This window comes from Paraburkholderia unamae (assembly GCF_003096875.1).
In the GTDB taxonomy this organism is placed as follows: Bacteria; Pseudomonadota; Gammaproteobacteria; order Burkholderiales; family Burkholderiaceae; genus Paraburkholderia; species Paraburkholderia unamae.
In genome coordinates, this window is record NZ_QEOB01000003.1 from 1 (window position 1) to 54,605 (window position 54,605).

64 protein-coding genes (1 of these 64 running past the window's edge) are annotated in these 54,605 nt (G+C 63.3%); 21 read left to right on the forward strand and 43 right to left on the reverse strand.

What is annotated here, in order from left to right; all coding sequences use genetic code 11:
- Positions 1 to 323: helix-turn-helix domain-containing protein (locus tag C7402_RS06790; RefSeq protein ID WP_133254450.1), on the reverse strand; the 323-nt coding region annotated here is incomplete at its 3' end.
- Between the two features lie 1,063 nt (positions 324 to 1,386).
- Complete coding sequence (locus C7402_RS47605; RefSeq protein WP_112175037.1) at positions 1,387 to 1,608, reverse strand: TonB C-terminal domain-containing protein; 222 nt, start codon at positions 1,606 to 1,608, stop codon at positions 1,387 to 1,389.
- 120 nt (positions 1,609 to 1,728) lie between these two features.
- On the opposite strand from C7402_RS47605, the gene C7402_RS06800 reads away from it, so the two are divergent.
- A complete protein-coding gene (locus C7402_RS06800) occupies positions 1,729 to 2,355 on the forward strand; it encodes a DUF47 domain-containing protein (protein WP_112175036.1) in 627 nt (208 codons plus the stop codon).
- A gap of 69 nt (positions 2,356 to 2,424) precedes the next feature.
- Positions 2,425 to 4,092 (forward strand): Na/Pi cotransporter family protein, encoded by a 1,668-nt coding sequence (locus C7402_RS06805; RefSeq protein WP_112175035.1) that lies wholly within the window; start codon positions 2,425 to 2,427, stop codon positions 4,090 to 4,092.
- Between the two features lie 75 nt (positions 4,093 to 4,167).
- Here C7402_RS06805 and C7402_RS06810 read toward each other — a convergent pair whose 3' ends face one another.
- Positions 4,168 to 4,938, reverse strand: coding sequence for a DeoR/GlpR family DNA-binding transcription regulator (locus tag C7402_RS06810; RefSeq protein ID WP_112175034.1), 771 nt, complete (start codon positions 4,936 to 4,938; stop codon positions 4,168 to 4,170).
- A gap of 44 nt (positions 4,939 to 4,982) precedes the next feature.
- Positions 4,983 to 5,774: a histidinol-phosphatase gene (hisN, locus tag C7402_RS06815; protein ID WP_116610096.1), complete on the reverse strand. Its 792-nt coding sequence runs from the start codon at positions 5,772 to 5,774 to the stop codon at positions 4,983 to 4,985.
- Between the two features lie 275 nt (positions 5,775 to 6,049).
- Between hisN and C7402_RS06820 the strand changes: the two genes are divergently transcribed.
- From C7402_RS06820 to C7402_RS06830, 3 genes are all read left to right on the forward strand, one after another.
- Entirely contained in the window at positions 6,050 to 7,066 is a 1,017-nt protein-coding gene (locus C7402_RS06820; protein WP_181565725.1) for an ABC transporter substrate-binding protein, read from the forward strand.
- An 81-nt stretch (positions 7,067 to 7,147) separates the two neighbouring features.
- A complete protein-coding gene (locus C7402_RS06825) occupies positions 7,148 to 8,164 on the forward strand; it encodes an ABC transporter ATP-binding protein (RefSeq protein ID WP_112175032.1) in 1,017 nt (338 codons plus the stop codon).
- A complete protein-coding gene (locus C7402_RS06830; protein WP_112175080.1) occupies positions 8,161 to 9,843 on the forward strand; it encodes an ABC transporter permease subunit in 1,683 nt (560 codons plus the stop codon). The genes C7402_RS06825 and C7402_RS06830 overlap by 4 nt, the downstream gene beginning before the upstream one ends.
- Before the next feature lie 481 nt (positions 9,844 to 10,324).
- Here the strand turns inward: C7402_RS06830 and C7402_RS06835 are convergent, their stop codons facing one another.
- From C7402_RS06835 to nifH, 21 genes are all read right to left on the reverse strand, one after another.
- On the reverse strand, positions 10,325 to 11,137 hold the full coding sequence (locus tag C7402_RS06835) for a TOBE domain-containing protein (RefSeq protein ID WP_112175031.1): 813 nt from the start codon (positions 11,135 to 11,137) through the stop codon (positions 10,325 to 10,327).
- 1 nt (position 11,138) lies between these two features.
- The gene (locus C7402_RS06840) at positions 11,139 to 11,930 is read right to left on the reverse strand and encodes an ABC transporter ATP-binding protein (protein ID WP_112175030.1); all 792 of its coding nucleotides are present in this window, start codon (positions 11,928 to 11,930) and stop codon (positions 11,139 to 11,141) included.
- 12 nt (positions 11,931 to 11,942) lie between these two features.
- Positions 11,943 to 12,695, reverse strand: coding sequence for a molybdate ABC transporter substrate-binding protein (gene modA, locus C7402_RS06845; RefSeq protein WP_112175029.1), 753 nt, complete (start codon positions 12,693 to 12,695; stop codon positions 11,943 to 11,945).
- Between the two features lie 17 nt (positions 12,696 to 12,712).
- Complete coding sequence (gene modB / locus C7402_RS06850; RefSeq protein WP_116610097.1) at positions 12,713 to 13,387, reverse strand: molybdate ABC transporter permease subunit; 675 nt, start codon at positions 13,385 to 13,387, stop codon at positions 12,713 to 12,715.
- Positions 13,388 to 13,484: 97 nt separating this feature from the next.
- Positions 13,485 to 14,471, reverse strand: a complete 987-nt coding sequence (locus C7402_RS06855; RefSeq protein ID WP_112175027.1) for an LLM class flavin-dependent oxidoreductase — start codon at positions 14,469 to 14,471, stop codon at positions 13,485 to 13,487.
- Positions 14,472 to 14,544: 73 nt separating this feature from the next.
- Positions 14,545 to 15,096 (reverse strand): DUF2325 domain-containing protein, encoded by a 552-nt coding sequence (locus tag C7402_RS06860; RefSeq protein WP_112175026.1) that lies wholly within the window; start codon positions 15,094 to 15,096, stop codon positions 14,545 to 14,547.
- A complete protein-coding gene (locus C7402_RS06865; protein WP_181565724.1) occupies positions 15,084 to 15,701 on the reverse strand; it encodes a globin family protein in 618 nt (205 codons plus the stop codon). The genes C7402_RS06860 and C7402_RS06865 overlap by 13 nt, the downstream gene beginning before the upstream one ends.
- Positions 15,702 to 15,799: 98 nt before the next feature.
- A complete protein-coding gene (locus tag C7402_RS06870; protein ID WP_112175078.1) occupies positions 15,800 to 16,369 on the reverse strand; it encodes a nitrogen fixation protein NifQ in 570 nt (189 codons plus the stop codon).
- A 10-nt stretch (positions 16,370 to 16,379) separates the two neighbouring features.
- Entirely contained in the window at positions 16,380 to 16,685 is a 306-nt protein-coding gene (fdxB, locus tag C7402_RS06875) for a ferredoxin III, nif-specific (protein WP_112175025.1), read from the reverse strand.
- A 21-nt stretch (positions 16,686 to 16,706) separates the two neighbouring features.
- Complete coding sequence (locus tag C7402_RS06880; protein ID WP_042270764.1) at positions 16,707 to 16,904, reverse strand: CCE_0567 family metalloprotein; 198 nt, start codon at positions 16,902 to 16,904, stop codon at positions 16,707 to 16,709.
- 14 nt (positions 16,905 to 16,918) lie between these two features.
- Positions 16,919 to 17,413, reverse strand: a complete 495-nt coding sequence (locus C7402_RS06885) for a NifX-associated nitrogen fixation protein (protein ID WP_112175024.1) — start codon at positions 17,411 to 17,413, stop codon at positions 16,919 to 16,921.
- Complete coding sequence (nifX, locus tag C7402_RS06890; RefSeq protein ID WP_112175023.1) at positions 17,406 to 17,819, reverse strand: nitrogen fixation protein NifX; 414 nt, start codon at positions 17,817 to 17,819, stop codon at positions 17,406 to 17,408. Before nifX ends, C7402_RS06885 begins: the two co-directional genes overlap by 8 nt.
- Complete coding sequence (gene nifN, locus C7402_RS06895) at positions 17,816 to 19,231, reverse strand: nitrogenase iron-molybdenum cofactor biosynthesis protein NifN (protein ID WP_116610098.1); 1,416 nt, start codon at positions 19,229 to 19,231, stop codon at positions 17,816 to 17,818. Before nifN ends, nifX begins: the two co-directional genes overlap by 4 nt.
- 21 nt (positions 19,232 to 19,252) lie before the next feature.
- The gene (nifE, locus tag C7402_RS06900) at positions 19,253 to 20,746 is read right to left on the reverse strand and encodes a nitrogenase iron-molybdenum cofactor biosynthesis protein NifE (RefSeq protein ID WP_116610099.1); all 1,494 of its coding nucleotides are present in this window, start codon (positions 20,744 to 20,746) and stop codon (positions 19,253 to 19,255) included.
- A 192-nt stretch (positions 20,747 to 20,938) separates the two neighbouring features.
- A complete protein-coding gene (locus C7402_RS06905) occupies positions 20,939 to 21,760 on the reverse strand; it encodes an HD domain-containing protein (RefSeq protein WP_133254419.1) in 822 nt (273 codons plus the stop codon).
- Positions 21,761 to 21,865: 105 nt separating this feature from the next.
- A complete protein-coding gene (locus C7402_RS06910) occupies positions 21,866 to 22,744 on the reverse strand; it encodes an LLM class flavin-dependent oxidoreductase (protein WP_116610100.1) in 879 nt (292 codons plus the stop codon).
- Between the two features lie 265 nt (positions 22,745 to 23,009).
- A complete protein-coding gene (locus tag C7402_RS06915) occupies positions 23,010 to 23,489 on the reverse strand; it encodes a hypothetical protein (protein ID WP_112175018.1) in 480 nt (159 codons plus the stop codon).
- A 148-nt stretch (positions 23,490 to 23,637) separates the two neighbouring features.
- Positions 23,638 to 23,958, reverse strand: coding sequence for a hypothetical protein (locus tag C7402_RS06920; RefSeq protein ID WP_116610101.1), 321 nt, complete (start codon positions 23,956 to 23,958; stop codon positions 23,638 to 23,640).
- A gap of 13 nt (positions 23,959 to 23,971) precedes the next feature.
- Positions 23,972 to 25,531, reverse strand: a complete 1,560-nt coding sequence (gene nifK, locus C7402_RS06925; RefSeq protein ID WP_112175016.1) for a nitrogenase molybdenum-iron protein subunit beta — start codon at positions 25,529 to 25,531, stop codon at positions 23,972 to 23,974.
- Positions 25,532 to 25,621: 90 nt separating this feature from the next.
- Complete coding sequence (gene nifD, locus C7402_RS06930; protein WP_116610102.1) at positions 25,622 to 27,085, reverse strand: nitrogenase molybdenum-iron protein alpha chain; 1,464 nt, start codon at positions 27,083 to 27,085, stop codon at positions 25,622 to 25,624.
- A gap of 107 nt (positions 27,086 to 27,192) precedes the next feature.
- Positions 27,193 to 28,074 (reverse strand): nitrogenase iron protein, encoded by an 882-nt coding sequence (gene nifH, locus C7402_RS06935; RefSeq protein WP_112175014.1) that lies wholly within the window; start codon positions 28,072 to 28,074, stop codon positions 27,193 to 27,195.
- 394 nt (positions 28,075 to 28,468) lie between these two features.
- On the opposite strand from nifH, the gene C7402_RS06940 reads away from it, so the two are divergent.
- The 9 genes from C7402_RS06940 (at position 28,469) to C7402_RS06980 (ending at position 34,173) form a co-directional block, all read left to right on the forward strand.
- Positions 28,469 to 28,888 carry a group II truncated hemoglobin gene (locus tag C7402_RS06940; protein ID WP_112175013.1) on the forward strand — a complete coding sequence of 140 codons (420 nt, stop codon included), beginning with the start codon at positions 28,469 to 28,471 and terminating at the stop codon, positions 28,886 to 28,888.
- Positions 28,889 to 28,968: 80 nt separating this feature from the next.
- Positions 28,969 to 29,577: a hypothetical protein gene (locus C7402_RS06945; RefSeq protein WP_112175012.1), complete on the forward strand. Its 609-nt coding sequence runs from the start codon at positions 28,969 to 28,971 to the stop codon at positions 29,575 to 29,577.
- An 87-nt stretch (positions 29,578 to 29,664) separates the two neighbouring features.
- A complete protein-coding gene (locus tag C7402_RS06950) occupies positions 29,665 to 30,288 on the forward strand; it encodes an ankyrin repeat domain-containing protein (RefSeq protein ID WP_112175011.1) in 624 nt (207 codons plus the stop codon).
- A gap of 17 nt (positions 30,289 to 30,305) precedes the next feature.
- Positions 30,306 to 31,949, forward strand: coding sequence for a nitroreductase family protein (locus C7402_RS06955; protein ID WP_116610103.1), 1,644 nt, complete (start codon positions 30,306 to 30,308; stop codon positions 31,947 to 31,949).
- Positions 31,946 to 32,707, forward strand: coding sequence for an ankyrin repeat domain-containing protein (locus tag C7402_RS06960; protein ID WP_112175009.1), 762 nt, complete (start codon positions 31,946 to 31,948; stop codon positions 32,705 to 32,707). The genes C7402_RS06955 and C7402_RS06960 overlap by 4 nt, the downstream gene beginning before the upstream one ends.
- A 10-nt stretch (positions 32,708 to 32,717) precedes the next feature.
- Positions 32,718 to 33,152: a thioredoxin domain-containing protein gene (locus C7402_RS06965; RefSeq protein ID WP_112175008.1), complete on the forward strand. Its 435-nt coding sequence runs from the start codon at positions 32,718 to 32,720 to the stop codon at positions 33,150 to 33,152.
- Between the two features lie 19 nt (positions 33,153 to 33,171).
- Positions 33,172 to 33,408 carry an FmdB family zinc ribbon protein gene (locus tag C7402_RS06970; RefSeq protein ID WP_112175007.1) on the forward strand — a complete coding sequence of 79 codons (237 nt, stop codon included), beginning with the start codon at positions 33,172 to 33,174 and terminating at the stop codon, positions 33,406 to 33,408.
- Between the two features lie 76 nt (positions 33,409 to 33,484).
- Positions 33,485 to 33,922 carry an Ohr family peroxiredoxin gene (locus tag C7402_RS06975; protein WP_112175006.1) on the forward strand — a complete coding sequence of 146 codons (438 nt, stop codon included), beginning with the start codon at positions 33,485 to 33,487 and terminating at the stop codon, positions 33,920 to 33,922.
- A complete protein-coding gene (locus tag C7402_RS06980) occupies positions 33,919 to 34,173 on the forward strand; it encodes a hypothetical protein (protein WP_112175005.1) in 255 nt (84 codons plus the stop codon). The genes C7402_RS06975 and C7402_RS06980 overlap by 4 nt, the downstream gene beginning before the upstream one ends.
- Positions 34,174 to 34,521: 348 nt before the next feature.
- Here the strand turns inward: C7402_RS06980 and C7402_RS06985 are convergent, their stop codons facing one another.
- From C7402_RS06985 to nifA, 18 genes are all read right to left on the reverse strand, one after another.
- The gene (locus C7402_RS06985) at positions 34,522 to 34,893 is read right to left on the reverse strand and encodes a Fis family transcriptional regulator (protein WP_224043835.1); all 372 of its coding nucleotides are present in this window, start codon (positions 34,891 to 34,893) and stop codon (positions 34,522 to 34,524) included.
- Positions 34,894 to 35,236: 343 nt separating this feature from the next.
- Positions 35,237 to 35,611: a hypothetical protein gene (locus C7402_RS06990; RefSeq protein WP_112175004.1), complete on the reverse strand. Its 375-nt coding sequence runs from the start codon at positions 35,609 to 35,611 to the stop codon at positions 35,237 to 35,239.
- Entirely contained in the window at positions 35,608 to 37,227 is a 1,620-nt protein-coding gene (locus tag C7402_RS06995) for a flavin monoamine oxidase family protein (protein ID WP_112175003.1), read from the reverse strand. Before C7402_RS06995 ends, C7402_RS06990 begins: the two co-directional genes overlap by 4 nt.
- A gap of 12 nt (positions 37,228 to 37,239) precedes the next feature.
- The gene (locus C7402_RS07000; protein ID WP_112175002.1) at positions 37,240 to 37,536 is read right to left on the reverse strand and encodes a 2Fe-2S iron-sulfur cluster-binding protein; all 297 of its coding nucleotides are present in this window, start codon (positions 37,534 to 37,536) and stop codon (positions 37,240 to 37,242) included.
- A gap of 45 nt (positions 37,537 to 37,581) precedes the next feature.
- A complete protein-coding gene (locus C7402_RS07005; protein ID WP_112175001.1) occupies positions 37,582 to 38,433 on the reverse strand; it encodes an SIR2 family NAD-dependent protein deacylase in 852 nt (283 codons plus the stop codon).
- A gap of 12 nt (positions 38,434 to 38,445) precedes the next feature.
- Positions 38,446 to 39,609 carry a DegT/DnrJ/EryC1/StrS family aminotransferase gene (locus tag C7402_RS07010; RefSeq protein ID WP_116610104.1) on the reverse strand — a complete coding sequence of 388 codons (1,164 nt, stop codon included), beginning with the start codon at positions 39,607 to 39,609 and terminating at the stop codon, positions 38,446 to 38,448.
- Positions 39,596 to 39,877: a hypothetical protein gene (locus C7402_RS07015; protein WP_112174999.1), complete on the reverse strand. Its 282-nt coding sequence runs from the start codon at positions 39,875 to 39,877 to the stop codon at positions 39,596 to 39,598. Before C7402_RS07015 ends, C7402_RS07010 begins: the two co-directional genes overlap by 14 nt.
- A gap of 1 nt (position 39,878) precedes the next feature.
- Positions 39,879 to 40,097, reverse strand: a complete 219-nt coding sequence (nifT, locus tag C7402_RS07020) for a putative nitrogen fixation protein NifT (RefSeq protein ID WP_042270809.1) — start codon at positions 40,095 to 40,097, stop codon at positions 39,879 to 39,881.
- A 26-nt stretch (positions 40,098 to 40,123) separates the two neighbouring features.
- A complete protein-coding gene (locus tag C7402_RS07025) occupies positions 40,124 to 41,272 on the reverse strand; it encodes a cysteine desulfurase family protein (protein ID WP_112174998.1) in 1,149 nt (382 codons plus the stop codon).
- 22 nt (positions 41,273 to 41,294) lie between these two features.
- Positions 41,295 to 41,591: a DUF3024 domain-containing protein gene (locus C7402_RS07030; protein ID WP_112174997.1), complete on the reverse strand. Its 297-nt coding sequence runs from the start codon at positions 41,589 to 41,591 to the stop codon at positions 41,295 to 41,297.
- A 104-nt stretch (positions 41,592 to 41,695) separates the two neighbouring features.
- Entirely contained in the window at positions 41,696 to 41,971 is a 276-nt protein-coding gene (locus C7402_RS07035) for a nitrogen fixation protein NifZ (RefSeq protein ID WP_110387924.1), read from the reverse strand.
- On the reverse strand, positions 41,968 to 42,378 hold the full coding sequence (locus tag C7402_RS07040) for a nitrogen fixation protein NifZ (protein WP_112174996.1): 411 nt from the start codon (positions 42,376 to 42,378) through the stop codon (positions 41,968 to 41,970). The genes C7402_RS07035 and C7402_RS07040 overlap by 4 nt, the downstream gene beginning before the upstream one ends.
- Complete coding sequence (locus tag C7402_RS07045) at positions 42,371 to 43,207, reverse strand: 4Fe4S-binding leucine-rich repeat protein (protein ID WP_112174995.1); 837 nt, start codon at positions 43,205 to 43,207, stop codon at positions 42,371 to 42,373. The genes C7402_RS07040 and C7402_RS07045 overlap by 8 nt, the downstream gene beginning before the upstream one ends.
- A complete protein-coding gene (locus tag C7402_RS07050) occupies positions 43,204 to 43,803 on the reverse strand; it encodes a hypothetical protein (RefSeq protein ID WP_112174994.1) in 600 nt (199 codons plus the stop codon). Before C7402_RS07050 ends, C7402_RS07045 begins: the two co-directional genes overlap by 4 nt.
- 15 nt (positions 43,804 to 43,818) lie before the next feature.
- On the reverse strand, positions 43,819 to 44,214 hold the full coding sequence (locus tag C7402_RS07055) for a HesB/IscA family protein (RefSeq protein WP_112174993.1): 396 nt from the start codon (positions 44,212 to 44,214) through the stop codon (positions 43,819 to 43,821).
- Positions 44,215 to 44,282: 68 nt separating this feature from the next.
- Complete coding sequence (locus C7402_RS07060; RefSeq protein ID WP_112174992.1) at positions 44,283 to 44,477, reverse strand: 4Fe-4S binding protein; 195 nt, start codon at positions 44,475 to 44,477, stop codon at positions 44,283 to 44,285.
- Between the two features lie 62 nt (positions 44,478 to 44,539).
- Positions 44,540 to 46,141, reverse strand: a complete 1,602-nt coding sequence (gene nifB / locus C7402_RS07065; RefSeq protein WP_112174991.1) for a nitrogenase cofactor biosynthesis protein NifB — start codon at positions 46,139 to 46,141, stop codon at positions 44,540 to 44,542.
- A gap of 369 nt (positions 46,142 to 46,510) precedes the next feature.
- A complete protein-coding gene (gene nifA / locus C7402_RS07070) occupies positions 46,511 to 48,223 on the reverse strand; it encodes a nif-specific transcriptional activator NifA (protein ID WP_112174990.1) in 1,713 nt (570 codons plus the stop codon).
- 283 nt (positions 48,224 to 48,506) lie between these two features.
- Here nifA and C7402_RS07075 point away from each other — a divergent pair, with 283 nt between their 5' ends.
- The 7 genes from C7402_RS07075 to nifV all read left to right on the forward strand — a co-directional run.
- Positions 48,507 to 49,745, forward strand: a complete 1,239-nt coding sequence (locus C7402_RS07075; RefSeq protein ID WP_112175076.1) for an IscS subfamily cysteine desulfurase — start codon at positions 48,507 to 48,509, stop codon at positions 49,743 to 49,745.
- 46 nt (positions 49,746 to 49,791) lie between these two features.
- Positions 49,792 to 50,235, forward strand: a complete 444-nt coding sequence (gene iscU, locus C7402_RS07080; RefSeq protein ID WP_112174989.1) for a Fe-S cluster assembly scaffold IscU — start codon at positions 49,792 to 49,794, stop codon at positions 50,233 to 50,235.
- A 29-nt stretch (positions 50,236 to 50,264) separates the two neighbouring features.
- Entirely contained in the window at positions 50,265 to 50,639 is a 375-nt protein-coding gene (gene erpA, locus C7402_RS07085) for an iron-sulfur cluster insertion protein ErpA (RefSeq protein WP_112174988.1), read from the forward strand.
- An 11-nt stretch (positions 50,640 to 50,650) separates the two neighbouring features.
- On the forward strand, positions 50,651 to 50,974 hold the full coding sequence (iscA, locus tag C7402_RS07090; RefSeq protein WP_112174987.1) for an iron-sulfur cluster assembly protein IscA: 324 nt from the start codon (positions 50,651 to 50,653) through the stop codon (positions 50,972 to 50,974).
- A gap of 23 nt (positions 50,975 to 50,997) precedes the next feature.
- On the forward strand, positions 50,998 to 52,872 hold the full coding sequence (hscA, locus tag C7402_RS07095) for a Fe-S protein assembly chaperone HscA (protein WP_112174986.1): 1,875 nt from the start codon (positions 50,998 to 51,000) through the stop codon (positions 52,870 to 52,872).
- A gap of 15 nt (positions 52,873 to 52,887) precedes the next feature.
- On the forward strand, positions 52,888 to 53,223 hold the full coding sequence (gene fdx, locus C7402_RS07100; protein WP_112174985.1) for an ISC system 2Fe-2S type ferredoxin: 336 nt from the start codon (positions 52,888 to 52,890) through the stop codon (positions 53,221 to 53,223).
- A 312-nt stretch (positions 53,224 to 53,535) separates the two neighbouring features.
- Positions 53,536 to 54,605 carry the 5' portion of a homocitrate synthase gene (gene nifV / locus C7402_RS07105; protein ID WP_112174984.1) on the forward strand. Its footprint extends 67 nt past the window's final position, so 1,070 of the gene's 1,137 nt are visible here — the first part of the coding sequence; it begins with the start codon at positions 53,536 to 53,538; its stop codon lies beyond the right edge, outside the window.

Below are 54,605 nucleotides of genomic sequence, written 5' to 3' on the forward strand. Positions count from 1 at the left end.
AGCTTCCTGAGCGTTTCCTTCGCCAGCCGGATGCCGTGGCATTCCCGAAGCTTCTCGCACGCCAGCGTGGGCCCAAAATCAGCGTAGCGCTCGCGCACGATCGACAGGGCTCGATCGGCTGTCCTCGCATCCAGCCGGTTGTTGCTGGGCCTCGAGCGCTTGCGTGATACGAGGCCCTCGGGTCCATGTTCACGCAGCCGCGCGACGAGCCGGCGAATCTGCCGTGTCGTCAGCTCGAGACGCTGCGCCGCGCGCCACGGTTTGAGCCTGCCGTCCAACACATCCTGAATGATCTTAAGTCTGTCCAGCTCGCGCATCGTCATTGTTATCCGTTCTGTTGCGGCTGCCATCGAAGCTCCCGAAGCTGGATCTCCAGCGGGCGGCAAGCTTACGATGAACGCGAAGCGGACATCTGAACTTGGCTAAAAGCGGACTTTATAACTTAGCCGCTACAAAATTAAAATTTGATAATGTTACTTATGTTAAATTGGATACGCCGTTGTTACCAGAGAACTGACCACCCCAGCCAGTGCCACAGGACCAAACCGGTTTGCGAGCTAAGCGACTGTTGCCCAATCTCGACCACAAGCAGTAGCGGCCACCCAAAAATTTCGCGCGCGAGACAATTACACGGCCAATTTCCTCGGGAGCTTGGCTCGGAGCAAACGATCGAGCTTCGTTGCACGAATAGCTCGGCCGCCTTCCCCGTTGAAATACAACAAAACCTGAATAACCAACCAACACGTTGCCAGAGGGCCAAGATTCGCATTTGCATTCCCAATTACATGTGCGTTAGGAATGGGGTTTGCGTGATACCCCGTTTTCGGCAAAACATCCAGAGCAAGGGATTCAAGAATCCCGGTTTTCGGAAGATAATGTGCGGATGTTGCGCGGCGCCGCGCAGCACTACGTGAGTCGCATCATCGATGCGCGGGATCCACATATGCGTACGAGTTCTTTACCGTTGAACGCAATCGTCGCGACTCCCGACTCCCGACTCCGGACTCCGGACTCCGGAACGCATCTCGGGGGTCACGCCCAACAGTTCAAGTTGCCACAGAAGGACGAACCGAATCTGACCATGGAGAGCATCGCTCGTGCGTCTCAAAGTGGCGTGTCCATGAGCATCACACCGAGCAATGCCACAAGCGAGAGCACAAACATGGAGAGGCCAATAACGATCAACAGGTCATTCATTGCTTAGATGCCAGTTAGTTTGTACGGCGCGATAGTATTTCCAGAGCACCATGCGTTCCCTGCGGGGTATGACGGCCGTGGCAACTACACGGCTGCCCACGCGTCTTTCGCCGAAGACGATGGCAAAACGCGGCGAGCTCTGGCAACTTCGCGTCGCCGACTGCGCGAGCGCCGGTCATGGTCGAACTATCACCGTAAAGCTTGCAGGCGCTTTTTTAATCGACGTCCGCGGGCATCGGGATCCGGGCGCTGCGCGGCACGCAACGCAGCAGTGTCCCACGATGGATTGCCGCTGCTGCGCCCGATCTTCGCCGGAAGCAGCGTCCTCCTCGGGGAGCAACGCACTGAGAGTTCCGCTTCGAGACCCGACGTATTGCCCGACCCTATCCCGCTCTGCCGTGTTTCAAACACCGGGCCGTCGAGCGGAGGTCACCGAATTTTGGCGCAACAGGATACAACCCGAATAGCGGTAAGATGTGTCATTCTTGTGACGGAGCGAGCGTCGCACCGTCGAACCTGAGGTGATGCCCTATGTTCGGCCGGTTCATGCCCAGAGAAGGTAACTTCTTCGAACTCTTCAATGCTCACGCCCGTTATATTGTGGATGGCAGTCGCGCTCTCGAAAAGCTGATAGAGAATCTTGAGGATGCGGAGCATCATCGACGGAATGTAAAGATCATCGAAAAGGCTGCCGACAAGCTTACCAGTGACTGCAACGACCTGTTGCACAAGACATTCATCACGCCACTTGATCGCGACGAGATCCAACAGCTTATCAATACGATGGATGACATCATCGATGTCATTGAGGATGTCGCAAACACCATAACGCTGTATGACGTGAAAGCGCTGCCCGATGATGCGATCGAGTTTGCGCGCCTGAGCACGCGAACAGTTATTCAGGTTCAGCAGGCAGTCAGTATGCTTTCTGACATGAAACAGTCGCAACAGATCCTGGGATGCTGCAGGGAGATCGACGAGCTTGAATCCAACGTTGACAGATTGCTACGTATCGCGATCTCGCGACTGTTCCATGAGGAGGAGGATGTAAAGACACTGATCAAACTGAAAAGCGTCTACGAATTGCTCGAGACAATCACCGATAAGTGTGAAGACGCTGCCAAGATAATTCAGGGTATCGTGCTGGAAAACGCCTGAGCAAGTTATAACATGTATCCAATTAACTCGCAATCTTGACGATGATCCTGCACGTCGCGATATCCAATCGTGTTGATCCTTCTGAATCTGCTTTCCGGTGTGTCGCTTTTGGTGTGGGGCACACACATCGTCCGCACCGGCATTCTGCGCGTGCTAGGCGCCGATCTTCGCGCAATCCTCGGCCGCAGCACGGGCAGCCGGCTCAAGGCCTTCCTCTCCGGTCTAGGCGTCACCAGCCTCGTACAAAGCAGTAACGCCACGGCGGTCATCATCTCGTCGTTCGCCGCGCAAGGCATGGTGTCGCTGGCGAGCGGGCTGACCATCATGCTGGGCGCCGACGTTGGCACCGCGCTCATGGCGCGGGTGCTGACACTCGATCTGTCGTGGTTGTCGCCGCTGCTGATACTCGTCGGCGTGCCGCTTTTTCTCACGCGCAAGCAGACGCGCGTCGGTCAAACGGGGCGCACGCTCATCGGGCTAGGTTTGATCTTGCTTGCACTTCATTTGATTGTGGAAGCCGCGCAACCCATGATGCAGGGCACCGGCGTCAGGGTGATGTTCAGCGCCCTGACCGGCGACACGATGCTCGATGCACTGGTCGGCGCGGCCTTTGCGATGCTCTCGTATTCGAGCCTCGCGGCCGTTCTTTTGACCGCGACACTCGCCTCCTCCGGCGTCATCTCGCTGAAGGTCGCATTGTGTCTGGTGGTCGGCGCGAATCTCGGCAGCGGGCTGCTCGCGCTGATGAGCGCATTGCCTCAAAATGCTGCGGCTCGACGCCTCTCCGCGGGCAGCTTCGCATTCAAGCTCCTCGGTGCGGTGATTATCCTGCCGTTCGCATCGTTGCTCGCACGCGTATTGCCGGTCATCATTGCGAATCCGCGCGAGGCCGTAGTCGGCTTCCATCTCATCTACAACACAGTGCGATGCTGCGCCTGCCTCACCATGGTCGACCGGGTCGCCGCCATCAGCCGGCGGTTGTTGCCCGACCGCCCACTGGTGGCAGGCGAACTGCGTCCGCTGCATCTCGATCCTGCCGGGCTTGCCACGCCGGGACTCGCGCTGGCCAACGCGTCGCGCGAAGTACTGCGGATTGGCGACATCGTCAGCGTGATGCTGGAGAACGTCTCCGAGCTGCTCAGACGCAACGATCTCGCCGTCGCGCGCGAAACCATGCGGATGGACGATGATGTCGACCAGCTATACGCCGAAGTCAAAAGCTATCTGACCCTGATCTCGCGCGAACAGCTGGATGAAGCCGAAAGCCAGCGCTGGACGGACATCATTTCCCTCACGATCAATCTCGAGCATGCGGGCGACATCATCGAGCGCATCGTGAGCGACATCGAAGAGAAAAAGATCTCTCAACGACTCGCTTTCTCCGAGGAAGGATTGGGGGAACTCGACGATCTCCACGCGCGGCTGGTGAGCAACCTCCGGCTCGGCCTGTCCGTTTTTCTGAACAACGATCTGCGCTGCGCGGAGCAGCTTCTGGCCGAAAAGGAACGCTTTCGCGATCTTGAGCGCGCGTATTCCCACAAGCATCTGGACCGGCTTGCGGGACAGTCGATGCGCAGTGTGGAAACCAGCGCCTTGCACCTGGATCTCATCAGCAACATGAAGCGCCTGAATTCGCTTTTCTGCTCGACAGCCTACCCCGTGCTCGACGCCGCAGGCGCGCTTCATGAAACTCGCCTGCGCAAACGTTCGCTGGACAGTCTGCACACGAAGGAGTGAGGCAGCGCGAAACGCAGCAGATGAAGACGCCATGCCGTCCGTTCGGCGATCGAGCCAGTCGAGAACGAGGCAGTCTCAGACGTACTCGATTGCAGGCACCACGTCGCCCAATGCCTGGGCTTGAGGCGACTTCGCCGCCCGACTGTTCGTGACGATGACCGACATGCGCTCGACGGGACACGACACCACCCTGCTGCGCACGCCGATCTTCGAGTAGTCCGCGAGGATAAGGGTTTGCTTCGCATTGCGGCTCATGGCGTCGGCCATTTCCGCTTCCTCCTGAATAAAGCTCGTCGCGCCATGCACCGCGTCCACGCCGACAGGTGACAGCAAGGCAATGTCGGCGTGAAAGCGATGCACCTCGGTGATCGCGGCACCGCCATACGTCGCGCCAACCGGCGCATTGAATGCGCCCCCCAGCAGATGCACCGCATGGCCGCCCGACTTTGCGGCGCGCTCGCCAGCCAGCTCGTTGGCGACGGCCACCGAGTTCGTGACGATGTGCAGACCGCTCAGCGAAGCGAGGGCTTCGGCAAGAATCGCCGTGGTGGTCCCTGCGTCGATGAACAGCGTCTGTCCGCTGCCGATATGCGCCAGCGCACCGCGCGCGAGCGCGCGCTTTTCCTTCACGCGAATGCCCGCTCGCACGCCGATGGGCAATTCGCTCTCGACGAACATCGCGCCGCCATGCACGCGGCGGATTTCGCCCGCCGTGTCGAGCTCGACGAGATCGCGGCGAATCGTCTCGCGCGAGACGCCGAGCGCCTCCGTCATATGCTCGACCGACACGGTGCCGTGCGCCTTCAACAGCGCGCGAATGCGGCGATATCGCTCCTCAACCAACATGGACTGTCTGCCCCCTCATAGCTTGTCCGGCTCTGCTTTCGCGCTCAAAGACGGCGTGTGATCTCGAGGATCTGCGCATGCAGCTCCTGTGTGGCCGCAGCGATGATACGTCCGTCACTGCCCATTCCCACCGCGCAGCCCTGCCAGTCCGTCAGGCGCCCGCCCGCGGCCTCCACGACCGGCACGATAGCCAGATAGTCGTAAGGCTGCAAGCCCGCTTCGACGACGGCGTCGACGTAGCCCGCCGCGACCATCGCGTAACTGTAGCAATCGCCGCCGAACCGGCGGCTCGCGGCGCCACGGCACACCGCTTCGAACACCGGCAGTTCGGCTGCATCGAAGATGTCGGGCGACGTGGCGTAGACATGCGCCGCCGCGAGGCGCGTGCAGCCGCTCGTGTGCAGCGCCACGCCCTGCCTGTCGCAGGCGCCCAGTTTGCCGCCGATCCACCGTTCGCCGGTCACGGGCACATCGACGATGCCGAGCACCGGCTCGCCGTTGCGCAGCAGTGCGAACAGCGTCCCCCAGATCGGCCAGCCCGTCACGAAACTGCGCGTGCCATCGATCGGATCGATGACCCAGACGTACTCCGCGTCCGTCCGCTCACGCCCGTGTTCCTCGCCGAAGATGCCATGCGCGGGAAAGCGCTGCGCGAGCCGCGCGCGGATATGCGCCTCGATCTCGCGGTCGGCAATGGTCACGGGGCTCTCGTCCGACTTGGTCTCGATGTCGAGCTTCTTGCGGAAATAGCTCAGCGAGATCTCGCGTGCCTCGTCGGCGAGCAGCACCGCGAATGCCTCGAATTCGCGCAGCACATCGTCGCTTTCCTGACTCATCTTGAATGCCCTTTTCTGGGGCAGCGCTGCCGCTGCCATGACGTGAACAGTGTGGCAAAACCCCCGCGCCTAAGGCGCGCGAGGCTCGCTTTCGTGGTGTCGCCATCATGGCAGCAGATATTTTTGATTGCTAGACCCAATGCCAATATTCTGCAAATATCCACAAAACCACACAGCGCAAAAACACACGGTTCGACACAGACGGCAACGCGCGCGCCTTGTGACTTTGTGGGGTTCCTTCTTCGGTCACCTCTCACTCTTTCAGGAAGATCGCAATGCGTATCCGCAAGACACCGACTTCGCTTTTCGCCCTCGGGCTGCTCACGTGCACGATCTCGAACGCCGCGCGCGCCGGGCAGATCACCGTGTACTCCGCACTGGAAAGCGACGAAATCGCCACGTACCTCGCCGCCGCGAAAAAGGCGCTGCCCGACGTACAGGTCAACGTGCTGCGTCTGTCCACGGGCGACCTCGCCGCGCGCATGATCGCCGAATCCGGCGCGCCGCATGCGGACGCGGTTTGGGGCGAAGCGCTCACGAATCTGCTCGATCCGCGCATCGCGGAGCAGCTCGCGCCGGTGAGCGGCAAGAACGTGTCGAGCCTGCCGAAGCAGTTCCGCGATCCGGCCGACAAATGGTTTGCCGCGACCGGCTATATGGCCGCGCTCTGCGTGAACACCGACGCGCTTGCCGCGAAGAAGTTGCCTATGCCGACCTCGTGGGAAGACCTCGCCAAGCCGGTCTACAGAGGAAACGTGGTGATGCCGGACCCTGCTTCGTCGGGCACGGGCTATCTGCAAATCGCCGCGATCCTGCAAGGCGCGGGCGAGGACAAGGGCTGGCAGATCCTCAAGGAGGTCGGCGCGAATGTCGCGCAGTTCACGCCGTCGGGCTCGCAACCGTGCAAGCTCGCGCGCACCGGCGAATACGCCGTGGGCGCTTCGTTCGCGTTCGTCGCCATGCAGTCGATCAAGGCCGGCTTCCCGGTGAAGATGGTGATTCCGTCGAAGTATGTCGGTTACGAGCTCGAAGGCTCGGGCATGCTGAAGAGTTCGACGCATCAAGCCGATACCGGGCGTTTCCTCGAATGGGTCGCCTCGCCCGACGCCGCGAAGCTCTATCAGCAATACAAGGAAATCGTCACGACGCCGGGCATCAAGCCGACGCCCGAACAGATCGCCGAAGGCCTGCCCGCCGACGTCTCCAAAGTGCTGTACCCGATGGACTTCGCCGCTTCCGCGAAAATGCACGATGCAGTACTCAGACGCTTCAAGACCGACGTGATGCATTAAGCGCAGTCGCGCTGTCCCGTAGTCCGTTTCGTGCCCGGCGCAACGTCGGGCAACCTCGCCTGGCCACTCAGGGAAGTCATCATGCATCTCACCGTCTCCGATCTCTTCAAGACATTTGCCGGGCACGTCGCGCTCGAACGCATTCATTTCGACGTGCAGGAGGACGAGTTCGTCTGCCTGCTGGGTCCGAGCGGCTGCGGCAAGACCACACTGCTGCGCGTCATCGCCGGCCTGCTCGACGCCGACGGCGGAAGTGTCATGATGGGTACGCGCTCGCTGCTGGAGATTCCCGCGCGCGAACGCGGCTTCGGCATCGTGTTCCAGTCCTACTCGCTGTTCCCGAACATGACGGTCGCGCAGAACATCGGCTATGGGATGAAGATTCGCGGCGTGCCGCGCGCGCAGATCGACGCACGTTGCAAGGAACTGCTCGAACTGATTCGCCTGCCGCATCTCGCCGGCCGCTATCCGGGCCAGCTTTCCGGCGGTCAACAGCAACGCGTCGCGATCGCGCGCGCCATCGCCGTCGATCCCTCGCTGCTCCTGCTTGACGAACCGCTCTCCGCACTCGATGCACAGGTGCGCGTCGAAATGCGCCGCGAAATTCACGATGTCCAGCGCCGTCTGCGCATTCCCACCATCATGGTGACGCACGATCAGGAAGAGGCACTCACGCTCGCAGACAAGATCATCTGCATGAATCACGGGCGCATCGAGCAGATCGGCTCGCCGCGCGAACTATACGAGCGCCCGCGCACGCGCTTCGTGGCGAGTTTTATCGGCACCTCGAACCTGCTGCCTGCGTCGTGGGTGCGCGATGCATTCCCTGCCTTGATGACGCACCATCCGGGCGGCGCCGATGCCGCATTCGAAGCGTGCGTGCGTCCCGAGGATCTCACGGTGTCGCCGGGAGCACACAGCGAAGGCGCGCCCGCCCGCGTGATCGACTCGACCTTCCTCGGCAGCACCACGCGCATACGCCTGCACTGGTGCGGCCGCGAACTGCTCGCCGAACAGCCGCGTGGCCTGCCGATGGAAGCAGGCGCGCCGGTCACCCTTTCCGTGGCCAACGATCGCTGCGCATGGGTGGCGGCATGAGCGCCTCGCTTGCTGCCACGAATCGCCTGCGCGTCGAGCGCACGGGCCGCACGATGGGCGCCGTGCTGCGCGTCGCGATGGTCGCGGTGCCGCTTGCCTGTCTCGCGCTGTTCTTCCTCTATCCGCTTGCGGTTATCGCGTGGCATAGCCTCGTGAATGGCGACGCGAGACTGGGCGTGGGCAACTATGTCGCGCTCTGGCGCACGCCCGGCATGCTGGAGGCGGCGTGGCACAGCCTCGTGCTGAGCGCCGCGACGACGCTCGTGAGCATCGTGCTCGGCTTCATGATCGCGTTCAGCTTACAGCGCTCGCGCCTGCCTGCGCCGAACATGATCCGCGCGACGCTGCTGCTTCCGATGCTCGCGCCTTCGCTGATGCAAGGCCTCGGCATGCTGTTCCTGCTCGGACGCAATGGCCTCGTGCACAAGTGGACCGGCTGGGACGTCGAGATCTACGGTTTCTGGGGACTCCTGATCGCCGACGTGATCTATGCGTTGCCGCAGGCTGTGCTCATTATCGGCGCGGCGCTCTCACAATCGGACGCCCGCTACTACGACGCCGCCGACGTGCTCGGCGCGCGACGCTGGCAGCAATTCTTTGCACTCACCTTGCCGAATGTGCGTTTTGGCCTGCTGTCCGCCGCCTTCGTCGTGTTCACCGTGACGATCACGGACTTCGGCAATGCGGTGGTGATCGGCGGGAACTATCACGTGCTCGCCACGGAGATCTACAACCAGGTTTCCGGGCAGATGAACTTCGGCACGGGCGCCGCGGTCGGCATGGTCTTGCTGCTGCCTTCGCTCGCCTCGGTGTATATCGAGCGCATGGCTTCGCAGCGGCAATTCGGCGGGGCATCGGAGAGCCGTGTATCAGTGACGCCCCGTGTGAATCGCCTGCGTGACAGGCTGCTCGGTGTCGGCTGCCTGCTCGCGCTGCTGCCGATCGTGGCTTCCGTCGCGACCGTCGTCTTTGCAAGCTTCGTACGCTTGTGGCCGTACCGGCTCGAACTGACTCTCGCCAATTACCGGGGCGAATTGTCCGGCGGATATGGCGCAATCATCACGTCGCTGGAAATCTCGCTCGCGGCGGCCGCACTGGGCGTGCTGTTGCTGTTCTGCCTGAGCTATGGCGCGCGCCGCATGCCGGGCGCGGTGTCGAGGCTGATTTACACCGTGGCCGTGCTGCCAGCCGCCGTGCCGGGGATGGTTGTCGGTCTCGCTTATATTCTCGCATTCAATAGCGGTCCGCTGGGGACATGGCTCTATGGCAGCGCCACTGTTATCGTGCTCTGCAACTTCTATCACTATCACACGCAGGGCTTTCTCACGATGAGCACGGGGTTGCGCGCGGTGCCGGCAGCGCTCGAGGAAGTCGTGGATTGCCTGGGAGGCGGCCTACGCCATGCACTCCAGGATGCCGTGCTTCCCTTCGTCGCCGCAACTGCTGTGAGCGTGTTTTTCTTTTTGTTCATGCGCTCAATGGTAACGCTGTCAGCCGTTGTCTTTCTCGTTACGCCTGCGCTGAATCTCGCTTCAGTCGCTGTCATGCAACTCGATGAAAACGGCTTCGTCTCGCAGGCCGCCGCTTACTCCACGTGCATCATGGTCGTAACGTCGCTTGCCCTGGCGCTCATGCGTCTTGCGATGAAGCGCGTGATGCTGCAATGCGACGTCGTGTGATGACGATCGAATCGCTATGCGATAAGTGACCGTGCACCCAGTTCGCGCAGGTGCACGGCGCGGTCGTATGTCAGTACCGGTTTCATCTCTCTGGGGACACGGTCTAAATCATGGTCGGCACTTCCCCGGCCGCATCGATACAGATAGTTCTGCGCGTTAGCGGGTAGCGCACAAACTTGAATACGAAGTCGGAGTTCGCAACAGACTCATCACCGTCGCGAACGGCGGTTGACACGGGAATGCGAAATCAATGGCACCCGTTATCAAACTGTTGGCGCACGACTGATATTGGCAGATCAGTGCCGAATTCCACACCGCCCAGAATGCGCCGTTCAGATCGATGGTTGCGCCGACGTTCAGATTTCGTCTACGTTAACTGCAACCTCCCATTCGACTGAACGGGACGAAGGGGCATTCGGCGGCCTTTGCTGCCATCACTGACTGGGCTGCTTTAGCGTAATCACCAGAAGACCGCCTAAGGTCACGCCGTGGTGGCCACCATCACAGAATATGCCTTGAATACAGCTGTCGCCTGCATACCGACTGCCAGCGACAGTGCATCGACGGCGTCGTTGGTGACGCTCGCAGTCAGGCTGGTGCCACCCGGCAACGTCAGCACAACCAGCGAAGAAACCGCACCGCATTCGACCCGCGAGATCGTTCCGGAAAACTGGTTACGCGCCGACAGCGTATAGCCGGCGAAGTCGATCACGAGCACGATCGCCGATGACTTGATCAGCAGGATCGCCTCCTTCCCGGGCTCAAGCTTCAGCCGTCCGGCAGCGGCCGTCGTGATGGTCGCGACCACCTGCTGGCCACCCGGTATCGTCACCGACACCTGGGTAGTAACCGGCCCTGGTATAACAGCGTCAATTGTTCCGGCGAGCTGGTTACGCGCGGTCGTTTTCATTGCGATTCTCCTGAGAAGGCCGGCCACAGCCGGCAACCGGTTGAGCCACGCCTCCTGCTCGCGCAGGAATGCCTGGTTTGCAGCCTCCAGCTGACGCCACGCGTCGAGCAGCGTGAATGCCGCTGGCGTGAGGCGCGTGCCGCCGCCACCCTTGCCGCCCGTTCCTGTTTCGACCAGCGGCTGGCTGGCAAGATTGGCCGCGCTTTCCAGCAACAGCCACGCGCCCTTGTAGCTGTAGCCTGCCGTTCGGGCCGCACGATTGATTGAGCCAGTGTGGTCGATCGCCTCCATCAACGCGAAGAAGCGCGCATCGAGACGACCGGCCAGCTTCAACTCGGACCCGAGTAACGTCGCGCCGGCGGCGACGGACGCGTTCCGGCGCATGTCAACATTCCGCCTGCACGTGGAGCAGCTCGCGCACGCGGTACGCGTTCGCGGTGAGCGGCTCGACCGTACGTTCGGGCAACAACGAGCAGGTCGTCACCGCGCGCGGCTGGTCTCGCCGAACGTCGACTTCGCGGGTCACGCTGCCGCGCTCCACGACAAACGCGACCTGCGCCAACGCGAGAACATCGTCAACGTCATGCGTGATCATGACGACTGGCAAATTCCAGCGCGCAAACACGCAGGCAAGCTGCCTGCGCAGATCCTCGCGCAACAGCGGGTTCAGTGCGGCGAATGGCTCGTCGAGCAGCAGCAGGCCAGGACGACACGCGAGCGAGCGCGCCAGCGCGACGCGCTGCTGCTGACCGCCTGATAACGTCGCCGGGCGGCTCGCCGCCAGCGCGGCGAGCCCGAACATCTCCAGCAATTCGTCGACGCGGTGAGTGTCGACTGGTGCAAGCCTTCGGCGCCGCCAGTTCGTCAACCCGAACGCGACGTTCTCCCGCACGCTCAGGTGTGGAAACAGCGCGTAGTGCTGGAACAGATAGCCGATGCCGCGTTGCTCGGGCGGCAGATCAATGTGCTGCACAGAATCGAACAGCACGCGGTCGCCGATCCTGACATGTCCGCGCTGCGGTCTGAGCAGCCCCGCGATCGCCTGGAGTGTCATCGACTTTCCGCCGCCCGAAGGTCCGTAAAGCGCGATCACCGTCGCGTCGGACACGAACCGCATTCCGAGAGCGAAATGTCGCGCGCCATCAGAGATGGTCGCCTCGAGATCGATGTCAATCATCGTGCGGCGGCGTCAGGACTGCGAGAAACCGTAGCGCTTCAGGATATCCTGCGCAGAAGGCGTCAGCAGATAATCCAGGAACGCCTTCGCGAGCGCCTTTTCGCGGCTCGCGCTAACTGCGATGACCGGGTAGGTCACCGGATCGTGTCCGCCAACTGCCTGCACGATCTCAACCTTGCCCGGCATCAGCGCGGCGTCGGTGCGATAGACGAAGCCCGCGTCGGCTTCCCCCCGGGAGACGTAATCCAGTACCTGACGCACGCTGTCTGCCTGCGCAAACTTCGGCGCAAGCGCATCCCACAGCATCGCCTTTTCGAGCGCTTGTTGCGTGTAGCGGCCTACCGGCACGGTCGACACCTTGCCGATGGCGATCCGCCGCACCGCCGGATTCGACAGGTCCATCACGCTCTTCACCGGCGAATCCTGTGCGGCTGGCACGATCAGCACCAGCGCGTTCGTCGCGAAATCGCGGCGCGTGGATTCGTCAAACAGCCCGGCTTCGACGCCGCGCGTGACAGTCTGCTCATCGGCGCTCGCGAACACGTCGACTGGTGCGCCTTGACGGATCTGCTGCAACAGCATGCCCGATGCACCGAAGTTGAAGCGTACCGTCACATCCGGATGTGTCGCCTCGAACTTCGCGCCCACCTCCTTGAACGCGTCGGTCAGGCTGGCTGCGGCAGAAACGGTCAGCTGCTGCGCGAACGCGACACACGGCGCTGCCGCGACCAGACCGACGAACAGGAAGGCGAGAAGACGTTTCACGAAAGGGCTCCACGAAATCAGCGAAGGGAAAAAAAGCGGCCAGACAGCACGAGCACAGCGATGGACAGGATCGACGTGACGAACACCAGCAACAACGCAGCCTGATCGCGGCCGTCCTGCATCGCGTCGTAGATCGCCATCGACAGCGTCTGCGTCTGATGCGGGATGTCGCCCGCCACCATCAGCGTCGCACCGAACTCACCCATCGCGCGTGCAAACGCGAGCAGCGTGCCGGCAAGGATGCCGGGCCACGCGAGCGGCAGCGTGACGCGCACGAACACCGACCACTGCGACTGTCGCAGCGTCCGCGCCGCGGCCTCGAGCGAACGGTCCACGCCCGCGAACGCCGCGTTAGCGGACTTCAGCACGAGCGGCAACGCGACGATCGCCGACGCGAGCACAGCGCCGTGCCAGTTGAAGACGATCGTGTAGCCGGCCTGCCGGTAGAGCCAACCGCCGACAACGCTTCGCCGCCCGGCCGCGACCAGCAACGCATAGCCGATCACGGTCGGCGGCAACACGAGCGGCAGCATGCAGACAGCTTCGACGACAGCGCTGCCGGGGAAGCGCCGGCGCGCGAACAACCAGCCGAGGGCAATCCCGGCGACGAGTGCAAACACCGTCGCGACCCCCGCGACGCGCAGCGACAACCAGAACGGCGACCAGTCCATCCGATGAAGGGAATCCGACATTACCGACACTCCACGTTATGAATCAGGCTTCACATCACCTGTTGCAAGATGTGGGCCATTCGTGGGCCGGTGCTGCCGCAGCAGCACGCCCGTCGGATCAGATCAGGCCCGCCGCACAAGCGAACCGTGCGAGCGAGGCACGCGCCTCATGGGCATCGTGTGTGGCGGGCTTGAGCAGCAGCCGGTGCGGGCCGAGCCGTTCGCCCAGCTCTTTCGCGCGCGCCACACACTGCCCTGGATCGCCGATGATCGCGTTCGCGAGGATCACGGCTTCCGTTGCGTCCGGCGAGAACATAGGTGGCAGCTTGCCCGGCGGGAACCGCACGCCCATCAGACGGGGATACGCGCGCACTGCCGCGACACCGTGCTCGATCGCGCGACGGCTATCGTTGTCGCAATGAAAAAAACGCGCGATAGCAAACGGAAAGGCGCCGCGCCGTGCGCGTTCGTCGGCCACCTGCTCCGCAATTTGACCGAGATCCGAAGAAGGCGTCGCCATCAGGCCATAGCCGTGCTCCGCAGCAATGCGCAGTGAGTCCCCCGCAAGGCTCGCGAGCCAGACTGGCATTGGGCGCTGCAACGGACGCGGATAGACTGCGACACCTTCATACCGGAAGAAGCGTCCGTCGAAATGTGTTTGCGGCTCGCTCCATAGCCGCCGGATCAAATCGAGCGCCTCATGCATGCGTTCGCGCGCGACATCCACGGACTGGATCCCCGAGGGACGATACTGCTCCGGAAACGGCCCACCGCGCGCGACACCGAACTCTATGCGCCCGCCGCTCAGCAGGTCGAGTGCAGCGATATCCTCCGCAACGCGCAGCGGGTCGTTCAGTGCGAGCAGCGATGCGCCGCTGCCGAGCCGGATCGTCGACGTCAGCGCCGCGATGTGTGATAGCAGCACGGTCAGCGCGCTGCCGATCGCGAACGGACTGTAGTGGTGCTCGGCCACCCAGACGTCGTGGAACCCCATCTGCTCCGCCTCGACGCCGGTTCGAACAGTCTGCCGGAGCGCGTCGCGCGCGTCGTTGTCGGGGTTTTCGACGTTCAGAAACACACCATAGCGTTGTAGTAATTCCGACATTTTGTCGCTTCACCGATTCAAGTCGTCGTTTGGCTCCGGCACAACGCCGGAGCCAAACAATCCGCAGGCACACTCAGCGCAGCCTGCGCCACCCGTATGCGAATGGCGGCAGCGCTGCAAGCCGTTGCCGCCGATGATCCGCCCGCGATATCCCGGCGACAAAGCTCGCCAGGTTCGACGTGCGCAGTGCCACCCACGGAACGCCGTGGTGTGCACAGATGTTGCGCAGCGCGACGAGGGACCCGGCGTCGATGGTGTCGAGCGGGCACAGCACCGCATCCGTGCGCGGCAACAGCGCGGCAAACCGGGTCGCCCGGTCGCTGGGATCCGCGTCGATCAGCGAGACGTGATGCACGAACACGCCTCCCGCGCGCGCCAGCCACTCGCGCAGCACCGCGTTGCTCCGGGGCCGGCCACCGACATAGACGAAACGCCGCCCACGCAGCAACGCGTCGATCGTGCCGCTGTCGAGCAACATCCGTTCGATCCATTGCAATTCACGCGCCAGACTGGCGACGTGCGCCCGCAGTCGCTCGACGTCCGCATCCGTGGCCGTGATCGGGGCGGCGTGGTTCACAGCCGTGTGCCCGCATTCCGGTCGGCCTGCTCCAGTCAGCGCTGCCATGATGCTTCGTCGTCCAGCGAACGCGCCAGTGACGTCGACGTCGTGAACCAGCTGCGTACCGTGTCGTACGCATAGCGGGTAAGCGCCTCATGACGCGCACGCGGGGCAAGCAACTGCACGGACAGCGGTTCGGCCCAACCCCAGAAGTCCGCGCGTAGCGCAGGCGGAAAGTTCACGTCGTCGAACGCATGCCACAATTGCACGAGCCATAGTTCGCGCCCTTCCTCGTCGAGCAGCAGCGGCAGCCCTGCCCCCGCCTGAAGATGCGCATGCCGCTGGCTGTAGTAGAGCGGCCCTCCACAGGCCTCGACAACATAGTCCGCCACCCGCTCGGTTACGCAGTCGAAGCAATCGCCCGCGTGCGCGAAGAGCGGCGTAGTACGCAGGCGCCTCATGTGCTGCCGCACCAGCTCGCGCAGACCGGCTTCCGCACAGATCGCAAGCAGGCGGTGCGACGGCGCCGGCAGTGGCGGGCAGACGACCCGCGAGCCCTGCGCAGGCCGATCGCGGAAAGCATGCGCCACGGGCCAGTGCAATGTCCGGTAACAGGCGCGCGTACAAGGTGTCCAGCGCGCCCGCGGCGCGCCTTCAGATGTCGGGTCCATGGCGTGTCGGATATCGTGTCCAGTTTGTTGGTTATATACCGAAATACATAACGGTAACCAGAACGAAGCAAGGACTACGCCTGGATCACCGAGCCTGCCTACTCCGGCCCGAAACAGTGCGCATAGTCCGAGCACACACCACAGCTCGGCGCCTTGCAGACAAACAGTCCTTCCCGTTCGCACAATTGCTTGTAAAAGAACTTTTTCCACTTCATGTCATGGGTATTTTTGGCGGCGAGCCGTGGAAACCAGTAGCCGAGCAAAGCAGAGAGTTCGCGTCGCGAAGGCAGTTGCAGGTCCTGCCACAGGTGATTGGTGCCCAGGCACGCACCGGCCAGCGCATGTGCAATGCACTCAGCCTCCTCGGCCGTACCGGCATCGGGATCGGCGTGGTCCTTGAACAACGTCACCAGATCTTCCACTTCGTCGTAACGCGACCTGCACCGCGACGTACCGTCCATCCCCTCCCATGCGAACGGCAACGCGGCATCGCCCCCCGGGAACCAGCGCGAGAGCAGCCAGCGTGTCTTGCTCGCGTCGAGTCCCGGGATCGGGAGCACGTGCGCACCGTATTGATCGAAGGCGCCCGACAATACACCCGCAAGAGCCAGTACGGTGGGGTCTCCTGGACTCACAGCATGGCGCATCAACGTGGCGTGAAAGTCCATGACGGCATGCTCAGACATGCGCCGCCGAGTGCGTGTAGCACTTCTTCGGACAGATCTTCGCGCAGGCGGTACAACCGATGCACAGTTCACGGTGGGCGATGGTCATGACTTTCTTTTCGTATTCGTCGTCTTCGTCCTCGCCGTCGAGCGCGACGTGCGCGCCCTCCTCGTCGAGCCCCACGAGCTCCAGTACACCGCGCGGGCAAACCTTGAAGCACCGGCCGCAACCAATGCACTTCTGCTCGTCGAGTGTGGACACGAAAGTCGGCGTCCAGGTCTCGCCGCTCGGCAGCTTCACGCTGAAGATATCGCTCATCTTTGCCTCCTGCGTGCGGGGTTACGCGCAAGCCGCGGCGGCGGCCTTGCGCGCTTCCATCAAGGCGGCGTGCGCATCGTGGCAACGCTGTGCGACGGTGAGAATCTGCTCCCAGTTCGTCGGCAGTTCCTCGGACAGGTCGTGCAGATCCATCTTCGCCTGAGTGGCCTGCGCGTTGAGCTTCTTCAAACGCGCCTTCAGTTCGACAGCATCGGTCATCGTGTGCTCCCTGCTCAGGTGCCGTACTGCGCGACGGACGGATAGGCCCGGATCATCCCGACGGCATCGGCCAGGAACCCGCTTCCGGCCGCAGCCAGTTTCGCAAGCGAAGGGAAGCCGAAGCGGTGCACGTCACGAAGCTGCTTGTTGACGACCACGAGCCTCCCCGCGATCAGCACCATGCGGCCGAATCCCTCGTGGCTCATCTTCATCATTGGCGACACCATCTGCCCGGTCTCGCGCTCGATCGCCACCGCGATGGCGTTGTAGAACAGCTCCAGATGCCACAGGGTCTCGGGGTCCGGGTCGCCCATGATCGGAATTGCGCGACGCTCATCCGGCGTCAGGATGTACGGCTTGAGCAACTGAAGGTCTGTCCTGCCTTCCCACGTGCCGTGGGTGTCCTGCGCGCGCATCTGCCTGACAAGTTGCTGGATAAACGGCGTTGCAAGCAGCGCCTCGTCGCTGGCCGCGTCCGCGGCCGTGTGATCGGTGATGGCTTCAGCCATGAGATACCTCGTCGTCTTCGAAATCGTATGTACGTTCGCCGTCCTTCGCGAGCGCCTTGCGCAGCCATGGAGGCGGTGTGCCCTTGAGCACGCCCAGCAGCCTGGCGAGAATCTCTTCGATTGGTTCCGGCTGCGGCACCTTGATTGGATGAATCTTCAGCGCCACCACGCGCGCGGCACCCGAACCACCAATCGCGGCAACGTACAGGATCGCGCAGTCCTTTACGGCTTCAAGCTTCGGCGCAAGCTTGTCCTCGTCGCCGTCTTCCTCGAGCTTGCCGCCGAAGTCGAATGCCTCAACAAACTCATACCCGTCGGGCGTGACGTTGTAGATTACGATGCTCTTCGCCCAGCCAAAATGGGCGTCGACGTACTGCCGGTCCTGGGTCGCAAAAGCGATCTTCATGCTGTGTGCTCCTGATTGGGTTCGGGCATGGCCGTGACGACCGGAATCTTCACTTCGCGCGCCGGATCGCGCGCTGCCAGATCGACCGACGATTGCGGCAACGGCCAGTCCCCCGGACGGTGATGGGCGATCTGCTCGATCATCAGGTTCGCGATCTCGAAGATCAGGTTCATCGTGCCGCGGTAGCCGACCTGGCAGCGGTGCGCGTTGCCTACGCGATCGAACACGGGGAAGCCGACGCGCATTAGCGGCTTGCCCAGCCGCTCAGCCATCTGCCGGCCATGCGAATGCGTGATCAGCAGATCGCAGTCGCCCGCGGCTCGTTCCATGTCTTCGAGGTCGCCCAGCACGACCTCGGTCGCCGGCAGTAGCGTGTGCGATGATGAAGTGGTCGTGCTGACGCAGACTCTCAACTCAGCGCCCATTTCGTGCAGCAGCGCGCCGAGCGCGAGCAACAGGTCGGGCTCGGCGCCGAGCGCCACCTTGATGCCACCGGTGTAGAAGTGGCCGTCGAGCATCGCGTCGAGCAACTGGCTGCGCTGCCGACGGTACTTCGCGGGCACGGACCGGCCAGACAATTGCGCGAGGCGCTGCAACAGCCGGTCGTTGGGTTCGAGCCCGGTGAGCCGCTCGAATATTTCGAACGGTGTGCCGGCAATCGCCTGCAACGCCTGCGCACCCTCGCGGGTCTGCTCACCTACCCCGATCGTGAAGGCCGATGCGCCGGCTGCACGAATCTGCTCCAGCGTCGTGCCACCGAGCGTCGTGCCCCGCCAGTCCGGTGCGATGTGGCCGTCGAGCGAACCGGACAGATCCGGCAGGACGATCGCATCCAGCCCGAACATACTGACGATCTCGCGCAGCTCGTCGATATCGGCAGGCGAAAGATGGCTACCTGGCAGCAGCGTGACCTGCCGGGCGACGCTCGGCAGCGGCTTGACCATCGCTTTCACGACAGCGGTAACCGCGTGCCTGTAGCCGTCCTCGAACCCGCCGACATAATCGGGCGTGGACACGTATACGAGTTCGGTGTCGTCGAGCTCGGGCTTGCGCTTGCGAACCATCGCGAGATAGCCCTCCACGTCGTCGCCCTTGGTTTCGGTGAGTCCCGTCGAGCAGATTGCGATGATCTTCGGCGCTGCCCGCTTGCGGATGTTCAGCAGCGCCGTTTCGATGTTCTCGTATCCGCCAAGGATGGTCGTGACCTCGTTCATCGCCGTGGTCTGTAACGGAATCGCCTCCTTGAAATGGCGCACCAGCAGCACGAGGCCGAACGACGTGCAACCCTGCGAGCCGTGCATCACAGGCATGCAGGCGTCGAGCCCCATGAACGCATAGCTCGCACCGAGCGGCTGACTCATCTTCAGCGGATTGACCGCACAGGCTTTCTTCGATTCGACGACGATGGCCATGGTGTTCGCTCTCCGTCGCGTTCAGGCCGCCACGCCCGGTTCGAGGCCCATCACCCACGCATGCACGCCGGCAACCGGCGCCGCCTGCACAACCGGCGATGCAGATGCGAAAGCGCCGAGCGTCTGCCCATCGTCACCCCACGGCGCCGGAATGCGCACCTGCTGCCACACCGGGTTGTAGATCGCGCGATCGATTTCACGCACCAGTTCGACGATGCCTTCGTACCCGCCGTAGGGATGATGGCGCTCCTGGTTGATATCAAGCCACGGCATGCGCGCCTTCAACGCAACGAACTGCGAGCGACCGCCAGAGAGCATAATGTCCGCCTTCGCGTCGCGCAGCATGCTGTACATCTCACGCGGCGTCATGTCGTCGATCATGTGCGCGTCGTCACCCATGATCTCCTTGATCTTCTCCTTGTCTTCCTTCGTGCTCTTCTTGACGCTCGTGCCGACGATCTCGAGACCGGCCTCCTGAAGCGCGGCGACCACCGACCACGACTTCACGCCACCGGTGATCAGCAGCACGCGCTTGCCTTCGAGCCGATTGCGATAGCGGGCAATCCGCGCCCAGGCCCGTGCTTCCTCGGCTTCTATCAGGCACTCGGTACGCCCGATCAGGTCCTTGGGCGCACCCTGCTGCACCAGCAGCTTCGCGATCTGGCGCAGCGTGTCGCTCATGTCACCGATTCCGTAAAACGAACCTTCGAAGTACGGAATGCCGTAGCGCTGCTGCATTTTCGTCGCGATGTTGATCATCGACTTCGAGCACACCATCATGTTGACTTTCGCGCGATGCGAGCTCGCGATCTCGTTGTAGCGGCCGTCACCGGAAATGCACGAAAGAACGCGGATACCGAGCGCGTCGAGCAGCGGCTTCGTCTGCCACAGCTCGCCCGACAGGTTGTACTCGCCAATGATGTTGATGTCGTACGGCGTCGTATATTCCGGCTCGCGCGTGCCGATCACGTAATCGAGAATCGCCTCGCCGCCAAGCTTGTTGCCGAGGTTCTTCGGCCCCGCGAAGCCAGGTGAGTTCACCGGAATCACCGGTTTGCCAAACTTCTCCGACGCGCGCTTGCAGACCGCCTCGATGTCGTCGCCGATCAGCGCGGTCACGCAGGTCTGGTAGACAAATACGGCGGGCGGATCGTACTTCTCGATGATCTCCCGCACGCTCCGGAACAGTCGCTTCTCGCCGCCATAGACCACGTCGAGCTCGTTGATGTCGGTAGTGAAGCCGGTACGGTAAAGCGTCGAGCCCGACGACGCGGCGTGACGGTTGTCCCATGAGTTTCCCTCGCACGCGATCGGCCCATGCACGAGATGCGCGACGTCGACGATCGGCTGCAATGCGATCTTCGCGCCGTCGAACGCACAGCCTCCCGCCGCCGCGCCGGGCGACAACTGCTTGGTGCAACCCTTTTTGCGCTCCTTCTCACTTTTTCCCTGGTTCTTGTCGCAACCGGGTTCATCAAACACTTCAGCAATCTTGGCCTTGAGCGAGGCGGACATGGCAGGCTCCTGACGATACGGGTTTCATCGTGACTGGCAAGTTCTGTACCACGGCTGTGCTGTACACCAGGCGGCGTCCTCGCGGGTCGTCCCGTCGCCGAATGTCGACATCGGAACGCCGTTTGGAGGATTTGAACGGATTGCGACACGTCTGGACGAAGCAAACGCGACAGTGGCTGACGGCCGCCGTCGTCATCCTGCGTCGCGCTCGCGTGGTCGGGACACCGACCGGGCAATGGCCCGCGCCCGCGCTTCAAGCAACGCACCTGGGTCAGTGGCTTGGTTCACCGAACAATACGCGGCCAGCGCCCGGCGCAAACGTTTCACCTTTACGTAATCCTCATCGATATGCCCAGGATATGCGGCGTAGTCGCAGACGCACACGAGCAGTAATTGCTCGAAACGCGCAGTCCGGGTATCTGCGCACACCCGCTCGAGCAGCGAGGCCATGGCTGCCGCACGCATGTCGCTCGCGCGATGCACGCAATCGGCCTCGGCAATCGCAAGCAGGGCCAGATCGAGCGCATCTGGCGGAAACTCAATGCGACTCGCGAGCGACGACAGCAGCGCGGCACCGGGGACTTCGTGGCCCGGATGGCCAGCCCATCGTTCAGGCGGCGTACGTCCCATGCCGATCTTGTGCAACAGCGCAGCCACGCGCACCGCGAGCGGCGCACCGCGACGCGCCGTTTCGGCCAGCACGCGCAACTGATGCTCGCCCGCGTCGACAGCCTCCGGAGCGTCGGTGATCATCGGCACGCCAAAGAGTGCATCGAATTCAGGCAGCAGGCGCCTGAGTCCCGCGCAGTCGCGCAGGGCAAGGAAGAAACCGACCGGGCGCGGCGCCATCAGCGCACGCCCGAGCACCTGACCGCGCTGCCGCGGCGTCAAGCGCTCGACTGCATCCATCTGCACCGCGGTGACCATATGTGCCTGTTCGGCAGCGCCGAGCGTCGCGGCTTCGGTCTGGGCCGCCCACAGTGCGTAACGGACTAAATCCTGTGCCCAGTTCACGTGGTCTCCCTGCGCTGCACCCGCGCGTCGGCGGAGCACCCACGCGCGCCAACAAACGGACAGGGCTTGCAATCCTCCTCGCACGTGCTGTCACCCTTATCCATTTCAGTCGTCGAGCAACGGTCGCACTTCGTCCACCATGTCCGCGAGGATATGTTTGGCGGTATCGAAATGCGCACTCATGGGGATGATCAGGATGCCATACAGGCCGAGTTCTGCTCCGAGCCCGCGAATCTGCGCGGCCACCTCAGCATGGTTGCCCACCAGCGAATGGGCCAGAACGCCGCCAGCATGTTCCACGCCCACTCGCGCGTTGAGGTAAAGCGTTGCGATAGCCAGCGCCTCGTCGTGCGTCTCGGCCGGGCACGCGTAGCGGACAAGCAGCGGCATGGGCCGCGCGCCGTCGCCGTTTTCTGGCACGGCGTCGCGGTAATGGCTGAGTAACGCCGAGACTGCATCGAGCGGTAGATCCGGTGGCAAACACAATCCGAATCCTCGCGCCGCGATGCTGCGTGCCACATGCACGTCTGCGGTGAGTGCCCAGGCGAGCGGACGCTCGCCGGACGGGCGCGGTATCAGATCGTTGTCGTGGTGTCCCCCGTCGAGCCGAGCCCGCAACCAGTCCAACGAGTCGAGAACCGCATCGGCCGACGCGACGTCCTGCGCGTCCACCGCGAGCGCAAGACGCCCGCGGCTCAACAGTTCGACGGTAGCCAGATCCTCTGCGAGTTGCAGGCCGTGACGCCCTTCGGGAAGAAGCACCGCGCCGACACGCGCCTTCGACGTAACGCCCGACAAGTGCCCGAGCAACGTCGTGATGGCGCCGCTTGGGCGACTCGCATCGCCGTGGCGCTCGACCAGCCAGACATCGTCGTAGCCCATGCGGTCCGCTTCGCGCGCAAGCACGAATTGCCGGATCAATGCGCGGCCATCCTCTCCGGTCGGGTTTTCAAACAGGCATAGCGTGCCAAGGCGCAGCTTCATTCGGGAATTCCAGGATCAGTCACGAAATTCGAACCCGGCCGGCGCACTCCGGCGCAGTTCTTCGACCAATTCGAACGCCACCGGCAGCAATGCGCTAACGGCATACCACGCCGCCTCGCGGCGCTGCCGGCGGCCGGCTTCGAGCGCAATTTGCAGAACCTGCCAGCGTTCACGGTCAGATCGCAGTCGGGACGCCTGATGTGCGCGTGTGGCTCGTCGACCTGCGTCACGGCATGCGGCGTCATCGCACTCTCCCCGCCACGCATCAGTTGTCATCCGCGAGAACTTCAAGCGCCACCAGTTGCTCGTACAGCGCCCGCCGCGCATCCCAGTGCGACTTGCCCGCAAGACGTGGATCCGCCCCCTCGAATGCCCCAATGGCCGCGCGATCGTTCAAGTAGACAAGACAGTGTCCGCGCGCATTGAGCGCCGCCAACGACGCGTCGAGCAGCGTCACTGGCTCATGCTGGCAAAGGCCGCGGCCGAGCAGATAGTCCGCGCGGTAGAGCGGCGTGTCCCAGCCATGCGCATCGCCGATTGCGCAAATCGACGGGTATTGCGTCCGCGCGTCGACATCCGGCGCTTGACCGCTGAATTCGAGGAGTTCACGGGGTGTCACCGAATCGTATATTTCCTCCGGCCGAAGCGGGTCCGACGCTGCGACCTTGCGCGCGAAGTCCGCCTCATCGTACGCAAACCAGGCTTTGGGCTTGCCTCCCGCAGGTAGTTCCACCACGTAGATCACGGGTCGCCCCCAGTACGCCGATTCATTAAAGTGCCAGTGGATCCCGTATCAGCGTCCTCCGGGAAGGCGCCGCGACAGGCGCGCTCGGACATGACCGTTGTCGCGTCGCACGCTACCCCATCGCCCGCTCCAGCACGAGCCATGCATGCTATTCGACGCCCTCGGCAGCGACCTTCGCCCAGACAGCTTTTCGAATACGCTGGGCTATGCCGGCCGGACTTGCGTCGAACTGGCGCTGCGCGGCGCAGAGCGCTCCCAATGCGATTGCCGCCTCTGCGTGCGTGAGCGGCAAGCGCCCGGCCACGTGCGTCGCCCCCGGAACATGGCGCGCGATCGCCTGCTGGTTCGGGTGTTCGAGCAACGGCACCAGTTGGTCCGCCTCGCGTACGCCAGCCAGGCAGACCCAGCCGTCGATCACCTCGACCCTGCGGCCGTCCTGCGTGAACTTGATCAGTACCGGATCTGCCATGACCGCGCTCCAATCAACGGATGATGTCGTAGCTGTAGTCCGTCTTCGCGGCTACGATCGTGTTCGCGTCGAGGGTCTCGAAGAACTCGTCGAGCAACATCACGAGCGTGCGCAGCGCGCCATCGTAGCCCCACGTCGGATAGCGGTGATAGTGGTGACGGTCGAAGATCGGGAACACCATTCGGATCAGCGGTGTTTTCGTGTCGCGTTCCAGGTACTTGCCGTACGTGTTGCCGATCAGAAAGTCCACCGGCTCCGTGAAGAGCAGCGAGCGCATATGCCACAGGTCGCGCTTCGGATAGACCTTGCAGCCGGCGCCGTACGGCGATGCATCGAAGAGCGCCTGCACCTTCCCCGCCCAGGCGTCGTTGCCGTTGGTCGCGAGCACGTGCGCCGGTTCCGCGCCAAGCTCAAGCAGGAACTGCGTGTAGCCGAGCATCTGGTCCGGATCGCCATACAGGGCGAAGCGCTTGCCGTGCAGGTGCGCCTGGCTGTCCGCCATCGCATCGACGAGTTGACCGCGCTCCTTTTCGAGCGCTGCGGGAATCGGCTTGCCGGTCACGCGCGAGATTTCCATCAGGAAGCGATCGGTTCCCGCGACGCCGACAGGCGCGTTCAGCACAACGACTTCCTGCCCGTGCTCCGCGATGAACTTGCTGGTCTTCTCGCAGCAATATTCCTGAAACACAAACGTCGCTTTCGCGTGCAACGCCTGCTCGACCTCCTCCTTCGTCGTGCCGCCTTCATACATGCGAAATTCACCGTCGGTCGGCGTGTTCCACGTCTCGGACGGATCGCAGATCACATTGACCTTCACTCCGAACAGTCCGAAGATCCGCCGGATTTCCTTCATGTTGCCGACCACGAAGCCGTCGAAGCCGCCAATGAAGTTCACGCTGTCGTCCTGCACGCGCACCAACGGCTGCGTCGTACCTGCCTTGCCGTCCCAGAAATGCTTGAGAATCCCGAGCAGTGCGTTGTCGTAGCCGGTCACGTGACTGCCGACGAACGCTGGCGTGTGCGCGAACGGAACGTCATATTCTTCCGGCACACTGCCCTTCTGCTTGCTGTTCTTGATGAACGCGTCGAGGTCATCGCCGATCACCTCCGCCATGCAGGTGGTCGATACCGCGATCATCTCAGGCTTGTACAGGTTGTATGCGTTCGCGAGCCCGTCGATCATGTTATTCAGCCCTCCGAACACTGCGGCATCCTCGGTCATCGACGAACTGACACACGAGGTGGGCTCCTTGAAGTGCCGCGAGAAATGCGAACGGTAGTACGCGACACAGCCCTGCGAACCGTGCACGAAGCTGAGCGTCTTGTGAAAGCCGTTCGCCACGTATACCGCGCCCAGCGGCTGGCATGCTTTCGCCGGATTGACCGTCAGCGAATCGCGGGCAAAATTCTTCTGCCTGTAATCTTCAGTCTTCGTCCATTCAACCACCTGCTTGACGGTTTCGTCCGGATGGTTGAATTCGAAATTCTCTTTTTTTGTGCGAAAGATTTCCTGGTATTCCGGCTCGCGGAACAGCAGTTCGTGATCGAGAATCTTGTCGGCAGATTGTGGCATGGCGAAACTCCTGAATCGATATCGATGGGGTCGGCGACCGAAGCGGCAGCCTCGCTGGCCGCCGACCGCTTGCGCCTGGAAAAGGGTTTTTTATGCGGCGTTTTTCCACGGCGCCTTCGCGAGACTCCACACCGGGCTCGAGATCGCCATGTCCATGTCGCGCGCGAAGATCGCGAAACCGTCGTAGCCGTGATAAGGGCCAGAATAGTCCCAGCTGTGCATCTGGCGGAACGGCACGCCCATCTTCTGGAATACGTACTTCTCCTTGATGCCCGAGCCGACAAGGTCCGGCTGCACCTGCTCGACGAACTTCTCGAATTCGTAGCCGGTCACGTCGTCATAGATCAACGTGCCATCCTTCACGTAGTGCGTCGTGCGCTGATAGTCGTCGTTGTGGCCGAATTCGTAGCCAGTGCCGACGACGTCCATGCCGAGGTCCTCGTAGGCGCCGATCACGTGGCGCGGGCGTAGCCCACCCACAAACAGCATTACTTTCTTGCCCTCCAGGCGCGGCTTGAACTTCGCGATCACCGCGTCCACCAACGGGCGGTACTTCTGGATAACCTTCTCGGCATTCGCCTTGATCGTCTCGTCGAAGTGGCTAGCGATCTCCCGCAGGCTCTTCTCAATCATCGTGGGGCCAAAGAAGTTATATTCGACCCACGGAATGCCATACTTCTCTTCCATGTGCCGGCTGATATAGTTCATCGAACGGTAGCAATGCAGCACGTTCAACTTCGCCTTCGGCGTGTTCTCCAACTCCGCGATCGAGCCGTCGCCCGACCACTGTGCGATCACGCGCAGGCCGATCTCCTCAAGCAGAATGCGACTTGACCACGCATCACCACCGATGTTGTAGTCGCCGATGATCGCAACGTCGTACGGCGTCGACTCGAATTCCGGGCGCTTTTCCGGATCCGTCTTGTCGAATACCCAGTCGCGGATCGCGTCGTTCGCGAGGTGGTGCCCCAGCGACTGGCTCACGCCGCGAAAGCCTTCGCAGCGCACCGGCACGATCGTGTGGCCCTCGTACTGCGTGCTCTTCTTCTTCGACACGGCCTCAATGTCATCGCCAATCAGACCGATCGGACACTCGCTCTGGATCGAGATGCCCTTGTTCAGCGGGAACAGTTCCTGAATCTCGTCGATGATCTTGTCGAGTTTCTTGTCGCCGCCGAACACAATGTCCTTTTCCTGGAAGTCCGACGTAAACTGCATCGTGACGAACGTGTCGATGCCGGTCGTGCCGATGTAGTAGTTCCGGCGCGCCGCCCACGAGTACTGGCCGCAGCCGACCGGACCGTGGCTGATGTGGATCATGTCCTTGATTGGGCCCCAGACGACCCCCTTCGAGCCGGCATACGCGCAGCCACGAATCGTCATCACTCCGGGCAGCGACTTGATATTGGATTTCACGCCACAGTCGGGCTTGCCTTCCTCGAAGGTGCCCAAATGCTTGGCGCGCCGCTTGGCCATTTTTTCGGGATAGGCCTTCAGCACTTCGTCGATCAGGGCCTTGTTCTCGGCCTTGCGCTCTTCAACCGTGGCGGTCATGGAATGCTCCATACTTGAGGATTGTGCATCGCTGGATGCCGGCCCGCGCGCACCGCCCGATACAGGCGATGCCAGCGATACGCGCGGGCGGGCGGCTCAGCGCGGGTTCAGGCGGACAGTTCGGCAGCCGTCTTGCCGACCTGCGATTCGTCGATGGATTTCATGATGCCGTGCTCCATCAGCAGGTCTTCGAGCTGATCCATCGTGATCGGCGTGGGGATCGTGCCGTTGCCCGCGTTGTTGTGCACCTTTTTCGCGAGCTGACGATACTCGTTCGCCTGGTTCGATTCGGGCGCGAACTCGATCACCGTCATGCGGCGCAGCTCCGCGTGCTGCACGATGTTGTCGCGCGGCACGAAGTGGATCAGCTTCGAACCGAGCATGCCGGCCAGCGCCTCGGCCAGTTCGAGCTCCTTGTCGGTCTGGCGCTCGTTGCACACGAGACCTCCAAGACGCACGCCACCGCTGTTCGCATACTTCAGAATGCCTTTCGAGATGTTGTTGGCCGCGTACATCGCCATCATCTCTCCCGACATCACGATGTAGATTTCCTGCGCCTTGTTTTCGCGAATCGGCATCGCGAAGCCGCCGCACACCACGTCACCGAGCACGTCGTAGGAGACATAGTCGACGCCGTCGTACGCGCCGTTCTCTTCGAGGAAGTTGATGGACGTGATGACACCGCGGCCGGCGCAGCCGACGCCCGGTTCCGGACCACCCGACTCGACGCAGCGGATGTCCTTGTAGCCGATCTTCATCACGTCCTCGAGTTCGAGGTCTTCCACCGAGCCGGCTTCTGCGGCAAGCGAGAGAATGGTGTCCTGCGCCTTCGCGTGCAGAATCAGGCGGGTCGAGTCGGCCTTCGGGTCACAGCCGACGATCAGGATCTTCTGCCCGAGTTCGGTAAGCGCCGCAAGTGTGTTCTGCGACGTGGTGGACTTGCCGATCCCGCCTTTGCCGTAAAAGGCGATCTGACGAAGTTTAGACATTGACGTTCTCCAGTTCTGGAAAGGTTGAAAGCTGGGTTAGAAATCAGGGTTGAGATTCAGGGCTGCAAAGCCGCGACCATGTCCTCAGCCTGCGGTGTCCGTATGGTCTTCTTCTGTCGAGTCACGCATCGGCCGGAGTGTGTCCGCGCGGACTGCTCCAGTGCAGCTTTCGTGCCAATTCAGAGCGAATCTTCGGAATCCCCGATAAACCGGACCTGTCACGCGTGTGCAGCGCCCCCGCCGCTCATACCGGGCGGGGACCGCAGTTGTCGGCTTCCCGACAAACCGTGCGCGTTTCGTCGCAAACAACACCGCCGCCGCGCGGCCTGGCCCACATATGCACGTCGGATCCGGCTCTTTTGTCGCTGGTACGTTTGTTGCACTCAAGGACGCCATGAACCCGCTCACGACTGCTGCCGTCGACGTACGACGCACCTCGACCCATTTCGATGCCATTGGCGGAGAGCCGGCGGTAACGCGCATCGTCGATGCGTTCTACCGGCATATGGACACGCGGCCCGACGCAAGCGACATTCGCGCTATGCATGCTCCGGACCTCGCGCCGGTAAAGACGGTGCTGGTCCGCTACCTGTGCGAATGGCTCGGCGGCCCAAAGCGCTATTCGGACGAGCGCGGACAACCGCGGCTGCGCATGCGCCACGCGGCATTCCCGATCGGAGCAGCCGAGCGTGATGCGTGGCTTTCCTGCATGCGTGCGGCGCTCGACGAAACAGGCATCGCCCCAGCGCTACGCGACGAACTGATGCACGCATTCCTCAGAATTGCAGACTGGATGCGAAACACCGGAACCTGATTCGCGATTCGCGCTTCTTTACCCAACGATTCTGGATATTTTCCGCCCGCCCCAACTTTTACGATGCAAAGGACTCCGTCATGACCGCCACGCTCGCCCGCAAGGAACTCGACGACACCGCATTCGCCCGCCTCGAACATGAAGGCCGGCTGCTCAATCCGGTTCTCAAGGGACTCACGAACCAGTTCGGCCGGGTCGGATTCCGCGGCGAACTGGCGTTGCGCTTCGCACCAAAGCTCGCCGACGAAGCGCGCCCACCCGAACTGACGTGCGATCAGGTCATGGCCGTTGCCTCGATCGGCGAGAAACATCTGCCGTTCTTCGCCGGCTGGCTGCTGAGCTTCGAATATCTGAAGGATGTCGCCGACGTGCTCGGTGACACGCTAAGCGCAGGCGGAAAATACTTTCTGTTCTGCGACAACATCGACCTGAGCAAACGCTACCAGGTACCGTACAAGGGCGCGATGTTCTACGTGCTGCCGATTCTCGAATCGACGGTCTATAACGAAATGCTCGAACTGCTCTACCTCGAGAAGAACGACCTGAAGAAAAAGGACACGGCCGGCAAGCTCGACGCGGTCGCCGATGCGGCAATCAAGTTCGATGTGACCTTCGACACGATCACCTACAGCGAAGGCCTCGAACTGATGGGACCGGTGCGCAACCCCAACGAAAACCGTCCCGTCTGACGATTTCCAGTGACCAGGCCGGGGATCGCCGCTTCGTCGCTCCCCGGCGACCCCACACTACCCCTTTTTCCGAGCCGGAGCGTGACCATGTCACTGCACACCGACACCGTCCCCTTCGTGCGCGAAAGCGGGAATCGCCGTCCTACGCCATCCTCGGACGCGAAGCCGCTGGGCGGCGTGCCCGCCGCGCTCGCGACATGGCTCTCAAACCACGACTTCCCCGATGCCCATTCGCGCGGCCTCGAAGGTACGACGCCGCTGATGCTTGCGGCGTTGCACGGCGATGATGGTCTGGTAGAGGCGTTGCTCGCCCACGGCGTTCGCGTCGACGCGCTCGACGACACCGGCAATCAAGCGCTCTGGTATGCGTGTCTTGGCGGAGCACCCGCGCCGATTCTGCGGCTGATCAACGAAGGCGCCGAGATCGACCACGCGAACGACGACGACATTACCTGCCTGATGCAGGCGGCGGCCAGCGGACGGGTCGAACTCATGCAACTCCTGCTCGCTCATGGCGCAAGCGAGGGTCTGTATGCGCCGGATGGACGAAACGCGCTCGACATGGCGGCGGAGCGCGGCTTCGAACTGCTCCGCGTGTCCCGCCGGTTAGGCGGCGGGACGAAAGACGCGCCCCGCGCGCCGGAGAGGCAACGCGCCGATCCGCAGCGTGGGGCAATCTCCGCCCATATGGCTGGAGACAAGGCTGCATGACGCAATGGAGGCCGGACATGCCGACCGGAAAACCATCTATCGTGCTCGGATACCATGAACGGACCAAGCACCGGCTGGAGCGCTATGCGGCCGGCCCCGAAACGCTGGACTGGGACGCCCAGCCCGACCCGTTCCGGCGGTTCGCGGGCGCGCCTGTCACGACACTGCCGCTGACGGCCGACGCCGATGACACACCCTGGGCCAACCTGTTTTCGCCGGGCGCCATTACGTCGCGCGCACCCACACTGGCAAGCGTCGGGCTGCTGTTCGAACTCTCGTTCGCCCTGTCGGCATGGAAACAAGCCGGACCGGATCGCTGGGCATTGCGCTGCAATCCGTCGAGCGGCAACCTGCATCCGACTGAAGTCTATCTGCTCACGAGCGGCATACCGGATATCGACGACGGCCTCTACCACTATGCACCGAAAGCGCACGCGCTCGAAAGACGCGCCCGCTTCGCCCCAGGCGACGCCAGCCTCGCCGGCGCGCGCATGCTGATCGGATTCAGCTCGATCTACTGGCGGGAGGCCTGGAAGTACGGGGAGCGTGCGTTCCGCTATTGCCAGCTCGACATGGGTCACGCGACCGGCGCGCTGCGCTACGCAGCCGCAGTGACCGGCTGGAGGATCCGCGAAACCGGGCTGGACCATGCCACCATTGCAGCGCTGCTTGGCCTGGACCGCGAAGAAGACTTCGGCGACGCCGAGCACGAGGAACCCGAGGCCCTGTTCGAGCTGCTGCACGTGAACCCTGTCCTTCGCGGCAATGCACCCGCAGCGTGGCCCCGTGCGACAGCCTCATCGTGGCAGGGCCGCGCAAACCGGCTCGATCCCCGACCGATGTACCGCTGGCCCGCGATCAACGAGGTGGCCAGGAACTCGCGCCAGGCGGCGTGCGTTACCGCATCGCAGCCCGGCACAGCAAGGCGGAGCCTGTTGCCAGCCACCGCAGCGCGCGCTGCCACGCTGATCCGCGCACGCCGCAGCGCCCAGCGCTTCGATCCGCGCGCGCGGCTGGACGTGCTGCGCTTCTGGCCGATGATGGACGCGCTGATGCCTAGCGTCGGCGAGAACCTGGCGCCGGTCCCATGGGATACGTCGTCCGCGCCGGCACGCGTGCATGCGGTGCTGTTCGCGCACCGGATCAACGGTCTCGAGCCTGGCGCCTACCTGCTGCTACGCGATACCGGTGCGCGGGACGGCCTGCAGAACGCCATGCCCGACCTCCCTCTGAAGCCGGTCAGCAACGCACCCGTCGGGATGCCGTTCCACCAGTTGGCGGCGAACCCCGCTCTAGCCCGGACGCTGCGCACGCTGAGCTGTCATCAGGCTATTGCCGCCGACGCGCTATTCGTCGTAGCGCTGCTGGCCGACCTGCGCACCGTATCCGTCGACGGTCCTGAACGCTACCGCGAGCTACTGCGCGAATCCGGCCTGATCGGCCACACGCTCTACCTCGAAGCGGAAGCCGCCGGACTGCGCGGCACCGGGATCGGCTGCTACTTCGACGATGCCGTGCACGAACTTCTCGGCCTCGACAGTGATCGGCCGGACCGCTGGCAGGTGCTCTACCACTTTAGCGTCGGCGTGCCGCTGGATGATCCCCGCATTGTCAGCGAACCGCCCTACCGTTGCAATCTTCCGCAGGAATACACGCCATGAACGGCCAGCGCACCTTTCGTCGCCTCACGGTCCATGAGCTCGACGCCTGGTTCGGCCAGCATCCGGATTCGCTGCTGCTCGATGCTCGTGACGCCGCGAGCCACGCTCGCGACGGCTTGCCGGGCTCGCTACGACTATCGCGCGAGAACCAGGACGCCCTGCTGCTCAAGACGGCGCGCAAGCGTCCCATCCTGATCTACTGCTATCACGGCAGGGCGAGCCAGACCTGGGCACGCATGTTCGCGGACTTCGGCTTTACGGAGGTCTGTGACCTGATCGGCGGCCAGACCGCCCTGGCCGCGAATCCGGCGAATCCGCCTGGCCAGCCCATACCGCCCGAACTTGCGAACTGGCTCGCTCACCAGGGCTTTGCCGGCCCCGACGGACGAGGCGCACACGAGAACACGCCGTTGATGGTGGCCGCATGGCGTGGCACGCACGATATGGTCGATGCGCTGCTCGCACACGGCGTGATACTCAATGCCGTCAACGCCGATGGCAACACGGCACTCTGGTTTGCCTGCGTGCACGGCGAGCCGGCCGGTGTCGAGCGGCTCGCTGGCGCAGGACTGCCGCTCGATCATACCAACGCCACCGGGGCCACCTGCCTCATGTATGCGGCCTCCTCGGGCAAGCACGATATCGTGCGCACACTGCTGGCACTCGGCGCCGATCCGCTCATCCGCACCCAGGACGACTTCACGGCACTTGATATGGCGGCCACGCTCGAGTGCCTGGAACTGCTACGCCCACGCTGAAGGCCCCATCATGGCTCATATTACGTTCTACGAAAAACCCGGCTGCGGCGGCAACGCGAAACAGAAGGCGCTGCTCGTCGCTGCCGGCCACACGCTGGAGGTTCGCAACCTGCTGCGCTGGCCGTGGACACCGAAAACGCTGTTTGCCTTCCTCGAGCCTCTGCCGGTGCGCGAATGGTTCAACCGCGCGGCGCCGGACGTCAAGTCGGGACGGATCGTCCCCGAATTGTTCGATGGCGTGGATGCGCTCGCACGGCTGCTCGCCGACCCGCTGCTGATCCGCAGACCGCTGATGGAAGTCGCCAATACACGCATGGTGGGCTTCGAAGCTGGCCGCGTGCACGAATGGGTCGGGCTCGGCGCGCATGCGCCGACCAGCGATGCTGCGCGACCGCTCGAAGGCTGCGCGGCGGCGACGGAAGACTGTACGGCATCCTCCACCTGATCTGCACGAGACTCTCACCATGCCTCTTTATGACTATCGATGCCAGGCCTGCGGCCAGCAATTCGAAACGCTGGTGCGCGCCGGCACGGCACCCGTTTGCCCTCACTGCGGCAGCTCCGCCCTGGACAAGCAGGTCAGCGCTCCGGTTGCGCCCGGACGCAGCAAGGCCATCATCGCATCCGCTCGCCGCCAGGCCGCGCGTGAAGGACACTTGAGCAATTATTCGGCCGCAGAACGCAGCAAGCTGCTGCGATAAATCTGCACAGCCACCATCTTGGATGAGACCAGAGTAAGGCGCTGAATCGCCCACTCCGGTCCACAGGAGAAGCCACATGGATCTCGTCTACAAAACCACCATGCTGACCCAGGGCGGACGGACCGGCCAGGTGCAGAGCGACGACGGTAGCCTCAAGCTCAAACTCACCGTGCCGCGGGAAATGGGTGGCAAGGAAGAGGGCATCAATCCCGAGCAACTCTTTGCCGCCGCGTTCGCCGCATGCTTCGAACATTCGGTACGGCATATCGCCCGACAGGACAGGCTGCCGCTGCGCGGCTGCTACATCGAGTCGACACTGTCGATGTACGTGAACTTCGAAGGGGCGTACCGGATGGCACTCAGCCTGACGGCTTTCATGGCTGGCACCTTCGATCAGCCCACCGCTGACAGCCTGATGGAGAGAGCGAAAGGCATCTGCCCATACGCCGACGCGACAAAAGGCAACATGACGCTCAACCTGAAGGCGGTGGTCGACATACCGGTAGCGACATGAGCCGGGCCGACGACGAGGCAACGGGGTATTTCATCGACTGGGACGGCAATGTCCGCCGGACCGGTGACCCGGGTGGCGGATACCAGTGCGGGATCGGCAGGGCCGCACGCTATGTCGGCATCACGACGCAATCCGGAACGCTCGTGCATGAGGCCACGTTCTACCGCGATCAGGATGCACTTGCGCGCGCCGGCATCAAGGCCTGCGTCGTCGCCGGCAGTCACCCATGGGGCAAGTGCAAGGACTTCTGAATCGCAAATGACGATGCCTCGCCCGATCTGCGAGATGACTCGACCGCCTCCGCATCGCGAAATCTGGCCGCCATCGATTTCCGCTCCCAGGTGAGCGCAATCGCGCCGCGCCTAAGGCCGCACCCGACCGGGCACAACAGCCAGCGGCTGCTCAAGCATCAGCGTCTGGATGACGCCGAGTACCTGGGCACTGTAACGTCGTCGCAGTCGTTCTCGTCTTTCTCGCGCCTACCACGTATGCGTCGAACAGTTCCCCGGCCAGCTTGCCACTGCGGCATGTGTTTTCGGTGCCAACCGCTCTCCACATCAAACCTGCAACTGCTTGCGGGGCCTCGCCTGCGGCGGCGTCTACGCCGCCTTTTGTATCAGGGCACTCGTTACTGCCGTCTTCGCAACCAGCTTCCACAGGCGCTCGGTCGCAAGCGTGACAGCCTGAAGCGGGGCACATGCAAGCTGCTGATCGTGCACCGCTAGCAATTGCCCCACGCTTGCATAGTCATCGTCGTCCGTGATGTGCCAGTCACCAGTCGTGTTGCCGCGTTGACTGCACCTTGCCAGTGCCGCTTCGATCTGCTCGAATCGTTCTGGATCCCCGTCTCCGTATCCCGCTTCGTGGAGAAACTCGGCAAGAAACAGGATCTCGACCAGCCTCGATGCCATGCGGCCATCACCGTGACCGGTGCGCAACGCTTCCAGCATCAGATGATACTCGAGCGACATACGATCGAGTCTGGCTCGGGGCATGGGCAACTGCAAAGCCTTACAGCGGGGGGAAGCGAACGGGCGTTGGGTCATGTCTGCAAAGCGCGATAGCGGTGAACCGGGTTGCAAGTCGGGGCATGACGGCATTGCCATATCCAGACTCAAGGGCCGAAGCCACGTCATCAACCGGACGGCAAGGGCTGGAGCGTTGTCCGCCATAGCGGTGAAGCGACACAGAATCCGGTGAAGATAAATACGCATCAATTTTTTAGGCCGGGCAGCCGGCCCCCGGTGCCTGCCTTTCCGGCACCGGCACCGTGAATCGGGCGGCGAGCGTTGCAGCGCAGGATCAGCCGGTCGTTCATGGCGTCATCTGAAACAGCGCGCCCTGGCTCTGCCGATGCACACGCAGCCACAGCAGCGTCGCTGGAACCAGCGACTCGCAGGCAAACCACAGCGCGTCGTCCATTGCTGTGCCAGCCTGCGACTTCAGTTGCGCACGCATCCATCTCCAGCCGTCCCAGTCAATTTCCGGCATCGCGGCCCGAATCCGGGGACTCAACCCGTCAGCGCCGTCAGCCAGACGCGTTAGTTGCCGATGCACCTCCTGGCGTGTAAGCCGCGAACACAGCAGCTCGTCGCGTGTCAGTCCTTCGATCAGCGTGACCACTACAATCCCCGACTGCTCGACGATCGCAAGGCGCGCGCTGTCTTCAATCGCACTGACACCACTCATGCCGACTCCTGCATGAAGCCCGTATGTGTCACTGCATCGACGAGACGCTCGTTCAACGTCAGTGCGAACTCGCGCCAGGCGGCCGCCAGATCCAGTGCGATCACGCGCTGCAGTTCTGCGTCAGGCTGATGCTCTTCCGGGAAATTCGACAATGCGCACGACGTTGCGTTGAATTCCAGCGCCCAGTCCAGCAGTTTGCGGTTCCAGCCCTGGAACGCAGCGAGCAGCTTCGGCGTCAATCCATGCCGACCGAGATGCACCGGCCCGGCGTCGCCCGAGTTGAGCACCGGCATCAGAGCGTCGATCGCTGCCAGCGTTTCGCTGTAGACCTGCTCGACCGTAGCCAGAAGGGCATGCTGGGTCAGTTGCGCGGTAGACTGGCTCGACATCAGGCGCGTGACGTGCTGCCGGTAGTGCGCCGGTGCCGATTCGCGGCAACCGGACACCGTCGCGATGAAACTTGCCACGGCTTCTTCCATCGTGACCGGCATGCCTGCCATCGCGCGCTGACCGCCAGGCAGAACCAGCGCCCGGGTGATGCGCGCCGCAGCGTCCAGCGCGCCCTCCATGTGGCCCGCTCCGTGACCCGCCGTCTCGCTGCCCCCAACGTACAACCGGCCGCCCAGCCAGCCGCCACGCAGCGCCGGGTCGGCCTGCGGCCATGCGGGCAGGCTTTCCCTGTCCGCATCGCTGCAGGTCCAGGCTTCGCCTGCCCAGTCGAGTCGATACGACTGACCGCAATGCGCCTCAACCCCGTACAATTGGGCCAGCTGGCTTTCGATCAACAGGGGCAAGCCGCGCTCGAAATTCCTGCGCTGCGATGCGTTAAGCGCAAGAAAACCGCCTAGCGCCCCCGCATCAGTGGCTCCATCGCTCGCATCAAACACCTCACCCAGCGTCGCCTGAACATGCCGCACGAACGCGCTGCCCGAGTGGCCTGCGGTCCGCCAGAACGGCCGGTCATACGTCGTCAGCGACTTCGCGGCCGCCGCCATCCAGGTGGGCGTCGCCGCGAGCAGATCGGCCAGCGGCGTCGGCAATGGTGGATCGAACGCGACACGCTCGTGAACGAGGCGCGGTGGCAGCGCGAGCACGACCCGCCGGGCACGCAACGTGGAAGCGCGATCGCCGTGCACCACCTGCAATTCGAACCACGCGCCGCGATCGTGGACCATGCGAAGCGCGTGGCCCGTCAGGATGTGCTCCCGCGGCACCGCGGCCGCCAACGCCTCGACCAGACGCACGGCCCCGCCCACGATGCGGCAGGCGCCAGCATGGATACCACCGGGTTCCTCACGCCGCTCAGGCTCCCGGTTCGGGTCCGTCAGCCAGAGCGCATCTCCGGGGTCGGATTGTGGCACGCTCTCCAGCCCGAGCTCCGTAAGCAACGCGGCAATACGCGGCTCAGTGTCGGGCCAGAACCATGTCGGGCCGAGGTCCAGCGCCTGGCCCGTTACCTCACAACGCCGCGTCAACACCCGGCCGCCCAGGCGCTCGCGCGCCTCGACGAGCAGGAACGGCAAACCCTGGCCATGCAGCGTGCGCGCCAGCGCGAGGCCGCACAGCCCTGCACCGACGATAACGACCTCAAGCACCGGAACTTCGTTGGCGGCCATGATGCCCCCGAGTCAGACGAAGCCGAGCAGCTCGACGGTCACGGGTTCCTCGCCGAGGACTACCTGGCACGCCAGGCGCGATTTCGAGCCCACCCCGACGATCGAGTCGAGCTTCTCGTTTTCCACGCGCTGAATCTTCGAGAGACTCTTGCGCCCTTCCTGGACGAACAGGTGGCACGCTCCGCATTCGGCCTTGCCGTCACACTTGTGCGCGATGGCCTCTCCTGTTTCGAGCAGAGCTTTCAGCAGGCTGGTGCCTGCCGCTACGTCATAGGTTTTGCCCGAGGGCAATACGGTGAGTGTCGTCATAATGGTTCTTGCGCGGTGTCGTAGTGAGTCAAATCGGGAACTGGCTCAGGCGGCCAGGGCGGGTTGCAGCGCGCTCACTAGTTCGTCGGCGAAGGCCGCAAGCGGCATGGCAATGCGGGTGATCCGCTGTTCGTCCAGAAAACGCGCCTCCATGCGGGTGGGCTCGTCGGGCAGCACTGCCCAGTGGGTGTCAGAGGAGCGCTTCATGATCTGGCGCGCGAAGCTGCGCGCGAGCTGGTCATCGAAGCGGCAGCCGAGAAAAAGGAAGCTGCGTCCCGTTCGCCACGCCTGCACGGCAGACGGAATCGGCGTCTGGATATCAATTTCGGTCAGCACTTCTACATAATCGCTGTCCGACACAAGATAGTTGGCGGCAGGGGCGCGGGCGCCGATCGGCCTGTAGAGCAGCGCCCCTGCCGCAGGTACATCGGCAAGTGGCCCGCCGCTCGGGTCGTAAGCGCCGAACCATTGACCGAAGTGCTCGGATTGCGACAGCCCCTGCACCTGTGCCCAGCAGCCGTGCGCACGCGCATCAGCCAGCGCCGTCGCGAAGGTGTCGTCGTACCAGCAGTCGACGTACAGTCCCGCGCCGCTCGCGGCCAGGGCCCGGTGCAGTGCAGACGGCGTGGGCGCCGACGCGAACGCCTCGTTCATGATGCTCACCACCGACTTGCGGTGCTTGAAGTTCTCGATAAACTGCGCGGCCTGCGTGAGCCGGTTGCGGATCTTGTGCGGCACGGAAACGCGAGCCGTCATGATCTGCGCAAGCGCATCCGGTGTCGCCGGTACACGTGCATCCGGGCACAGCGCGAGCATACCCGGGCCGAGGTACGGGATCACGCTGCCAGCCTCGATCTGGCTGGCGATGGTGTCGACGGAAACAGGACAAAGGCTCATAGGTCGTATACCTCAGAGATAGATGGCGGCGCCCGCGCCGACGTTCGTCGCCGTGTCTTTCAATGTCTTGACGATGTATTTCACCTGGTCGGCGTCAAGCTGGCTGTGCAGCGGCAGCGCGAGCGCGCGGTCGCCGATGCGCTCGGTGTCGGGCAGCACACCACGCTTGCGTCCGATCGCGTCGCCCGCGCTCATGTAATGGAACTGTTCGTGCAGTGGTTGGCTGTAAGCTGCCGTCTCGATACCGCACGATTTCATGTCGTCGATCATCTGCGCACGAGCGCTCTGCGTGAAACGCTTGCCAAGATGCACGACGTAGAGCATCCAGTGCACCTCCTCGACGTCTTCAGCCAGATACGGCGGCTTGATGCCCTCGAAGCTCTGCATCTGCTCGTGATACAAGGCCTCCACCTGCTTGCGCCGCGCAAGACGCTCGTCGAGCCCCGCCAGTTGCGCGAGCCCGAGCGCCGCGGTCAGCTCGCTCATGCCCGCCTGCAACGGCACCCGGGATCCGACTGAAACCGATTCGCGGTCCGCAACCCGCCGTTGACGCAGGTAACGCAACTCGTGCGCGAGGCCCTCGTCATCCGTGACAAGCATCCCGCCTTCGCCCGCACATAAAGCCGAAGGCGCCGAGAAGTCGAATAGCGACACATCGCCAAACGTGCCGACACTGCGCCCCCTGTAGCGCGAACCGAGCGCCTCGGTGCTGTCCTCAATCAGCCGCAGGCCGTGTTCCCCGGCGAGATCGCGCAGCGGCCCCCAGGCGGCCGGATGCCCGTTAGTGTTGCCAGCGAGGATCGCGCGCGTGCGCGGACTGATCTTCTGACGCGCCTTCTCGACGTTCAGGCACCCGCTCCAGTAGTCGATGTCGGCGAATACCGGCGTGGCGCCCGCCAGCGTGATCGCCTGTGCGACCTGATGCCATGTATGCGATGCGCAGATCACCTCGTCGGTCTCACCGATACCCAACCCGCGCAGCGCGATCCACGCTCCGAGGGTGCCGCTCGCGACCGCGATCGCGTGCGCTCGCCCGCTCCAGCCAGCGAACGCGGCCTCGAACGATTCGAGCATCGGCCCGCTGCTCCAGCGCGACGATTGCAGCACGGCATTCACGAGTTCGATCTCGCGCGCCCCACACTCTGGCTCGCTCAACGTAATTTCATCGATCTCCATCACTGGCCCCGCCCTCCGTGAAGATCAGCATTTCAGCCTCATCCGCCTGCCCCGTGACTGACACGCACATCCCGTCCAGCCTCGCGTAATAGACACGGCGCTCGCCGAACTGCAATGCGGGCGTTTCGTCATGCATCTCGGATGCACTGATGCGCATGGTCCGCACGCCGGGAAAACGCTCCCGCCAACGTGCCGCCGCATCCGGCAGCGTGGGAGCCGTGCGAATCGCGTCGGCAATGGCTCGTACCTGTTCCTCGCTCAGACTCATGTCACTCCTCCGCGGCGGCAATCCGCCGCGCCTCCACGGTGATGGGCAGCGCGGTGTCGTCCGCCATCTCGGGCAATTCAAGCTGCCAGCCATTTCCAAGGGTCACGAGACCGCCCCACATACGGGGCGACGCCATCGCAACGATCGGTTCCTCCAGGTCCTTCTTCGGTACATAAGCGCTCAGCACGCCCTTGCTATCCTTGCGGATCATGACTTTCACGACGGACACTCCAGGGTTCGTGGGGGTTATGCTGCTTGAGAGGCGCAAGTTCCAAGCAGCGGCGCAAGCAACGGCGGCAACGCGGCCAGCAGGTACTCGATGTCACGCGCCGTGGTGGTTTCGCCGAGCGACAGCCGCACGGCTGCCAGCGCCTCGTCGCGCGGCACGCCCATCGCAGCGAGCACGTGCGAAGGCTCGCTGCCGCCTGAAGAGCAAGCCGCACCGGACGACGCCGACACGCCCAGTTGCTCCATGCGCTGCAGGACCACGTCCGCTGGCAGAAGGCCAAATCTCAGATAGCTGGTGCCCGCAATACGCGGCGCGCACGCGGAGAACACATGCATGTCCGGCAACGCACGTTGCAGTCCGCGTTCTAGCGTGTCGCGCAACTGTGCAACCCGGGTAGCCTCAGTTTCGATATCGCCAAGCCGGTCAAGCGCTGCCGCAAACCCCGCAATCGCGGGCAGGTTTTCTGTGCCGCCGCGCCGTCGCCGCTCCTGACTGCCCTGCATTTGCGGCACCAGCGTGCTCCCCTGCCGCAGCAACAACGCGCCAATGCCCTTCGGCCCTCGCAGCTTGTGCGCGGAGAGCGAAACTGCGTCGGCGCCGAACCGCGCGAAATCGAACGGCACCTTGCCGATGAACTGGGTCGCATCGACATGCAACCGAGCGCCTGCGGCATGCGCGAGTGCACGCACTTCGTCGACCGGCATGCGCACGCCCGTCTCGTTGTTCACCGCCATCAACGACACGAGTGCGACGTCCGTGCCGATCAGCCGGGCCGCACTGTCCAGATCGAGTGTGCCGTCCGGATTCATGCCGATGAAGTCCACGGGAACGCCTTGCGTCTCAAGCGCCCTTGCGAGTGCGAGATGGCCCGCATGCTCGACCGCGCTGAACACAATCCGCCGGCGTTCGCAGCCAGCGGCCGCATGCAGGCCGAGCACGGCCAGATGGTTCGCTTCGGTAGCGCCGCTCGTGAAAATCACCTCGGTGGGCTTGCAGCCCAGTCGGCGAGACACCGTTGCGCGCGCGGCCGCGAGCGCCCGCTTCGCCTGCTGTCCACGCGGATGCTGCGAGGAAGCATTGCCCCAGACGTCGGTCAGCACCGACAGCATGGCCTGCACAACACCCGGTGCGGGCGGCGTCGTTGCGTTGTGGTCGAGATAGATCATCACAGACTCCAGGATTCGCCCTTCAAGGCCAGAACACGCGCGCGGCATCCACGCACAGGAGATCCAGCAGCATCGGCAGGTCCAGACTCGCGCACTGCTCCACCCAGCGACTCGCCTCATGGTCGCGCGCATGCAGACGCCACATGTCATTCATGTCTCGCGCGAGCCACGCGATATCGATGACACCACCGTGCGGCTCGACGTTGCGCGAGCAACACGGGCTCTCGACGCGATAACCATCCTGCTCGCGCACCACGCGCGGCTGCACATAGCGATAGCGCAGCCGGTTGCGCAGCGCCCGCTCGATCTGGTGCAGCATGAAATCGGCTACCGGCGTCCCTGTGGCGCATCCTCCACCCGGCCCGTACGCGGCTTTCCGGTCGTTCGGCTCAACGATGCTCACGGTCCGGTCCGGCCACATCGTCACGCGCCCACCCCGTCTTCCGGCAGCAGACCGGCCGGCGCAGGCGCGATCTCGTCCTCGGTGCAACCGACCACCTGCCGGCCGAATTCCACCAGATACACAGGCTCGCCAGTCTCCACCACCTGTCCCACATTGACAATTTCACCCAACGCGCCTGCCGTCACGAGGCACTCGCCATCCTTGCGGCCGGGATAGCTGCCGTCGTTGGACAAATCGTCCAGCGCGACGACGCGCAACCCCCACGAATAAGCTGGCTGGAGCGGCTCGATGTTCATTGCGCACGACCCTCCGTTTCTTTGCCCGCCGATGTACCGCGGGCTGCATCGCCTTCATTCGCGGCTTCACCGGTGCCGATCGTACGCAGCCTGACGGCGCGCTCGCCAAGCCGCGCCAGCACGTCGTCGGGCAGGTTGTCGAGCGTGCACAGTTCCTTCGCCCGCATGCCAACCCGGTGGCCGGTCACGACGAAATCAACCGCATAGATATAGAACTGCTGTAGGAAGGTGTTGATACTGGTGACGTAACCGATATCGCCCTTGTTCACCAGCACCTCGCCGATATCCTTGCCGTTATACGTGCCGTCGTTGCGGATCACCGAGCGCGCGATCACCCGCTCGCCGAAGCTGAAGCGAGGGGGAAACGCAACCTCGATCGCGTCGTCATCGCGGTTGATGTCACCCATGTCCGGCTCCTTCGAACGATCGGACCGTATCGTCCGGCGCCGATACGGCTCTGGACGGCCACAGCCGCTCGCGCGCCATCGCACAAACTTCCGCGTCGGCATCGTCGAGCAAAGTCCTCAACACACGTGGATCCGCGCGGCATGCCACCTCCCACCGCACGCGCCAGTCCGGGTCGTCGATCAACTGCCCCAGCAACGACGGCGGCAGACGCGCTGCAACGACGCGGCGCACCTCGGCTTCCCCGTCGCCCGCAAAGCGCAACAAGGCGGGCATGTCGATGCGCTCGGCCACGCGAACTCTCACCACCCAGTCCGGATCGCTCGCCATCAGCGGCAGCAGCGCAACCGGCAAACGCCGGGCAACCCACTCGCGCACGCCGTAGTCCGGGTCCGTGCGCAGGGTCGCGAGCGTGGCCGGGGCGAGCCGTTGCGCGACGCGAATCCGCACTTCACGGTGCGGGTCATCTGCGAGCCTCACGAGGTGCGCTTGTGGTAACCGCAGCGCCAGTTGAAGGCGCACGGTCTCGTCCGGATCACTAATCATCGCGGGAAGCCTGAATATGTCCGCATGGCGCGCCGCGATCGCCCGCACTTCGAAGTACGGATGTTCAAGATGTGCATCGCCCAACTCCGGATGCCAGCGGAAGAAGCGGTCGATGCGGCGCGCGTACGCGTCCTGCACGCACGCATGGCCTGGCTCGCACCCGGCGGCGCCCGGCACCGCGCGTAGCGCCGCATGCGCGCACACAGAGCAGTCGACCTGACCACCCTGCCAGTGGAGAGAAGGAATGTCGCCCTCGGGCGCGCGAGCGTGGTTCAGGGTGCTCATAACGGCAACCCCGCCCAGCCGCGCGAAGGATGCGCAGACGAGGTGAACGCGTCGTCCGCATCGTCGTCGCCCTCGTGTCGGGCCAGCACGTGAGCGAGCAACGCACCGCCCAGCACGTCGTCGGGATCGAGCCAGCGCAGTTCGGCCAACCGGGCGCGGGCTGCCTGTCGCTCGCCGAGTCGCAGTTGCAGGTAGGCGAGGCCCTTGAGCGTGAAGAGATAAAAGCGCACGGCCGCGTCGTGACGTACGGCGTCCCCTGTCGGCGGGATGGCGCCGAAACCTGCCCCGAGCGCGCGACGTGCAACTGCCAGTGCCTCTTCTCCCGCACTGCGCGCCTGCGCCAGCCGATGCCCGTAAAAATGAAAGCGGTACAACGCAATCAGCGGCGCAGGGTGCCCCGGCGCGTCGGCACGCGCACGCTCCAACAGCGCCACCGCATCATCCGGGCGATCGCGCAACTGGCCCGCGGCGTCGATCAGCGCGGTAGCCTGGGCTGGCAGAGCACCGCCCAGGGCGCACCTGGCAAACGTCGCCAACGCGTCCGCAATACCACCGGCGCCACCGTCAGAAGTAACACCCTGCTCACGAAGATCCATGCTGTCGCTCCGGCTTCAGGAAACGAGCGGCCGTCCGCCGCGACCTATCGCGCCGACGTCGATGCGTGCCACACCCGGCTCACTCGCCCCGGCACTGCTGCACGCGCACGGTGCCTGGTTCGGATTCGCGAACGTCAGCCCCGACTGTGTCGGCGTGTCGACGAAGTCGATCGTGACGCCCTCTAGCAACAGGCGGCTCTCGGCCGGCAGGAACAGGCGCAGACCGTTGACCTCCACCGCTTGCTCGCCTGGCTGCGCCTGCGGCTGTGCACTGAACTCAGCGTTGTAGCCCGAACAACCGCCTGGGCTCACGAGGAGGCGGACACCGGCGCCAGCCGGCAACCCCGAGAAACGTACGATACGGCGCATGAACTTCTCGGCTGCGGGAGTAAGAATGACATTGGGCAGCATGATGCGGTTTTTCTCCAGTTGGGTGAACGCCCCTTCCTGCGCTGCGCGGTATGCGCGGCGAGGCCCGCTCAGACCTGGACGATGCAGCCGTCCACCGGGCACACGGCCACGCATTGCGGCGCGTCGAAGTGTCCTTCGCATTCCGTACATTTTTTTGGGTCGATCACGAAGATGCCACCCTTCTCGCTAATGGCAACGTTCGGACACTCCGGCTCACACGCCGAGCAGCCGGTACAGGTCGAGGCAATGATTTTCAGGGCCATGGGGACACTCCTTGTAATGATGATCTTGTGACTCGCGCCGGGCGCGACGCTTGCGTTACTGCTCAGGCAGCCGCCCCCGCGGCAGCGCCCGTGAACGCGCCCTGCCGGATCGCTGCGTCGCCGCGGTCCTCGTGCACGATCGAGCCACTCGCAATGCGGCCGCGATAGTCGTTGAACCAAGCGAGTGCCGCCTTCTCGATGAACTCGCCGACGTACTGGTCTACCGGCTCGATGCCGGCCTGCGAAAGCTCATCGCGCGGACACGCGCCGATCTTCGCAACGAGCACCGCGTGACAGTCGTTGATCGCGCGCACAACCGACGGCAACTGCTCGTCGTCGCCGTAGCCGCCCTGGCAGTACAGATCCACGCGGCGATGACCAACAAAGAGGGCTTGCGCAGCGCTCACCTCGAAGATCTGGAACTCGGTGACATGGCCGAAGTGCTCGTTGACACGCCCGCCGCCCTTCGTTGCGACCGCCACCAGTACCTTCAGGTCGTCGGCCACGTCGATCGCCCGGGCGGCGGCGAGCGCTTCCTGCTTCGCCGCATGCTGCGCCTCGCGTTCCGCCTCCACGCGATCCTGATATTCGCGGCGCCGGTCGAGGTCGTAGACCACTTCCATCTGCTCGATCTTGTCGAGCGTGAACTCTTCGCTGCGATCCTCACCGAGCAGGCCGACCGCGTCGGCACGACACTGGCGACAGTGACGCATCAGGTTTGCGCCGCCCATGCAGGCATCCTGTACGGCCTTCAGTTCCTGCGCGCTCGGGCCGCGCTGTCCGTTTAGCCCGAAGTACGTTCCGTGCTCTGCCTCGGAAATGAGCGGCATGATGTTATGCAGGAATGCGCCGCGCTTCTTTACTTCGCGATTGACTTCGATCAGATGTTCGTCGTTGATACCAGGAATCAGCACCGAATTAATCTTGGTGAGCACGCCTCGAGCAGTGAGCATCTCGAGTCCCTTCATCTGCTGCTCGTGCAGGATTCGGGCGGCCTCGTAGCCGGTCACGCGTTTGTGTTCCCAAAAGATCCACGGATAGATCTTCTCGCCGACCGCAGGATCGACCATGTTGATCGTGATCGTCACGTGGTCGATGTTGTATTTGCAGATCTCGTCGACCAGATCGGGCAACGCAAGCCCATTGGTCGACAGACATAGCTTGATGTCGGGCGCCTGCTCCTGGAGCATGCGGAACGTGTCGAACGTTTTTTTCGGGTTCGCCAGTGAGTCGCCCGGACCGGCAACGCCCAGCACGGTCATTTGCGGGATCTCGCTTGCCACTGCGACTACCTTTTTCACGGCCTGCTCAGGGGTAAGCTTCTGTGAAACCACACCCGGACGCGACTCGTTCGAGCAGTCGTACTTACGATTGCAGTAGTTGCACTGGATATTGCAGGCGGGCGCGACGGCCACATGCATACGCGCGTAGTGGTGATGCGCCTCTTCCGAATAGCACGGGTGGTTCTTGACCTTCTCCCACACGTCAGGCGGCATGTCGTTGGGACCACCCGACGTGCCACAACTCGCCTTGCCGTCGCCGCCGTGAGTACCGCAGCCGCCACCGGTTGCGGGTCCTTCGATCGTCGCGCCAAGGGGCTTGATCTGCCCGATGCCGATATAGGCGGCAGCGGGCAGCAGGCTTGCGTTCGCGCTATCTTGCATGGAACTCTCCTCGCAACCGACAGTGGCCACGTGCAAGGCTTAAAGCCAGATCCATGCCATATGGAAAGTGTCCGCCTCAACAGCGGTTTGACCGCCTTCCTGTATATTTTGTCGGCGATGCACAGGGTTCAAATCCAACAAGAACCGCGTCGTCTGTCGCTGTTCCGACAAAGCTCACATCCGGCACCGCTGCGGTGGTCAGCGAGCCGCCGCCCGCACGCTGCGCAGGTTGCGACAACTCGCGCGCACGCTGCGCGGAACTTGTCGTCGAAAAGGAATAGGTGCACCGGGTGACGCATGTCGGACTACCGGTGCCTTCGATCTCATCGCGCAAGAGTGCCCGGCGTCCATGCCGCGGGCGGTAGCCGGCTAGAAGCGGCGAACCTCGATGCCGTATTTGTGCAGTGCGTAGCCGATCTGCCGAGGCGTGATCCGCAGCAGCCGCGCCGCCTTCGCCTGGACCCAGCCGCAGCGCTCCATTGCCCAGATGAGCCGCTCGCGCTCGCCTTCTGGCTTGTGCTCCTCGTCATCGACAAGCGGATTGCCGTCTGACGTGCCCCCCGAAAGTTCGTCATCGGCCGGCTCGCCGGGCATCGAGAACGGCGTGACGCGTTCATCGGAACCCGGGTGGTTGTGTCCGCCATGCGATGCAGGAATCTCGCGGATCGGAATGTCGGAAAGACGCACGGGATTAACTGCGTCCTCACGTTCGAGGTGATGCAGCACGCGAGTCAGACACCGGTCCTCCTGGCACAGAAAGGCAAGGCGGTCGATGATCTCGTGATGTGTCATCGTCGCGGTACGCTCAACGCAATTTTCCAGTTCCCGAACGTTGCCGGGCCAGTAACAACCGGTCAGCACGCGCATCGCGTCGGGACTGAAGCGCAGCGCGCGGCCATTGTCGCGATTGAACCGATCCAGGAAATACTGCGCCATTGCCGGAATGTCCTCGCGCCGCTCACGCAATGGCGGCAGCTGGATGCTGACCACGTTGATCCGGTAATACAGGTCGGCCCGGAACTCCCCCTCCTTCACCATTCGCTCGAGGTTTCGATTGGTCGCGAGAATCAGTCGTACATCGACCTTCACGGGCGTTGCGCCGCCCACCCGCTCGAATTCCCGCTCCTGCAACACGCGCAGCAGCTTCGCCTGAAACGACGGCGAAATGTCCCCGATCTCGTCGAGGAACAGCGTGCCGCCGTGCGCCAGTTCGAACCGGCCTTTGCGCTGACCCTGGGCGCCCGTGAAGGCCCCCTTTTCGTGTCCGAAGAGTTCGCTCTCGAGCAACGATTCTGTTAGCGCCGCACAATTCACCGAGATGAACGCGTGCTCGCTGCGCGGCGAGTGCCGATGAATCGATCGGGCAATCACTTCCTTGCCTGTGCCACTTTCGCCTCGCAGCAGCACCGTGGTTCGCGCTGGGGCCACCTGGTGAACCTGCGCGAAGATCTCCTGCATGGGCTCGGACACCCCCACTACCTGATCAAGCGCCTGAAACGGCTTGATCGTCTTCTGCATGCGACGTGCCTCTTCCTGCATCCGGTCGTGCGCGGCGCTCACGCTGCGATGAAGCTGCAACGCCTGGCCCATCAACGTCGACACGATCTTCATCAGGTGCAGGTCGCCAGCAAACCTGCGCGTGCCGCCCGGATTGTCGCAAAACACCGCAAGAACCCCGAGCGTGTTCCGTTCCTGCCGGATTGGCGTTGCGAGCAGCGCGACGTGAGCATTGGCGTCGCCCCCGGCGCTGCCTGTCCGGTCGAGAAATGCGGGTTCGTCGCGCACATCCGGCACGATCACGGGCATGCCGCTCTTGTAGACGCGCCCGACGATCCCCTCTCCCGGCAGAAACTGGACCCGCCGATGCTCATCGCCCGACAGGCCCGCGCTGCAAAGTCCATGCAGTTGCCCGTCGGACTGCGCCAGTACGACGAACGCACGCGTCCAGTCGAGAGCGTGCAACAGATATTGCAGCGACATCCGGAACGTCTGTGCGACATCCAGCGACGAAACGAGTGTCTTGCTGACTTCGTAGACCGCGTCGAGCTCACGACGGGCCTCGCTCGCACCTGACTTCTGCATGAATCCCTCCGCTCGTGCGATGGCCCGATCGCGGCACCACTGCGCAACAACAGCATGAGACGCGATAAAGCAAGAATCAGCCCATGCCAGACAAACATGCGTCTGAGTTTGCACTCGTGGCGACAAAGCCTACAAACGCAACAAGTCCGCTCCACCGTGCAGTACAGGTTACGGACAAAAAAAACAACTGTCGTTCGAAAGGAACGATACAACCGAAAAAAAAGCCATGGCACAGATGTTGCAAATTGTCGCCCGTCTCTCATCCGTCGCCGAGGAGCCCGCCATGCCGGATGTCGCACGCGATCAGGAACGCCGTATCCAGCCCGTCTACCTGGACTACGCCGCCACCACGCCGGTCGACCCGCGCGTCGCGCGACGCATGCTGCCATATATGACCCAGATCTTCGGCAACGCGGCAAGCCGCTCGCACGCTTACGGCTGGGCCGCCGAGGAAGCCGTGGAACTGGCGCGCGAGCAGGTGGCGAGCCTCGTGAACGCCGACCCTCGCGAAATCGTCTGGACTTCAGGCGCCACCGAATCGAACAATCTCGCGCTCAAGGGTGCCGCGCGCTTCTACCGCTCGCGCGGCAACCGAGTGGTGACGGTTGCGACCGAGCACAAGGCCGTGCTCGACACGATGCGCGAACTCGAGCGCGATGGCTTCGAGGTCATCGTGCTGCCGGTACAACCTGACGGCCTTGTCGATCCGGCCGTGTTCGAGGCTGCGCTGACGCCTGGCACCGTGCTCGCATCGGTGATGCTCGTGAACAACGAAACCGGTGTCGTCCAGGACATCGCGGCGCTCGGGGCGCTGTGCCGCGAGCGCGGCGTGCTGTTACACGTCGATGCCGCCCAGGCGGCCGGCAAGGTTCCGATCGATCTCGACACGCTACCGGTCGACCTGATGTCGTTCTCGGCGCACAAGCTCTACGGACCGAAGGGCATCGGCGCTCTTTACGTACGGCGCCGGCCACGCGTGCGGATCGAGGCGCAGATGCATGGGGGCGGTCACGAGCGCGGCATGCGCTCGGGTACCCTGCCGACACACCAGATCGTCGGCATGGGTGAGGCGTTCTGGCTCGCGCGCGAATGCATGCATGCGGACAACAAACGGATCCGCTCTCTGCGCGAGCGTCTATGGATCGGACTCCAGACCATCGAGGCCGTCACCCTGAACAGCGACTTCGCCCGCGGGGCGCCGCACTACCTGAACGTGAGTTTCCAGTACGTCGAAGGCGAATCGCTGCTGATGGGCATGAAGGACGTCGCCGTGTCGTCTGGTTCCGCCTGCACGTCCGCCAGCCTTGAGCCGAGCTACGTGCTGCGCGCGATGGGCCGCGACGACACGCTCGCACACGGGTCGCTCCGTTTCTCTCTCGGTCGCTTCACAACCGGGGAGGAAATCGACTTCACGATTGCCCAGGTGACTCAGGTAGTCAACCGCCTGCGCAACATGAGCCCGCTGTGGGACATGGCGCAGGCCGGCATTCATCTTCATTCCATCCAGTGGGCCGAGCACTGACACCCCGGCCTTTTCATTTCACTCTGGTAGTCCAGTGGAGCACGTCATGGCTTATAGCGACAAGGTTCTCGACCACTACGAAAATCCCCGCAATGTCGGCTCATTCGGGAAAGACGACGATGCGGTCGGCACAGGGATGGTTGGGGCTCCGGCGTGCGGTGACGTCATGAAGCTCCAGATCCGCGTGAACCGAGACGGTGTAATCGAGGACGCGAAGTTCAAGACATACGGTTGCGGTTCGGCCATCGCATCGAGTTCGCTCGTGACCGAATGGGTCAAGGGCAAGACGCTCGATGAAGCGATGTCGATCAGGAATACCCAGATTGCAGAGGAACTCGCGTTACCGCCCGTGAAGATCCATTGCTCGATCCTCGCAGAGGACGCCATCAAGGCCGCGGTCGCGGACTTCCGATCGCGCCAGCGCGCAGCGGATTCGCACGACGTCGACCTCACCACGGATCAGCCGGCCTGCGCGTCCGGCGCAAACTGAACGCGCTCACCCGAACGAGGATAAGCACAATGGAATCGCTTCAACACACGGGCGTCGCCCCTCAGAATGCGACGCCGGCATTTCTAGATTTCACCCCACGCGCCGCTGCCAAGGTCGCATCGCTGATCGAGGAAGAAGGCAACCCGCTGCTCAAGCTCAGGCTCTATGTCTCGGGCGGCGGGTGCTCCGGCTTCCAGTACGGTTTCTCCTTCGACGACCAGATTGCCGAAGACGACATGCAAACCGTCACCGACGGCGTCACGCTGCTGGTCGATGCGATGAGCCAGCAGTATCTGCTCGGCGCGCGAGTCGATTACGAAGACGGCCTCGAAGGCGCGCGCTTCGTCATCCAGAACCCCAACGCCCAGAGTACCTGCGGCTGCGGCAGCTCGTTTTCCGTGTGAGGCGGCAGATCATGACCATCTCACTCACCCCCGCTGCGGCACGGCACGTCGAGAAGTCCCTGCAAAAGCGCGGCAGCGGCGTCGGACTTCGAGTCGCCGTCAAGACAAGCGGGTGCTCTGGCTTCGCATATGCGCTCGAGTTCGTCGATGCGCCCGCCGCGGAGGACCAATGCTTCGAAGCCCATGGCGTGATGATCGTTGTGGATCCGCGCAGTCTGCCTATGCTCGACGGCACCGAACTCGACTTTGTACGCGAGGGACTCAACGAGGGATTCAAATTTCACAACCCGAACGCGACCGCGAACTGTGGATGCGGGGAAAGTTTCGCCGTCTGAACCACCAACCGGACATCCTAACCATGGCCCTGCTACAGATCGCGGAACCAGGCCGCGCCGCCGCCCCGCACCAGCACCGGCTCGCGGCCGGAATCGACCTTGGCACGACCAATTCGCTCGTGGCCACCGTACAGAGCGCTGCGGCCCGGGTGCTGGTGGATACCGCGGGCGAAACCCTGCTGCCGTCCGTCGTGCGTTACCTTCCCTCGGGCGAAGTGCAGGCAGGGCGCGACGCGCAGATACACCAGGCCGACGATCCTGCAAACACGATCGTCTCGGTAAAACGCTTCATGGGGCGACGCCTTGCGGATCTGCCCAATGCCGACACCCTGCCGTACCGGTTTATCGATCGTCCCGGCATGGTGAGCCTTGCGACCGTTGCGGGTGAGCGCTCGCCAGTGGAAGTGTCGGCGGAAATCCTGCGCACTCTGCGTGTTCGGGCCGAAGCGTCACTCGGCGGAGAACTCGCGGGCGTGGTCATCACCGTACCGGCATACTTCGACGATGCGCAACGCCAGGCGACAAAGGACGCCGCAAGGCTATCCGGACTGACAGTGCTGCGGTTGATGAACGAGCCAACCGCAGCGGCGGTGGCCTACGGCCTGGACCGCGCGGTTGAGGGCACTTTCGCGGTCTACGATCTGGGAGGTGGCACCTTCGATATTTCGATCCTGCGTCTCTCGAAGGGTGTCTTTGAAGTGCTCGCAACGGGTGGCGATTCAGCTCTCGGGGGCGACGACTTCGATCAGGCGATTGCGCAATGGCTATGTGAGGCAAACGGTGTTGCCGGTCTCGCATCGCTCGCACCGCATGAACAACGCAGCCTGCTGATAGCCGCACGCGCCGCAAAAGAGGGGCTTTCGCAATCGGAAACGGCCAGTGTCGCAATGACGCTAACGGATGGCACTGTCTGGCAACGAGCCCTGTCCCGCGCAGCCTTCGCTGCGCTCTGCCAACCGCTGATCGATCGCACGTTTGCCGCGACCCGTCGTGCGCTACGCGATGCGAATCTGCGGACGACCGATATTAGCGGTGTGGTCCTCGTCGGCGGCTCGACCCGCATGCCGCTCGCACGCGAAGCGGTGCGCGAATTTTTCGGGCGAGACCCACTCGTCGACATCGATCCCGACCAGGTCGTCGCGCTTGGCGCGGCCAAACAGGCCGACGTACTGGTCGGCAACGGCAACGGCGAAAGTTGGCTGCTGCTCGACGTGTGCCCGCTATCGCTCGGCCTCGAAACCATGGGCGGCCTCGTCGAAAAGATCATCGCGCGCAACTCCACGTTACCCGTGGCGCGAGCACAGGAATTCACGACGTTCAAGGACGGACAGACCGCGATGTCGATTCATGTCGTGCAGGGTGAACGTGAAGCCGTATCGGGCTGCCGTTCCCTCGCGCGGTTCGAATTGCGCGGCATTCCGCCCGCGGTCGCCGGTGCCGCACGTATTCGCGTCACGTTCCAGATCGACGCCGACGGCCTGCTTGCCGTTACCGCCCGCGAGCAGACGACCGGTATTGAAGCACATGTCGACGTCAAACCGTCGTACGGTCTCACCGACGCGCAGGTGGCTGACATGCTGAAAGAGGCGATTGAAACTTCGCTCGATGACATGCAACTGCGCACATTGCGCGAAGCGCAGGTCGACGCACGGCGTCTGCTGGATGCGACCGGGGCCGCACTCGCGAGCGATGCTGCACTGCTATCGGCCGAAGAGTTGGCCAACGTCCGGCAGGCCACCTTCCGTGTGGCCGATGCACTCGAGACCGGCGCATCCCTCGGGCCGCTCAAAATGGCGGCCGCCGACCTGTCCCAGGCCACGGAAGAATTTGCTGCGCGGCGCATGAACGCATCGATACGAAAGGCGCTAGCTGGCCGTGAACTCGACAGCCTTGCCTGAGGGACGAACGACACCATGCCTCGCGTACACGTACTTCCCCACCCCGAGCTGTGCCCCGATGGACAGATCGTCGAAGCCAGGCGCGGCACGTCGCTGTGCGAAAACCTGCTGCGCTCGGGTATCGCGCTCGAACATGCCTGTGAAATGGTGGCAGCCTGCGCGACCTGCCACGTGTACATACGCGAAGGCGGCACATCGCTCGCGCCGCCGGAGGACGACGAAAGCGACCAGCTCGACCATGCATGGGGACTCGAAGCGCAGTCGCGCCTTGCCTGCTGCGTGAAATTGCGAGACATCGATCTGGTCATCGAACTGCCAAGACATACGCGCAACCTCGCGCGCGAGCACTGACGTTTCCGGCTCGCGAGCACTCATCCGTCGCAGCAATCATCCGGGATCCACCGATATCGGGCTCCCCTTGCCTCTCCTTCTCTGTCCATGACAGTCAGTTACGCGCGGCGCGGAAGACCCAGCGCTGCCCGTACCATCCGAACACTACCGCGCCTGTTCGAAACAGGACATTCACGACACGGACAACCGGCAGCCCCCGCTTCGGAAACGACACGCGCCGACGAAAATCATACGGTTAAAGCTGATTTTCGCCGTGATATCGCCTGGCACAGCCCTTGCAATCCAAGTCTGCAACAACCAGAGAGGTCACCGATGTCCAACCCGATCATCAATGACACCACGCTGCGCGATGGCGAGCAGACAGCCGGCGTCGCATTCACGATCGCAGAGAAATGCGCAATCGCCACTGCGCTATCACGCGCAGGAGTCCCCGAACTCGAAATCGGCATCCCTGCCATGGGCGAAGATGAAATCGCCTGCATCAAGGCAATTGTCGACCTGAACCTTCATGCGGGCATGATGGTCTGGGGACGGCTCACCGACAACGACCTTGCCGCCGCCCTGCGCTGCAACCCGGACATCGTCCATCTGTCGATTCCGGTTTCGGACATTCACCTTCAGCACAAGCTGCGGCAACCGCGCAGCTGGGTGCTCGGGCAGGTCACGCGCGTGATCACCAACGCGGCAAAAAGCGGCCGCAAGGTCTCGCTCGGGATGGAAGACGCTTCCCGTGCCGACCCGGCATTCCTGGCTGTGGTCGCACAGCATGCTCAGCAATGTGGCGCGCAACGGATTCGCTTTGCCGACACGCTGGGCGTGCTGGACCCGTTCTCCACCTACGAAGCTATCGCACGGCTGCGCGGCGTGGTCGATCTTGAAATCGAGATACATGCGCACGACGATCTCGGACTGGCCACGGCCAACACACTCGCCGCCCTGCGCGCGGGCGCCACGCACGCCAATACGACCGTCAACGGTCTCGGCGAGCGGGCTGGCAATGCCGCCCTCGAGGAAGTCGTCATGGGCACGCGTCACCTGCTCGGCCGCGACACCGGAGTCGACACCACGGCGCTGCTGGGCATCTCACGCCTGGTTGAACAGGCATCTGGCCGCACCGTCTCACTCAACAAGAGCATCGTCGGTGCAGGTGTTTTCACACACGAGTCGGGCATTCACGCCGACGGTATCGCCAAGCACCCGACCACCTACGAAGGATTCGATCCCGCCGAACTCGGCCGGCAGCGCTTAGTAGTACTCGGCAAGCACTCGGGTTCCCAGAGTGTGCGCCAGGCTTACGATGCGCTCGGCCTGCGCATCGCCGATCGGCTCGTCCCAATGCTGCTCCACCGCATCCGTCATTTCGCGATCCAGTACAAGCAGGC

Bases quoted from the DNA above. Each gene is read 5' to 3' on its own strand.
- C7402_RS06800 (WP_112175036.1), top strand. From the start codon at position 1,729: ATGTTCGGCCGGTTCATGCCCAGAGAAGGTAACTTCTTCGAACTCTTC.
- C7402_RS06810 (WP_112175034.1), bottom strand. From the start codon at position 4,938: ATGTTGGTTGAGGAGCGATATCGCCGCATTCGCGCGCTGTTGAAGGCG.
- hisN (WP_116610096.1), bottom strand. From the start codon at position 5,774: ATGAGTCAGGAAAGCGACGATGTGCTGCGCGAATTCGAGGCATTCGCG.
- C7402_RS06820 (WP_181565725.1), top strand. From the start codon at position 6,050: ATGCGTATCCGCAAGACACCGACTTCGCTTTTCGCCCTCGGGCTGCTC.
- C7402_RS06825 (WP_112175032.1), top strand. From the start codon at position 7,148: ATGCATCTCACCGTCTCCGATCTCTTCAAGACATTTGCCGGGCACGTC.
- C7402_RS06830 (WP_112175080.1), top strand. From the start codon at position 8,161: ATGAGCGCCTCGCTTGCTGCCACGAATCGCCTGCGCGTCGAGCGCACG.
- C7402_RS06835 (WP_112175031.1), bottom strand. From the start codon at position 11,137: ATGCGCCGGAACGCGTCCGTCGCCGCCGGCGCGACGTTACTCGGGTCC.
- C7402_RS06840 (WP_112175030.1), bottom strand. From the start codon at position 11,930: ATGATTGACATCGATCTCGAGGCGACCATCTCTGATGGCGCGCGACAT.
- modB (WP_116610097.1), bottom strand. From the start codon at position 13,387: ATGTCGGATTCCCTTCATCGGATGGACTGGTCGCCGTTCTGGTTGTCG.
- C7402_RS06855 (WP_112175027.1), bottom strand. From the start codon at position 14,471: ATGTCGGAATTACTACAACGCTATGGTGTGTTTCTGAACGTCGAAAAC.
- C7402_RS06860 (WP_112175026.1), bottom strand. From the start codon at position 15,096: ATGGCAGCGCTGACTGGAGCAGGCCGACCGGAATGCGGGCACACGGCT.
- C7402_RS06865 (WP_181565724.1), bottom strand. From the start codon at position 15,701: ATGGACCCGACATCTGAAGGCGCGCCGCGGGCGCGCTGGACACCTTGT.
- C7402_RS06870 (WP_112175078.1), bottom strand. From the start codon at position 16,369: ATGGACTTTCACGCCACGTTGATGCGCCATGCTGTGAGTCCAGGAGAC.
- fdxB (WP_112175025.1), bottom strand. From the start codon at position 16,685: ATGAGCGATATCTTCAGCGTGAAGCTGCCGAGCGGCGAGACCTGGACG.
- C7402_RS06880 (WP_042270764.1), bottom strand. From the start codon at position 16,904: ATGACCGATGCTGTCGAACTGAAGGCGCGTTTGAAGAAGCTCAACGCG.
- C7402_RS06885 (WP_112175024.1), bottom strand. From the start codon at position 17,413: ATGGCTGAAGCCATCACCGATCACACGGCCGCGGACGCGGCCAGCGAC.
- nifX (WP_112175023.1), bottom strand. From the start codon at position 17,819: ATGAAGATCGCTTTTGCGACCCAGGACCGGCAGTACGTCGACGCCCAT.
- nifN (WP_116610098.1), bottom strand. From the start codon at position 19,231: ATGGCCATCGTCGTCGAATCGAAGAAAGCCTGTGCGGTCAATCCGCTG.
- nifE (WP_116610099.1), bottom strand. From the start codon at position 20,746: ATGTCCGCCTCGCTCAAGGCCAAGATTGCTGAAGTGTTTGATGAACCC.
- C7402_RS06910 (WP_116610100.1), bottom strand. From the start codon at position 22,744: ATGAAGCTGCGCCTTGGCACGCTATGCCTGTTTGAAAACCCGACCGGA.
- C7402_RS06920 (WP_116610101.1), bottom strand. From the start codon at position 23,958: ATGGCAGATCCGGTACTGATCAAGTTCACGCAGGACGGCCGCAGGGTC.
- nifK (WP_112175016.1), bottom strand. From the start codon at position 25,531: ATGCCACAATCTGCCGACAAGATTCTCGATCACGAACTGCTGTTCCGC.
- nifD (WP_116610102.1), bottom strand. From the start codon at position 27,085: ATGACCGCCACGGTTGAAGAGCGCAAGGCCGAGAACAAGGCCCTGATC.
- nifH (WP_112175014.1), bottom strand. From the start codon at position 28,074: ATGTCTAAACTTCGTCAGATCGCCTTTTACGGCAAAGGCGGGATCGGC.
- C7402_RS06940 (WP_112175013.1), top strand. From the start codon at position 28,469: ATGAACCCGCTCACGACTGCTGCCGTCGACGTACGACGCACCTCGACC.
- C7402_RS06945 (WP_112175012.1), top strand. From the start codon at position 28,969: ATGACCGCCACGCTCGCCCGCAAGGAACTCGACGACACCGCATTCGCC.
- C7402_RS06950 (WP_112175011.1), top strand. From the start codon at position 29,665: ATGTCACTGCACACCGACACCGTCCCCTTCGTGCGCGAAAGCGGGAAT.
- C7402_RS06955 (WP_116610103.1), top strand. From the start codon at position 30,306: ATGCCGACCGGAAAACCATCTATCGTGCTCGGATACCATGAACGGACC.
- C7402_RS06960 (WP_112175009.1), top strand. From the start codon at position 31,946: ATGAACGGCCAGCGCACCTTTCGTCGCCTCACGGTCCATGAGCTCGAC.
- C7402_RS06965 (WP_112175008.1), top strand. From the start codon at position 32,718: ATGGCTCATATTACGTTCTACGAAAAACCCGGCTGCGGCGGCAACGCG.
- C7402_RS06970 (WP_112175007.1), top strand. From the start codon at position 33,172: ATGCCTCTTTATGACTATCGATGCCAGGCCTGCGGCCAGCAATTCGAA.
- C7402_RS06975 (WP_112175006.1), top strand. From the start codon at position 33,485: ATGGATCTCGTCTACAAAACCACCATGCTGACCCAGGGCGGACGGACC.
- C7402_RS06980 (WP_112175005.1), top strand. From the start codon at position 33,919: ATGAGCCGGGCCGACGACGAGGCAACGGGGTATTTCATCGACTGGGAC.
- C7402_RS06985 (WP_224043835.1), bottom strand. From the start codon at position 34,893: ATGTCGCTCGAGTATCATCTGATGCTGGAAGCGTTGCGCACCGGTCAC.
- C7402_RS06990 (WP_112175004.1), bottom strand. From the start codon at position 35,611: ATGAGTGGTGTCAGTGCGATTGAAGACAGCGCGCGCCTTGCGATCGTC.
- C7402_RS06995 (WP_112175003.1), bottom strand. From the start codon at position 37,227: ATGGCCGCCAACGAAGTTCCGGTGCTTGAGGTCGTTATCGTCGGTGCA.
- C7402_RS07000 (WP_112175002.1), bottom strand. From the start codon at position 37,536: ATGACGACACTCACCGTATTGCCCTCGGGCAAAACCTATGACGTAGCG.
- C7402_RS07005 (WP_112175001.1), bottom strand. From the start codon at position 38,433: ATGAGCCTTTGTCCTGTTTCCGTCGACACCATCGCCAGCCAGATCGAG.
- C7402_RS07010 (WP_116610104.1), bottom strand. From the start codon at position 39,609: ATGGAGATCGATGAAATTACGTTGAGCGAGCCAGAGTGTGGGGCGCGC.
- C7402_RS07015 (WP_112174999.1), bottom strand. From the start codon at position 39,877: ATGAGTCTGAGCGAGGAACAGGTACGAGCCATTGCCGACGCGATTCGC.
- C7402_RS07025 (WP_112174998.1), bottom strand. From the start codon at position 41,272: ATGATCTATCTCGACCACAACGCAACGACGCCGCCCGCACCGGGTGTT.
- C7402_RS07030 (WP_112174997.1), bottom strand. From the start codon at position 41,591: ATGCTGCACCAGATCGAGCGGGCGCTGCGCAACCGGCTGCGCTATCGC.
- C7402_RS07035 (WP_110387924.1), bottom strand. From the start codon at position 41,971: ATGAACATCGAGCCGCTCCAGCCAGCTTATTCGTGGGGGTTGCGCGTC.
- C7402_RS07040 (WP_112174996.1), bottom strand. From the start codon at position 42,378: ATGGGTGACATCAACCGCGATGACGACGCGATCGAGGTTGCGTTTCCC.
- C7402_RS07045 (WP_112174995.1), bottom strand. From the start codon at position 43,207: ATGAGCACCCTGAACCACGCTCGCGCGCCCGAGGGCGACATTCCTTCT.
- C7402_RS07050 (WP_112174994.1), bottom strand. From the start codon at position 43,803: ATGGATCTTCGTGAGCAGGGTGTTACTTCTGACGGTGGCGCCGGTGGT.
- C7402_RS07055 (WP_112174993.1), bottom strand. From the start codon at position 44,214: ATGCTGCCCAATGTCATTCTTACTCCCGCAGCCGAGAAGTTCATGCGC.
- C7402_RS07060 (WP_112174992.1), bottom strand. From the start codon at position 44,477: ATGGCCCTGAAAATCATTGCCTCGACCTGTACCGGCTGCTCGGCGTGT.
- nifB (WP_112174991.1), bottom strand. From the start codon at position 46,141: ATGCAAGATAGCGCGAACGCAAGCCTGCTGCCCGCTGCCGCCTATATC.
- nifA (WP_112174990.1), bottom strand. From the start codon at position 48,223: ATGCAGAAGTCAGGTGCGAGCGAGGCCCGTCGTGAGCTCGACGCGGTC.
- C7402_RS07075 (WP_112175076.1), top strand. From the start codon at position 48,507: ATGCCGGATGTCGCACGCGATCAGGAACGCCGTATCCAGCCCGTCTAC.
- iscU (WP_112174989.1), top strand. From the start codon at position 49,792: ATGGCTTATAGCGACAAGGTTCTCGACCACTACGAAAATCCCCGCAAT.
- erpA (WP_112174988.1), top strand. From the start codon at position 50,265: ATGGAATCGCTTCAACACACGGGCGTCGCCCCTCAGAATGCGACGCCG.
- iscA (WP_112174987.1), top strand. From the start codon at position 50,651: ATGACCATCTCACTCACCCCCGCTGCGGCACGGCACGTCGAGAAGTCC.
- hscA (WP_112174986.1), top strand. From the start codon at position 50,998: ATGGCCCTGCTACAGATCGCGGAACCAGGCCGCGCCGCCGCCCCGCAC.
- fdx (WP_112174985.1), top strand. From the start codon at position 52,888: ATGCCTCGCGTACACGTACTTCCCCACCCCGAGCTGTGCCCCGATGGA.